The 56,491-nt window shown below is 56.5% G+C and carries 58 protein-coding genes, 2 pseudogenes, 2 riboswitches and 1 other annotated feature (1 of these 63 running past the window's edge); of the genes and pseudogenes, 22 read left to right on the top strand and 38 right to left on the bottom strand.

Annotated features, from left to right (window positions below; translation table 11 throughout):
• Positions 1-592, top strand: the 3' portion of a protein-coding gene (locus KDN35_RS10490) for a winged helix-turn-helix domain-containing protein (protein WP_171565035.1). The gene continues 26 nt to the left of window position 1, outside the view; the window shows 592 of its 618 coding nt (coding positions 27-618); its start codon lies beyond the left edge, outside the window; the stop codon is at positions 590-592.
• Positions 593-691: 99 nt separating this feature from the next.
• Positions 692-1,348 carry an HAD family hydrolase gene (locus KDN35_RS10485; RefSeq protein ID WP_212132672.1) on the top strand — a complete coding sequence of 219 codons (657 nt, stop codon included), beginning with the start codon at positions 692-694 and terminating at the stop codon, positions 1,346-1,348.
• Between the two features lie 30 nt (positions 1,349-1,378).
• Here KDN35_RS10485 and proS read toward each other — a convergent pair whose 3' ends face one another.
• The 5 genes from proS to KDN35_RS10460 all read right to left on the bottom strand — a co-directional run bounded on the left by proS (position 1,379) and on the right by KDN35_RS10460 (position 6,628).
• Entirely contained in the window at positions 1,379-2,845 is a 1,467-nt protein-coding gene (gene proS / locus KDN35_RS10480; protein ID WP_171565037.1) for a proline--tRNA ligase, read from the bottom strand.
• 286 nt (positions 2,846-3,131) lie between these two features.
• Positions 3,132-3,737, bottom strand: coding sequence for an ECF transporter S component (locus tag KDN35_RS10475; protein WP_171565038.1), 606 nt, complete (start codon positions 3,735-3,737; stop codon positions 3,132-3,134).
• A gap of 256 nt (positions 3,738-3,993) precedes the next feature.
• Positions 3,994-4,141: riboswitch (FMN riboswitch) on the bottom strand.
• Between the two features lie 150 nt (positions 4,142-4,291).
• Positions 4,292-4,909, bottom strand: coding sequence for a sporulation delaying protein family toxin (locus tag KDN35_RS10470; protein ID WP_212132671.1), 618 nt, complete (start codon positions 4,907-4,909; stop codon positions 4,292-4,294).
• A gap of 196 nt (positions 4,910-5,105) precedes the next feature.
• Positions 5,106-6,077 (bottom strand): sporulation-delaying protein SdpB family protein, encoded by a 972-nt coding sequence (locus KDN35_RS10465; protein ID WP_171565040.1) that lies wholly within the window; start codon positions 6,075-6,077, stop codon positions 5,106-5,108.
• Positions 6,062-6,628 carry an SdpA family antimicrobial peptide system protein gene (locus tag KDN35_RS10460; RefSeq protein ID WP_171565041.1) on the bottom strand — a complete coding sequence of 189 codons (567 nt, stop codon included), beginning with the start codon at positions 6,626-6,628 and terminating at the stop codon, positions 6,062-6,064. The genes KDN35_RS10465 and KDN35_RS10460 overlap by 16 nt, the downstream gene beginning before the upstream one ends.
• 338 nt (positions 6,629-6,966) lie before the next feature.
• Between KDN35_RS10460 and KDN35_RS10455 the strand changes: the two genes are divergently transcribed.
• Positions 6,967-7,485 (top strand): DUF6141 family protein, encoded by a 519-nt coding sequence (locus tag KDN35_RS10455; RefSeq protein WP_171565042.1) that lies wholly within the window; start codon positions 6,967-6,969, stop codon positions 7,483-7,485.
• 73 nt (positions 7,486-7,558) lie between these two features.
• Here the strand turns inward: KDN35_RS10455 and KDN35_RS10450 are convergent, their stop codons facing one another.
• Genes KDN35_RS10450 through KDN35_RS10440 form a run of 3 tightly spaced genes read right to left on the bottom strand, consistent with a single transcriptional unit; the run spans position 7,559 to position 10,157 of the window.
• Positions 7,559-8,356 (bottom strand): ABC transporter permease, encoded by a 798-nt coding sequence (locus KDN35_RS10450; RefSeq protein ID WP_171565043.1) that lies wholly within the window; start codon positions 8,354-8,356, stop codon positions 7,559-7,561.
• A 3-nt stretch (positions 8,357-8,359) separates the two neighbouring features.
• Entirely contained in the window at positions 8,360-9,154 is a 795-nt protein-coding gene (locus tag KDN35_RS10445; protein WP_212132670.1) for an ABC transporter permease, read from the bottom strand.
• Positions 9,147-10,157 (bottom strand): ABC transporter ATP-binding protein, encoded by a 1,011-nt coding sequence (locus KDN35_RS10440; protein WP_171565045.1) that lies wholly within the window; start codon positions 10,155-10,157, stop codon positions 9,147-9,149. Before KDN35_RS10440 ends, KDN35_RS10445 begins: the two co-directional genes overlap by 8 nt.
• Before the next feature lie 234 nt (positions 10,158-10,391).
• Here KDN35_RS10440 and KDN35_RS10435 point away from each other — a divergent pair, with 234 nt between their 5' ends.
• From KDN35_RS10435 to KDN35_RS10415, 5 genes are all read left to right on the top strand, one after another.
• Positions 10,392-11,684 carry a glutamate-1-semialdehyde 2,1-aminomutase gene (locus KDN35_RS10435; RefSeq protein WP_171565046.1) on the top strand — a complete coding sequence of 431 codons (1,293 nt, stop codon included), beginning with the start codon at positions 10,392-10,394 and terminating at the stop codon, positions 11,682-11,684.
• Positions 11,685-11,764: 80 nt separating this feature from the next.
• Entirely contained in the window at positions 11,765-11,905 is a 141-nt protein-coding gene (locus tag KDN35_RS10430; RefSeq protein ID WP_171565047.1) for a hypothetical protein, read from the top strand.
• Positions 11,906-12,148: 243 nt separating this feature from the next.
• Entirely contained in the window at positions 12,149-16,681 is a 4,533-nt protein-coding gene (locus KDN35_RS10425; RefSeq protein ID WP_212132669.1) for a glutamate synthase-related protein, read from the top strand.
• A gap of 248 nt (positions 16,682-16,929) precedes the next feature.
• Entirely contained in the window at positions 16,930-17,613 is a 684-nt protein-coding gene (locus KDN35_RS10420; protein ID WP_171565049.1) for a zinc metallopeptidase, read from the top strand.
• 195 nt (positions 17,614-17,808) lie between these two features.
• Positions 17,809-18,657 carry an NAD(P)-dependent oxidoreductase gene (locus KDN35_RS10415; protein ID WP_212132668.1) on the top strand — a complete coding sequence of 283 codons (849 nt, stop codon included), beginning with the start codon at positions 17,809-17,811 and terminating at the stop codon, positions 18,655-18,657.
• A gap of 114 nt (positions 18,658-18,771) precedes the next feature.
• Here the strand turns inward: KDN35_RS10415 and KDN35_RS10410 are convergent, their stop codons facing one another.
• The 5 genes from KDN35_RS10410 to fabL form a co-directional block, all read right to left on the bottom strand.
• Entirely contained in the window at positions 18,772-19,980 is a 1,209-nt protein-coding gene (locus KDN35_RS10410) for an MFS transporter (protein WP_171565051.1), read from the bottom strand.
• An 89-nt stretch (positions 19,981-20,069) separates the two neighbouring features.
• Positions 20,070-21,836: an ABC transporter ATP-binding protein gene (locus KDN35_RS10405; protein WP_212132685.1), complete on the bottom strand. Its 1,767-nt coding sequence runs from the start codon at positions 21,834-21,836 to the stop codon at positions 20,070-20,072.
• Between the two features lie 132 nt (positions 21,837-21,968).
• Positions 21,969-22,505, bottom strand: coding sequence for a DUF402 domain-containing protein (locus tag KDN35_RS10400; RefSeq protein ID WP_171565052.1), 537 nt, complete (start codon positions 22,503-22,505; stop codon positions 21,969-21,971).
• 53 nt (positions 22,506-22,558) lie between these two features.
• Complete coding sequence (locus KDN35_RS10395) at positions 22,559-22,972, bottom strand: GNAT family N-acetyltransferase (RefSeq protein ID WP_171565053.1); 414 nt, start codon at positions 22,970-22,972, stop codon at positions 22,559-22,561.
• A gap of 132 nt (positions 22,973-23,104) precedes the next feature.
• On the bottom strand, positions 23,105-23,863 hold the full coding sequence (gene fabL / locus KDN35_RS10390; protein WP_212132667.1) for an enoyl-[acyl-carrier-protein] reductase FabL: 759 nt from the start codon (positions 23,861-23,863) through the stop codon (positions 23,105-23,107).
• 193 nt (positions 23,864-24,056) lie between these two features.
• On the opposite strand from fabL, the gene KDN35_RS10385 reads away from it, so the two are divergent.
• From KDN35_RS10385 to KDN35_RS10375, 3 genes are all read left to right on the top strand, one after another.
• Positions 24,057-24,281 (top strand): hypothetical protein, encoded by a 225-nt coding sequence (locus KDN35_RS10385; RefSeq protein WP_171565055.1) that lies wholly within the window; start codon positions 24,057-24,059, stop codon positions 24,279-24,281.
• 511 nt (positions 24,282-24,792) lie between these two features.
• The gene (locus tag KDN35_RS10380) at positions 24,793-24,954 is read left to right on the top strand and encodes a YrzI family small protein (RefSeq protein ID WP_171565056.1); all 162 of its coding nucleotides are present in this window, start codon (positions 24,793-24,795) and stop codon (positions 24,952-24,954) included.
• 132 nt (positions 24,955-25,086) lie between these two features.
• The gene (locus tag KDN35_RS10375; protein WP_171565057.1) at positions 25,087-25,248 is read left to right on the top strand and encodes a YrzI family protein; all 162 of its coding nucleotides are present in this window, start codon (positions 25,087-25,089) and stop codon (positions 25,246-25,248) included.
• Between the two features lie 35 nt (positions 25,249-25,283).
• On the opposite strand, the gene mutY is transcribed toward KDN35_RS10375, so the two are convergent.
• Together mutY and KDN35_RS10365 are read right to left on the bottom strand one after the other, a co-directional pair.
• On the bottom strand, positions 25,284-26,396 hold the full coding sequence (gene mutY, locus KDN35_RS10370; protein ID WP_171565058.1) for an A/G-specific adenine glycosylase: 1,113 nt from the start codon (positions 26,394-26,396) through the stop codon (positions 25,284-25,286).
• The gene (locus tag KDN35_RS10365) at positions 26,386-26,742 is read right to left on the bottom strand and encodes a hypothetical protein (protein WP_249179025.1); all 357 of its coding nucleotides are present in this window, start codon (positions 26,740-26,742) and stop codon (positions 26,386-26,388) included. Before KDN35_RS10365 ends, mutY begins: the two co-directional genes overlap by 11 nt.
• A gap of 123 nt (positions 26,743-26,865) precedes the next feature.
• On the opposite strand from KDN35_RS10365, the gene KDN35_RS10360 reads away from it, so the two are divergent.
• Entirely contained in the window at positions 26,866-27,867 is a 1,002-nt protein-coding gene (locus tag KDN35_RS10360; RefSeq protein WP_171565060.1) for a metal-dependent hydrolase, read from the top strand.
• A gap of 81 nt (positions 27,868-27,948) precedes the next feature.
• Here the strand turns inward: KDN35_RS10360 and KDN35_RS10355 are convergent, their stop codons facing one another.
• Complete coding sequence (locus KDN35_RS10355; protein ID WP_212132666.1) at positions 27,949-28,743, bottom strand: dioxygenase family protein; 795 nt, start codon at positions 28,741-28,743, stop codon at positions 27,949-27,951.
• 262 nt (positions 28,744-29,005) lie between these two features.
• Entirely contained in the window at positions 29,006-29,614 is a 609-nt protein-coding gene (locus KDN35_RS10350) for a superoxide dismutase (RefSeq protein ID WP_171565062.1), read from the bottom strand.
• 193 nt (positions 29,615-29,807) lie between these two features.
• Here KDN35_RS10350 and KDN35_RS10345 point away from each other — a divergent pair, with 193 nt between their 5' ends.
• Positions 29,808-30,575, top strand: coding sequence for a TSUP family transporter (locus KDN35_RS10345; protein ID WP_171565063.1), 768 nt, complete (start codon positions 29,808-29,810; stop codon positions 30,573-30,575).
• Between the two features lie 75 nt (positions 30,576-30,650).
• On the opposite strand, the gene KDN35_RS10340 is transcribed toward KDN35_RS10345, so the two are convergent.
• From KDN35_RS10340 to KDN35_RS10300, 9 genes are all read right to left on the bottom strand, one after another.
• Positions 30,651-30,836, bottom strand: a complete 186-nt coding sequence (locus KDN35_RS10340; RefSeq protein ID WP_171565064.1) for a hypothetical protein — start codon at positions 30,834-30,836, stop codon at positions 30,651-30,653.
• Between the two features lie 14 nt (positions 30,837-30,850).
• Positions 30,851-31,081, bottom strand: coding sequence for a YneF family protein (locus KDN35_RS10335; RefSeq protein ID WP_171565065.1), 231 nt, complete (start codon positions 31,079-31,081; stop codon positions 30,851-30,853).
• A gap of 143 nt (positions 31,082-31,224) precedes the next feature.
• On the bottom strand, positions 31,225-32,046 hold the full coding sequence (gene prpE / locus KDN35_RS10330; RefSeq protein WP_171565066.1) for a bis(5'-nucleosyl)-tetraphosphatase PrpE: 822 nt from the start codon (positions 32,044-32,046) through the stop codon (positions 31,225-31,227).
• A gap of 97 nt (positions 32,047-32,143) precedes the next feature.
• A complete protein-coding gene (locus KDN35_RS10325) occupies positions 32,144-32,773 on the bottom strand; it encodes a response regulator (RefSeq protein WP_171565067.1) in 630 nt (209 codons plus the stop codon).
• Complete coding sequence (locus KDN35_RS10320) at positions 32,770-33,930, bottom strand: HAMP domain-containing sensor histidine kinase (protein ID WP_171565068.1); 1,161 nt, start codon at positions 33,928-33,930, stop codon at positions 32,770-32,772. Before KDN35_RS10320 ends, KDN35_RS10325 begins: the two co-directional genes overlap by 4 nt.
• 13 nt (positions 33,931-33,943) lie before the next feature.
• Entirely contained in the window at positions 33,944-34,798 is an 855-nt protein-coding gene (gene liaF, locus KDN35_RS10315) for a cell wall-active antibiotics response protein LiaF (RefSeq protein ID WP_171565069.1), read from the bottom strand.
• Positions 34,799-34,828: 30 nt separating this feature from the next.
• Entirely contained in the window at positions 34,829-35,392 is a 564-nt protein-coding gene (locus tag KDN35_RS10310) for a class I SAM-dependent methyltransferase (RefSeq protein ID WP_171565070.1), read from the bottom strand.
• An 87-nt stretch (positions 35,393-35,479) separates the two neighbouring features.
• A complete protein-coding gene (locus KDN35_RS10305) occupies positions 35,480-36,175 on the bottom strand; it encodes a PspA/IM30 family protein (protein WP_171565071.1) in 696 nt (231 codons plus the stop codon).
• An 84-nt stretch (positions 36,176-36,259) separates the two neighbouring features.
• Positions 36,260-36,673 (bottom strand): LiaF transmembrane domain-containing protein, encoded by a 414-nt coding sequence (locus KDN35_RS10300; protein ID WP_171565072.1) that lies wholly within the window; start codon positions 36,671-36,673, stop codon positions 36,260-36,262.
• Between the two features lie 303 nt (positions 36,674-36,976).
• Positions 36,977-37,118, top strand: a riboswitch (cyclic di-AMP (ydaO/yuaA leader).
• A 5-nt stretch (positions 37,119-37,123) separates the two neighbouring features.
• Here KDN35_RS10300 and KDN35_RS10295 point away from each other — a divergent pair.
• The 3 genes and pseudogenes from KDN35_RS10295 to KDN35_RS10285 form a co-directional block, all read left to right on the top strand.
• A pseudogene (locus tag KDN35_RS10295) lies at positions 37,124-37,630 on the top strand (C40 family peptidase); the annotation flags it as partial.
• 330 nt (positions 37,631-37,960) lie between these two features.
• Entirely contained in the window at positions 37,961-38,680 is a 720-nt protein-coding gene (locus tag KDN35_RS10290; RefSeq protein WP_171565074.1) for a response regulator transcription factor, read from the top strand.
• Complete coding sequence (locus KDN35_RS10285; protein WP_171565075.1) at positions 38,681-40,057, top strand: sensor histidine kinase; 1,377 nt, start codon at positions 38,681-38,683, stop codon at positions 40,055-40,057. It abuts the gene before it with no gap.
• Positions 40,058-40,219: 162 nt separating this feature from the next.
• On the opposite strand, the gene KDN35_RS10280 is transcribed toward KDN35_RS10285, so the two are convergent.
• The 3 genes from KDN35_RS10280 to KDN35_RS10270 form a co-directional block, all read right to left on the bottom strand.
• Entirely contained in the window at positions 40,220-41,566 is a 1,347-nt protein-coding gene (locus tag KDN35_RS10280) for a cytochrome P450 (protein WP_171565076.1), read from the bottom strand.
• A gap of 130 nt (positions 41,567-41,696) precedes the next feature.
• Positions 41,697-42,260 (bottom strand): biotin transporter BioY, encoded by a 564-nt coding sequence (locus tag KDN35_RS10275; protein ID WP_171565077.1) that lies wholly within the window; start codon positions 42,258-42,260, stop codon positions 41,697-41,699.
• A 163-nt stretch (positions 42,261-42,423) separates the two neighbouring features.
• The gene (locus KDN35_RS10270) at positions 42,424-42,981 is read right to left on the bottom strand and encodes a hypothetical protein (RefSeq protein ID WP_171565078.1); all 558 of its coding nucleotides are present in this window, start codon (positions 42,979-42,981) and stop codon (positions 42,424-42,426) included.
• A 185-nt stretch (positions 42,982-43,166) separates the two neighbouring features.
• Here KDN35_RS10270 and KDN35_RS10265 point away from each other — a divergent pair, with 185 nt between their 5' ends.
• A complete protein-coding gene (locus tag KDN35_RS10265; protein ID WP_212132664.1) occupies positions 43,167-44,399 on the top strand; it encodes an aminopeptidase in 1,233 nt (410 codons plus the stop codon).
• 157 nt (positions 44,400-44,556) lie between these two features.
• On the opposite strand, the gene yhfH is transcribed toward KDN35_RS10265, so the two are convergent.
• The 3 genes from yhfH to KDN35_RS10250 form a co-directional block, all read right to left on the bottom strand.
• Positions 44,557-44,718, bottom strand: coding sequence for a protein YhfH (yhfH, locus tag KDN35_RS10260; protein WP_171565080.1), 162 nt, complete (start codon positions 44,716-44,718; stop codon positions 44,557-44,559).
• Between the two features lie 202 nt (positions 44,719-44,920).
• Positions 44,921-46,168, bottom strand: a complete 1,248-nt coding sequence (gene ilvA, locus KDN35_RS10255; RefSeq protein ID WP_212132663.1) for a threonine ammonia-lyase IlvA — start codon at positions 46,166-46,168, stop codon at positions 44,921-44,923.
• Positions 46,169-46,260: 92 nt separating this feature from the next.
• Positions 46,261-46,521 (bottom strand) — a binding site (T-box leader).
• A 128-nt stretch (positions 46,522-46,649) separates the two neighbouring features.
• The gene (locus KDN35_RS10250) at positions 46,650-46,991 is read right to left on the bottom strand and encodes a hypothetical protein (RefSeq protein WP_171565082.1); all 342 of its coding nucleotides are present in this window, start codon (positions 46,989-46,991) and stop codon (positions 46,650-46,652) included.
• A gap of 229 nt (positions 46,992-47,220) precedes the next feature.
• Between KDN35_RS10250 and rlmD the strand changes: the two genes are divergently transcribed.
• Positions 47,221-48,612 (top strand): 23S rRNA (uracil(1939)-C(5))-methyltransferase RlmD, encoded by a 1,392-nt coding sequence (gene rlmD / locus KDN35_RS10245; RefSeq protein ID WP_212132662.1) that lies wholly within the window; start codon positions 47,221-47,223, stop codon positions 48,610-48,612.
• A gap of 205 nt (positions 48,613-48,817) precedes the next feature.
• Here the strand turns inward: rlmD and KDN35_RS19885 are convergent.
• Both KDN35_RS19885 and KDN35_RS10240 read right to left on the bottom strand, forming a co-directional pair.
• Positions 48,818-49,002: pseudogene (locus KDN35_RS19885) on the bottom strand (GNAT family N-acetyltransferase); the annotation flags it as partial.
• A 4-nt stretch (positions 49,003-49,006) separates the two neighbouring features.
• Entirely contained in the window at positions 49,007-49,402 is a 396-nt protein-coding gene (locus KDN35_RS10240; protein ID WP_171565084.1) for a RidA family protein, read from the bottom strand.
• 234 nt (positions 49,403-49,636) lie between these two features.
• Here KDN35_RS10240 and KDN35_RS10235 point away from each other — a divergent pair, with 234 nt between their 5' ends.
• From KDN35_RS10235 to KDN35_RS10225, 3 genes are all read left to right on the top strand, one after another.
• Positions 49,637-50,950 (top strand): serpin family protein, encoded by a 1,314-nt coding sequence (locus tag KDN35_RS10235; protein ID WP_212132661.1) that lies wholly within the window; start codon positions 49,637-49,639, stop codon positions 50,948-50,950.
• 117 nt (positions 50,951-51,067) lie between these two features.
• Entirely contained in the window at positions 51,068-51,451 is a 384-nt protein-coding gene (locus KDN35_RS10230) for a VOC family protein (RefSeq protein WP_212132683.1), read from the top strand.
• A gap of 51 nt (positions 51,452-51,502) precedes the next feature.
• Complete coding sequence (locus KDN35_RS10225; RefSeq protein WP_268255225.1) at positions 51,503-51,670, top strand: DUF4180 domain-containing protein; 168 nt, start codon at positions 51,503-51,505, stop codon at positions 51,668-51,670.
• A gap of 203 nt (positions 51,671-51,873) precedes the next feature.
• Here the strand turns inward: KDN35_RS10225 and KDN35_RS10220 are convergent, their stop codons facing one another.
• Together KDN35_RS10220 and KDN35_RS10215 are read right to left on the bottom strand one after the other, a co-directional pair.
• Entirely contained in the window at positions 51,874-52,704 is an 831-nt protein-coding gene (locus KDN35_RS10220; protein ID WP_171565087.1) for a 1,4-dihydroxy-6-naphtoate synthase, read from the bottom strand.
• Entirely contained in the window at positions 52,701-53,399 is a 699-nt protein-coding gene (locus KDN35_RS10215; protein WP_212132682.1) for a futalosine hydrolase, read from the bottom strand. Before KDN35_RS10215 ends, KDN35_RS10220 begins: the two co-directional genes overlap by 4 nt.
• Positions 53,400-53,744: 345 nt before the next feature.
• Between KDN35_RS10215 and KDN35_RS10210 the strand changes: the two genes are divergently transcribed.
• Entirely contained in the window at positions 53,745-55,076 is a 1,332-nt protein-coding gene (locus KDN35_RS10210) for a glycoside hydrolase family 10-like protein (protein WP_249179024.1), read from the top strand.
• Positions 55,077-55,241: 165 nt separating this feature from the next.
• Here the strand turns inward: KDN35_RS10210 and KDN35_RS10205 are convergent, their stop codons facing one another.
• On the bottom strand, positions 55,242-55,583 hold the full coding sequence (locus KDN35_RS10205) for a GIY-YIG nuclease family protein (protein ID WP_171565088.1): 342 nt from the start codon (positions 55,581-55,583) through the stop codon (positions 55,242-55,244).
• Positions 55,584-55,608: 25 nt separating this feature from the next.
• On the bottom strand, positions 55,609-56,364 hold the full coding sequence (locus KDN35_RS10200; protein ID WP_212132680.1) for a DUF2087 domain-containing protein: 756 nt from the start codon (positions 56,362-56,364) through the stop codon (positions 55,609-55,611).
• Positions 56,365-56,491 lie beyond the last annotated feature (127 nt).

Here is a 56,491-nt window from a genome sequence, read left to right as displayed (position 1 = left end):
GCCGGATGCCCTTAAATCTCTTGCCATACCGGAGCGCGTAAAGATTTTGGAACTGTTTGAAGACCTGGAGCCCCGCACGGCGAAGCAGATCGCGACCGAACTGGGCGAAAACGCCGCTCGCCTGCATTACCACGTGAAGGAGCTGGTCCGCGTCGGTCTTTTGGAACAGGTGGACACCCGGGTCAAAGGCTCGATCGTGGAGAAGTACTATCAGCCTGTGGCCAAGGTGATCCAGGTCAAACTGCAGCTGATGATCGAAGAAAACGCACAGCAGTTGAGCGACATCATGTTTACGCCGTTCCGCACCACGGAGCAGGATTTGATGCGGACACTCAACCGGTTTGTGGCCAGCGATGTGGACGTGCGCAAAGAGTACAAGGACACGTTCGCGTTCAATTTAACTGAATTTTATTTAAATCAGGAAGAACGAAATCAGCTGGTGGACGAGATCAGCGAACTGCTGCAAAAGTACAAGGGGCTGAAAAATGAAAACGGCCGCCGCAAATTCAAGTTCTTTGACGTGCTGTTTCCGCTGATGCCGCCCGATCCGGCCGAAGACGAGGGCGACGGGGTTGAGGACAGCGACGAATAACCGCTTTGCCTGACGCATAGGAATGACTGTCACGCTGACACACGAACATCATGTTTGCGCGATGGTTTTCGCCCATGTTTGATGGCAAGGAGGTTGGCAATGCGCACCATCCTGTTTGATTTTGACGGCACCGTCGCAGATACGCTGCCGCTGATTTTCACCGCGTTTCGCTCGACGTTTCAGCAGTATCTCCACCGCCACTACACAGACGAGGAGATCCTCGCCATGTTCGGACCGACGGAGACTGACATTCTGCAGGCGATGATTCCGCCAGAACAGCTGGAACAGGCTCTCGACCACTTTTTCCGGGTCTATGCGGAAGGACACCGGCACGTGCACAATCCAGCGGAAATCGCGCTGATGCTGGACCGGCTGCGCGAGGCCGGCTTCGTCATGGGCATTGTCACCGGAAAAGGGCGGCGCAGCGCCGACATTTCCCTGCAGGCGTGGGGGCTGGACCGCTATTTTGACGTGGTCATCACTGGCGACGACGTGTCACGGCCAAAGCCCGATCCCGAAGGCATTCTGTCGGCAATGAAACAACTGGGAGCACGCGCCGAACAAACGCTGTACGTGGGAGACAGCGATGCCGATGTACTTGCGGGACGGGCCGCATCCCTGGTCACGGTCGGCGTGGATTGGCTGCCAGTCACACAAAAAGCGGGCTGCTTCCAGCCCGAACCGGATTACCTGTTTACAGACCCCGGGTCCTTTACAGATTGGGTCCTGGGTAATGAAAAAGCGGGCACCCGATAGACACGGGTGCCCTTTTGTGTTGAGGACGGTTTAATAGGCGCGAGCGAACCAGACAGTATGTTTGGCTTCCCCGCCGCAGGTGATGCAGGTATGCTTGACTGTCGGCGGCTCAAACGGAATGTTGCGGGAGGTGAACTTGGTCTCCTCTTTCACTTTCGCCTCGCAAGCGTCGTCGCCGCACCAGCCGGCCAGCACCCAGCCGGCAATGCGGTTTTCGCTTTCCGCCTTGGCGATGTGCTCCTTCAGCGCATCCAGGGTGTCGATGTCCAGGTGGGAGTGGGCGGTACGGAACGCCAGCGCCTTTTCAAACATGTTCCGCTGAATCTCTTCCAGCAGGTCGGCGACCGCTTCCACTGCCCGGTCCAGGGCGACCGTCACCTTTTCGCCGGTATCGCGACGGGCCAGGACCACCTGTCCGTTGTCCACATCGCGCGGACCAATCTCCAGGCGAATCGGCACGCCGCGCATTTCCCACTCGTTGAACTTCCAGCCCGGCGTCTCTTCACGCAGGTCTGCCTTCACCCGCACGCCCGCCGCCTTCAGAGCGTCAAACAGCGGATCGAACTTCTCCATCACCTTTTCCCGCAGTTTGGGCGGACCGACCGGGATCATCACCACCTGGGTCGGTGCCACACGCGGCGGCAGCGCCAGACCGCGATCGTCACCGTGAACCATGATCATCGACCCGATCAGGCGGGTGGACGTCCCCCACGAAGTGGTATGGACGTACTTGAACTGATTGTCCCTGTCGAGAAACTTGATGTCAAAGCCTCTGGCAAAGTTTTCACCCAGGTAGTGCGAGGTGCCGGCCTGCACCGCCTTGCCGTCCTTCATCATCGCTTCGATGGAATAGGTATCCACTGCGCCGGCAAAGCGTTCGCTCGGCGTCTTCTGCCCTTTCCAGACAGGGATGGCCAGCTCCTGTTCGACCACCTCGCTGTAGATGTCCAGCATCTGCATCGTTTCCTGCCGCGCTTCCTCCTCGTTGGCGTGGGCGGTATGCCCCTCCTGCCAGAGGAATTCAGACGTGCGCAGGAACGGCAGCGTCCGCTTTTCCCAGCGAAAGACGTTGGCCCACTGGTTGATCAGCACCGGCAGATCGCGATAGCTCTGAATCCACTGGCTGTACATGTGGCCGATGATCGTCTCCGATGTCGGCCGCAGGGCGAGCCGCTCTTCCAGCTTTTCGCCGCCCGCTTCGGTCACCCAGGGCAGCTCCGGATTGAAGCCTTCCACGTGCTCCTTCTCTTTTTGGAAAAACGACTCGGGAATCAGCATCGGGAAATAGGCGTTGCGGTGGCCCGTCTCCTTGAACCGTTTGTCCATCGCCGCCTGAATCCGCTCCCACAGCTCGTACCCGTCCGGCTTGAACACGATACAGCCGCGGACTGGTGTGTAATCCATCAGATCCGCCTTGGTAATCGTATCGATGTACCAGCGCGAAAAGTCTTCCGACTGCGGGGTAATCTCCTTTACATACGCTTTTTCATTCGCCATGTCACACACTCCTCTAAAATAAATAAACCCCCATCCCAATTAGGGACGGGGGAATTACCCGCGGTACCACCCTGATTGACCGCAACGGCGTGCTGCGGCCCACTCAACGCCCGATAACGGCAGGGCATCCGGCATGGCTCATCGCCAGCGGCTCCAGGATGGGGAGCAGATACGCCTGTGCATCGACCTTCCAGACAAGGGCCGACTCTCTGGAACACGGTCAGTACCTGCGGGTCCTTTCATTGCCTTTGATTAGGCAATATCATAGCAAGCCAAGAAATCATTGTCAATTTGTCATGCGAAGGTTGAGCCGTCCGGACAGCTTTACGTACAGCGGATACGCTGCCAGCGAGAGCACAACCCCTTTGAGTATGTTAAACGGCACGATGCTGTACAAAACAAACGACCAGACGCTGTCCGCCTGGAACTGGGCCAGCAGCTGTTCCAGCGACACCTGGTAGAGAGCCGCGTAGGCGGGCAGCAGGAAGTAGGCGTTGGCAGCCGCCATGACCGCCGTCATCAGCACGGTTCCCAGCACAAGTCCTGCGGCAAAGCCCTTTTTCCCCATGCCGCGGCGCTGCAGATAAATGGCTGCCAGGATAAAGCTGGCGCCGGCGACGACGTTGGCCGCCTCGCCGATCAGCAGGCCATCCGTATTTTTTAACAGCATGTGCAGCGTGTTTTTCAGCACTTCCACCAGGACCCCGGCCACCGGTCCGTACAGCAAGCCCCCGATCAACGCCGGCAGCGTGCTGAAATCCAGCTTCAGGAACGGCGGCAGCAGCGGCACCGGAAACTCGAGATACTGCAGAACAAATGCGACCGCCGCCAGCATGGGAATCGCCACCAGCCGCTGCGTCGCGTGTGATGGGCGCATCGTCGTTGCTTTCATCTGTACCATCTCCTCACGTGTTACTTCCTTCTGATGAGGAATGGCAACAGAAACGTCCACCCCTGCCCGGTCGTCTATCCGTACGTTCACCAAACAAAAACCCTGAGGACTGACTTCTCCTCAGGGCTTGCGAACGCGGACAGCTGACCATGCCAGTGCCACAGGTATGCGAAATGAAAGGGGCCACAACAGGCATACGCCCCCACATCCCGTACCCGCGCACAGACAAACAAGCACGTGCGGTGTACGTACTGTCGTCATCCTTCTCCCATCCAGACTGTACTGTCGGCTCCGGACTCGCACCGGATCCTGCACTCCAAGCGTTTACGCCGGGAGGCTCGCGGGCTTACGCGCCGTGCGCGATCACCGCCGGTCGGGAATTTCACCCTGCCCCGAAGGAATTGTATATTGGTTGTTACCACTTATTATACGACGACGCTGATGAAGTTGACAATGCCGGAAGTTTCCAAATCTCCAAATCATCAGGGAGCCCACATGGTCAAACCGCAGATGATGGAATCTGCGGTTTGAACCGTTACTGCTTCGGCTGTTTTTTACTGGGTGGCCAAGCGTTCTACGATATTGTTGATCAGCATTTCTTTTTGCAGAGCTAATTCATTTGGTTTATCGCCGACCCAGAAGTATTTCGACACAGCGACAGCAAGGTAAATGGTTACTGCACCACCGGCATTCAAGGCCACTATATGGCTGTATATAGCCGCTGCACTGATCGCCGCAGCAGCGTACGCAACGTACAACACGCACTGTCCAGTTCCGTATCCTTCTTTTCCGCTTTTTACCCTTCGTTCATCTTCTTTGATTACCTGATCCAAAATTTGGCCGCCCTTGTCGATCGCCTTATTAATTTTGAGGTGGTCACCGCTGTATACTGCGCGCTCAAATTCCGCGAAGTAGGACGGAGATTTCGCCTTCATCCGCGCAACCAGGTGATCAATGACTTGCTTCGTTTCTTTTTGATTTACCTTGCTCAGCAAATCTTTCGTCCAGATTTCAGGGAAAAGGTGGGCAACAGGACCTTGTCCAAAGATAATGCCGCGGAAGAGCGTTTCCCCATCGTACTTCACTTTGGAAGGTTGAGTTGCGTAAGCATTTACGCTTACCAGCAGAAGCAAAAAGGCCAGAAAAATGGGAAGTGCTTTTTTGAGATTCATCCCTACTCAAACCCCTTTTCACAATATTTTTTCTTCTCTGTGGTCAATTAGCGATGATTCAAAATCTTATAGGCGTCCCCTCCCTTTCAACATGGAGCAAAGCCAACCTGAATCCTTGCCACGTTGAAATGAAAAGTGCCGCTGCCTTCGCCATGGACAAGACGGTTGTTGCTGCTCCAACGTGTTGTTGTAAAGATTAAGCACCTTTCACTTGTTGAGGAGAAAGGTGATAATCTTTCTGCGTTGGGCTTGTCTCCTTCTTGAACAGTCTGATCCGATGCAGAGACGTGAACTCTTGCTCCACTGGCCGCAGATAAAGGATCAAAACGGCGCTCATGATCATGGAAAAGCTGATTAACCCGAGCATAACGGCAATCACTTCATGCATGAGCAGGGCAGCAATGAGGAAATATTTCCAATACTTCTTGGGGGCAAACAGCGCGCCAAACAAACACACTTGCAGAACAAGGGTGCCCCATGTCGGCAGGACGACCGCTGGCGATGTCAGGATGGGGTTTACCAGTTGCAGAAAGAATGAGGGCAGACCCAGCATCGGGTCCCGCAAATAGTAGTAGACGGAGGTTCCGTTGAGCCACGTTGACTCGAACATCTTGGCAACCGATGAATGAAAATATATGATCGCAACCTGCAAACGAATGGCAAAGAAGGTTACCAGTGCGATGATGCGCCGAATAATGACGTGATCGGAAACAACTTGCGGTTCATGGGCTTTTTGCCAATGCCATTTTCTCGAATCGGTCAGTGTGATCGGCAGCAGCAAAAACGTAAAGACAGCAGCTACCTGGTCTCCGCCGTCCAAGGTGATGGCCGACACGTTGAAACTGTAGCAAATCCACCAGTGAATGACCCCGGTAATTCGCGGACGCCATCCGGAAGCGACGATCAGCAGCAAAACGACCGCGATCCATCTGACCATGTCCAAATAGAAATAGTCGTTGGGAACGGTGCAAAACAGGCTGATCGTGTTCACGCAAGTGGGGTAGACATCCATGCCGGACGAAGGTCGGAAAAACGTATGGGCATCGTTTACCGCCAACGTCAGCGCGGTCGACAATGCCATCAACGATCTGGCCAAGCCATACACGTTTGTCCACGGGTTTTGCGTCAACGCCAGGTTGTAGGCAAATGATCCTAATTTTTCGAACATTTCACGTTCACCCTCACAACTTTTGATGGCATATCGATTTTCTTACCGCTGCGGCTCCACGCCCAGGGAACCGGTTCCTGATACACAAAGCCGATGTCTCCGCAAATGGTCGGATAAGGCGTAGGGTTGTCCAATTCCGCGTAGACAGCTGCCTTGTTCAAGCAAGCATAGGGATTTTCTTCGCAATCCGTTTTGGCGGACTCCGGTATTCTGGAACTGAGAAGACCGGCCTCGATCCCTTGACTTCTTCCAAAGCGCTTCAATCCAAAAAAGTTTTCAGACCGATTATTTGGCCAGGCGGCTGCCAGTGTCCCATTTGTTATGTCCACCACTTGAAACGTGAGGTCTCGCGCATCTTTGCTGTAAAAGCCCCACCCCTGCGGAAACCACGAGGCAATGTACAGTTCCTTTGCAAGCGGTAAAGCGGAAATGGGATTGGTGGGCATCACTGCGTGAATGGCTGCGACAAAGATGTAGAGCCAAAAGGCAGCCACCAGAGCGAAGATGAGCCCAAAGCGTGAAAATCTGGTTACACCGACAGGCTTCAACATGCTTCTCCCCTTTCACTGTTTTTTCATCTGGATTGGCCATGGTTTCGCTCCATACACCCATGATAGAAATGATTGAAAAAATTTATATATTTTTCCATCCATTAGTAGGATTGGACCATGACTTGCATCAGTTTTTGGGAGTGGAAAATCTATCATTTGGATACAGCTTATTCCTTTTTTTACTACTATATCCAATATTTTGAAAAAATCAACTATTATTATCGCGGTATGTCAGTCTTCTCGCGGTGCATCATGGAAATATCTGCATAAAATTGTATAATATATACTTGCGAGTTCTTTTTTGGGATGAAGAGGCTACTTGTGGGGGAGGTTTGCGTATGGGAGAAAAGGTGTATCACCGTGAAGTCCAGCGCTTTCGCCAAAAAGTGCTGTGGACGATCGTCATCATCGTGGATGTGATCCTGTTGTCCGCATTTAGCTATGATTTGTACCAACGAATCGTTTTGCGAAAAGTGGTCAGCGAGCCGGTAACCGATGTGGAAGCGTGGATCATTTGGATTCTGTTTGGTATTGCTACGCCGCTGTTGATAACCTCGCTGTTCTTGACAAAACTCGTCGTTGAGATCAGGGAGAAAGGGTTGTACCTGCGTTTTTTCCCATTCGCGAAACACTTTATCCCCTATAACGAGATAGCAGCGTATGAAGTATGTCAATTCAGCCCTTTCTGGGATTTCGGCGGTTTGGGTGGAAGATGGATCTTTGGCGGATGGGCCTATACCGTGAGCGGAAATCGCGGAATCAAAGTACGCCTGAAGAACAACAAGGTATTTGTGATCGGTTCGCAACATCCTGAAAAACTGGTTGAAGCCTTGGCCAAAGCAATCGGAAATTCATAGTCTCCCGTTTGAAGGCCTGCACATTGATCTGCCAAAGTTGCTGGTCGGCTTTGGCAACAAAACTGGAGCGGGGTCACGACCCCGCTCCTCTGTATTTGCGCACACCCCAGTTCCAGATCGCCAGCCCGATGCCGAAAAAGATTACCCCCATGACCGGCGTAAACGCCGCGTACACGTACCACGTCTCCTTGCGCAGAAAGTAGGCGGCCGGATAAACGCCGACGAAAGCAAACGGCAGAATGTACGTCAGCACGAAACGAATCACCTTGTTGTACACGTCCACCGGGTAGCGGCCGTACTGCTGGATGTTCCAGATCATTGGCGCGATGCCCGTGCGCGAATCAGAGAAAAAGCTGACGGCGGCAATCGCCGTGTACACCCCTGCATAGATCAGTGCCCCGCCGATCACCAGCACGACAAACAGCAGCGGATCGTACCAGTGGAAGGACAGATCCAGCTTGAATGCGGCGTAGCCCATGATAATCAGCCCGGAGATGATGCCAAAGATCCGGTCCGGTGCCATCGATTCCAGACACACCTGGGCCAGGTTGTGCAGCGGCCGGGTCAGGATGCGGTCCATTTCGCCGCGGATGATGTAGCGCTCGTTGAAGTCCCAGAAGCTGAAAAACATGGAGAACAGCGCGTACGGAATCAGGAAAAAGCCGTAAATGAAGATGATTTCGTCCCGCGTCCAGTCTTTCAGCAGCGGCACGTGCTGAAAGACGACGATGATGAAGACGAGATTAATCAGCTCGTAGATCAGATTGGAGACCAGATCGCCGAAAAAGTCGGCCCGGTATGCCAGCCTGGTCTTGAAATACTGTCCGAGGTAATCGGCGAAGACGCCGATGATGTGTCGCGCGTTTTGCATCGGTTACCCTCCCTGCACGACCAGTTTGTGACGAGCCCGCCGCCACAGAATCAGGATCGGCATGAAAATCACCGCAATCCAGACCGCCTGCAGCCCGATCAGCTCCCACGCCTGCTCCGGTGAAATCGCGCCGGTGAAGATCAGGCTGGGATAGTAGTTGATCGCCTGGAACGGCAGCCACCCCATCAGCGTCTGGGCCCAACCGGGGAAAAAGCTGATCGGCAGCACCAGGCCGGACATCAGATCGACAATCACCCGCTTGGCCCGCATCATCCCGTCGTTGCGGAACAGGAAAAAGGTAAACAGGCCGGTCAGCAAATTCAGCTCCGTGTTGATGACAAACGCAAGCGTCAGGCTGACCAGGTACAGGCCCCAGCCTTCCGGCGTTCCCGGGAAGCGGAACGGGATCAGCAGGCTGACCAGAAAAATGCCGGGCGCTGCAAAAAAGAGCAGGCGAAAGACGCCCTCGCCAAAAGCCTGCGCCGTTTTCACCGAAAGGTAATTGTAGGGCCGGATCATCTCGATGGCCACCTTGCCTTCCCGCACGTCCTGGGCGATCTCCATGTCGATGTTGTTAAAGTAGAACGCTCGGGACATCCAGGCGATGGCGACGTATGCGGTCATCTGCTCCACGGTGAGGCCGCCGAGCTGCTGCTGGCCGCCGTAGATCGCTCCCCAGAGGAAGTAGTAGGCGCCGATGTTGATCGCGTAGATAATGATGCCGCTGTAGTAGTTCACCCGGTAGGCGAGCATGGTGAGAAACCGGATGCGAATCAGTTCCAGATAAAGTTTACCCATGGCTGACAACCTCGCCGTCAGTCGAGTAGATGTTGCGCACGATGTCTTCCGTGCTGGCCTCCTTGATCTTCACGTCGCTCACCTCAAACGAGCCCATCACCACAGACAGGACGAACGGCAGCATCTCCTGGCTGCGCGCCACTTTTACCCGCAGCGAGAACTCGTTGTCCTGCAGGATTTCACAGGGCAGCTCGCCGAGCGCCGCCCGCATCTCTTCCGGCGCCGTCCGCTTCTTGAACTGGAATGCCACCTCGGTGCCGTTGCCCCACTTCTCTTTCAGATCAGTCAGTTGGCCGTCAAAGATCAGCCGGCCTTGGTCCATCACCAGCACCCGCTTGCAAAGCGCCTCGATGTCGGACACATCGTGCGTGGTCAAGAGAATCGTCGTATGTTCCGTTTCATTCAGATTGCGGAGAAATTCCCGGATTTTCTGCTTGACCAGCACGTCCAGTCCGACCGTCGGCTCGTCGAGAAAGAGCAGCTTCGGCTTGTGAATCAAGGCGGCGGCCACTTCGCAGCGCATGCGTTGGCCGAGGCTCAGCTTGCGCACCGGCTGGCTGACGAACGAGGCGATGTCCAACTCCTCGATCAACCGCTCCAGCCAGCGCTCTCCTTCCGTGTCGTCCACCTTGTAGACGTTTTTCAGCAGGCGGAACGACTCCAGCGGCGACAGGTCCCACCAAAGCTGGGAGCGCTGTCCGAAAACGACGCCGATCGAGCGGACGTACTGCTCCCGCTGCCGGTACGGCACGTATCCGTTGATGACGATCTCGCCGCCGCTCGGGGTGAGAATCCCCGTCAGCATTTTGATCGTGGTTGATTTGCCGGCTCCGTTTTCCCCGATCAGGGCGAACATCTCCCCCTCCTCAACGGTAAAGGAAATATCGTCAACCGCCTTGACCGTTTTGTACTCCCGGCTGAACAAGTCGCGAAACGCACCCGCCAAGCCGGCACGGGCCTGGTGGATGCGAAATTCCTTTTGCAAATGACTGACACGTATCATGACAACCCGTCCTTTGCTTAACCTCTACATAATCCATAGCTAAGTTTATCGAAGGCCATTCATTTCTGCAAAATCCAGTGTGCTGAAAAGCGTCGAGACGCCAATCTGTTCGACAGATCGCCATCCCGTCGTCCTGCTTTTTAACGGGGACAATTGCACCTTTTCCAATTACGCCCCCAAGCCGGCTGTGGTAAGATGATGGAGGACTTTGTGGACAGAAAAGAGGGAGTACATATGAAACGAGAGCGATCCGCACAGCTGCACGAAGAAGCGATGGAGGTCATCCTGGGCGGGGTGAACAGCCCGTCCCGCTCGTTCAAGGCAGTCGGCGGCGGCGCCCCCGTCACGATGGAACGGGCGCAGGGCGCCTATTTCTGGGACGTCGACGGCAACCGGTACATCGACTATTTGGCGGCGTACGGTCCGATTATCACCGGCCACGCCCATCCGCACATTACCAAAGCGATCAGTGAAGCGGCGGCCAACGGCACGCTGTACGGCACGCCGACGCCGTGGGAAATCCAGTTTGCCCGCATGATTCGCGAGGCGATTCCGTCGATGGAGCGCATCCGCTTCAACAACTCCGGAACGGAAGCGGTGATGACCTGCATCCGCGTCGCCCGCGCGTATACAGGTCGCGTCAAGATCATCAAATTCGCCGGCTGCTACCACGGCCACTCCGACCTGGTGCTGGTGGCGGCAGGTTCGGGGCCGTCCACGCTGGGCATCCCGGACAGTGCCGGCATCCCGCAGAGCATCGCCAACGAAGTGATCACCGTTCCCTACAACGACATCGACGCGTTTGCCGAAGCGATCCGGGTCTGGGGACAGGAGACCGCGTGCGTCCTGGTGGAGCCGATCGTCGGCAACTTCGGGATCGTGCCGCCCAAACCCGGTTTTCTGGAAGCGGTGAACCGGATCGCCCACGAGGCGGGCGCGCTGGTCGTCTACGACGAAGTGATCACCGGCTTCCGCTTCTGCTACGGCGGGGCGCAAAACCTGCTGGGCGTAGAGCCGGACCTGACCGCACTGGGCAAAATCATCGGCGGCGGGCTGCCAATCGGGGCGTACGGCGGCCGACGCGAGATCATGGAGCAGGTGGCACCGCTCGGCCCTGCGTATCAAGCCGGTACGATGGCGGGCAATCCAGCCTCAATCCGAGCCGGCATCGCCTGCCTGGAAGTGCTCCGGCAGCCGGGCGTCTACGAGGAGTTTGAACGGTTGGGCCAGCTGTTGGAAGAGGGCATTCGCCGCGCTGCCGAGACACACGGAATCACCATTCAGGTGAACCGCGTCAAGGGAGCGCTGGCCGTCTACTTCACGGACCAGCCGGTCACTGACTATGCCTCCGCTCAGGCGGCGGACGGAGAATTGTTTGCCCGCTTCTTCCGGCTGATGCTGGACGAGGGCATCTGCCTCGCGCCGTCCAAATACGAAGCCTGGTTCATCACCACCGCCCACACGGAAGACGATATTCGCGCCACCGTGGCGGCAGTGGACCGTTCATTTGCCGCACTCGCGAAGTAAGCGGTCAAAAATTGCCTGCGACAGCCGCCGGCCGCTCGGGCATACTAGCCTCAAACAGCATTCACACAGGAGGGAACCCCGTGTCCAAAGGCGAACACACTTACCCGCAGGCACCGGAAAAGACGATGGACCCAAAGATGAACTCCAAGATGATGGAGGTCGTCGGCTTTCAAAATCCGCGAAAAACCGAACATCACAAAACCCAACAGCACGACCGGTAACAAATGCAAATTAATGCGCATTCCTCTATTTACCACAGACGAATGCGCTTTTTTTTATGCGCGTGGGACAGGCGTTTTTATCGAACAAAAACATTTTATTTGCATAAAAACGCTTTCATTTGCATAAAAAGCCAGACGATTTCTTGTGTCCCCCTTATATTCGTGGTATTCTAAACATTACAATTTTGAACTTTCCGAATTGTACGCAGGGGAGGTGGAGGGTCAGGCCAACTGACCGGGACCATGCTAGACAACAGACAGAGAAATACGATTGAGCAGTTTCAAGGCTATCATGTGATTGAACACGACAGTTGCGGCATCATCTGTATCATCGAGAAGTCGGGAACACCGACGCGGACCAACGTGCAGGAAACGATTCGCTCGCTGATCCAGATGGAACACCGCTCCGGCTTTATCGACGGGGAAGGAGACGGCTGTGGCATCCTCACGGACATCCCCCGCGCGCTCTGGTCCGCCTATCTGCACCAGGCCGGGCTGGACGGCGATCTGGCCCGTGATCCACGCTTTGCCGTCGCCCACATCTTCGTGCCGCGCTCGGGCCACGACCCGCAGGCCGTTCAGGAAGCGATTCGCGGACTGTTTGCCGCGCACGGTGTGGAGATCCTGCTGGAACGGGAAAACGCCGTCAACTCGGCAGTGCTTGGCAATAACGGCAAGCGGGACGAACCGGTTTTCTGGCAGTTGGCCGTCTTCGCGCCGGAAGGCTTGAACCAAGCTGCGTATGCCAGCCGCCTGTTTGAATTGCACGTCGCCATCGAAGCGGCCCACAACGTTCACGTCGCTTCGCTCAGCCCGGTGACCAGCGCCTACAAGGTAATGGGCGCCGCCAACATTCTGCCTCAGTATTTTCACGACCTGGCTGACGAACGCTTTGTCTCGTCCGTCACCATCGGTCACAACCGCTATTCCACCAATACCTTGTCCAACTTCTTCCGCGTTCAGCCGTTTTCCCTCCTGGGCCACAACGGTGAGATCAACACGATCAGCAAGCTGGAAGAAGAGGCACAGATGCTCGGCGTGCCTTTGGTCGACGGAGGGAGCGACTCGCAAAACCTCAACCGCACGATCGAAACCTTTATCCATCGGTACGGCCTGAGCCTGTTTGAAGCGATGGAAGTGGTGTTCCCGCCGATCCATCACGAGATGAAAAACCTGCCGGATGACCTGCAGGACTTGTACACGTACCTGCGCCAGGCTTGGGGTCACTTTGCCCAGGGACCGGCCGGGATCGTTTCGCGGTACGGAAATGAGTGCGTGTTCAGCGTCGACGCCCTGGGGCTGAGACCGCTGTGGATGGTGGAAAGCGCCACGTCCTATTACTTCTCCTCCGAGCAGGGAATCATACCGGTTCATCAAATGGCAAGCGAACCAAAACCGCTCGCCCCCGGTGAAAAGGTGGGCGTCATCCTGCACGCGGAGCAAGAGGTGGAAGTGATCCCCCACCACAAGCTGCAGCAGATCGTCCGCGACCGCTTTGCGGAAAAGGTGGAAGCAGCCGGTGCCCGTCAGCACCTGCACTTCGCCTATGAAGCCAACGCGCTCGTCGCCGAACCGGACACGTCGGCACCGACCTCTTCCGTCTACAGCGCATTTGGCTGGGACCGTGAGCAGATTCAACTCGTGGAGCAGATGTCCGCCAACGGAGCCGAACCGATCCGTTCGCTCGGCCACGACGGCCCGCTGGCTGCACTGTCCAAGGAGCGGCAAAACCTGGCCGATTACATCAAGGAAAGCGTGGCTGTCGTCACCAACCCGGCGATTGACCGCGACCGGGAGATGGAGCATTTCTCCACGCGCGTCGTGATCGGGACCCGCGTACCGCTGTCCGGCACAGCCTCGGACGGCCTGCGTCTGGAGCTGCCCTCGCCGCTGCTCTTCGAAGGGCAGTCGCTGCAGGAGACGGCGCAGCAGCAGGGCACGCTGTCGCTGGAACAGGTGATCCACTACTTCAACAACCACCCGTCCAGCATCGCGATCCTCTCGACCCACTTCGAACGGGAAAGCGGACTGGAAGGCGGGCTGAAACGGCTGCAGGAATCGGCCGTACAGGCAGTGCAGAATGGAGCCGTGCTGATTGTGTTGGACGACACAGAGACGCATCAGAACGGCCGGTACTGGATCGACCCGCTGCTCGCCGTATCCGCTGTCGACCAAGGCTTGAAAGCAGCGTTTGACGCTGATGGTATCAGCCTGCGCCGCCGGGCCGGCATCATCCTCCGCTCCGGTGCCGTCCGTTCGCTGCACGACCTGGCCTTGTCCTTTGGTTCCGGTGCGGACGCGGTTTCGCCGTACCTGATGTTTGCCACCGCCTTTGCCAAAGCAGGCGCGGCATCAGCCGCCAATCTCTACGCCGCACTGAACAAGGGGCTGGAGAAAGTGATCTCCACCATCGGCATCCACGAGCTGCGCGGCTACGGTCGGCTGTTCTCCTCCATCGGGCTGCAGGCAGACGTGGCGAAGGCTCTCTCCATCGTGAACTTCTGCGGTTCCGATCAGGTCGGCCTCTCCTATGCCGATCTGGAGGCGGACAGCATCAAACGGCACGAGGATTACGCCACTGCAACGGCGAGGGAAGCCAAGACGTTCCACATTTTCCCCCGCCTGTGGAAACTGATCGGACAGGTCGCCGCCGGAGAGATTCCGTACGCCGACTACGCGTTGAAGCTGGAAGAAAACGAACGGGACAACCCGATTGCGATTCGTCACGTAGCCGACTTTGCCTTTGACCGTGCCGAGCAGCAGGTGGACCCGGCCCAGGTGGACATCAGCGTAGGCGATCATTCGCTGCCGTTTTTGATCTCCTCCATGTCGTTCGGCTCGCAGAACGAAACGGCCTTCCGCGCCTATGCCGAAGCCGCCGACCAGCTCAACATGATCAGCATGAACGGCGAAGGCGGCGAAATCAAAGACATGCTCGGCCGCTACCGCAAAACGCGCGGTATCCAGGTGGCGTCGGGCCGCTTCGGGGTCAACGTGGAGCTGGCCAACGCGGCGGATATCCTGGAAATCAAGATCGGCCAAGGGGCAAAACCGGGCGAAGGGGGACACCTTCCCGGCTCCAAGGTAACGGCGAAAATCGCCGCTGCCCGGAACGCCACGATCGGCTCCGACCTGATCTCGCCGTCCAACAACCACGACATCTACTCCATCGAGGACCTGGCCCAGATGATCACGGAGCTGAAGACGGCCAACCACGAAGCCAAGGTGTGCGTCAAGGTGCCGGTCGTGCCCAACATCGGGACCATCGCCGTCGGCATTGCCAAGGCAGGCGCCGATTTCATCACGCTCTCCGGTTTTGACGGAGGAACGGGGGCGGCACGCGTCCACGCCCTGCAGCACGTGGGGCTGCCGGCCGAGATTGGCGTCAAAGCCGCCCACAACGCCTTGCTCGAAGCAGGCCTGCGCCACAAGGTGGAACTGTGGGCCGACGGTGGCGTGAAAAGTGCAGCAGACGTCGTCAAGCTGATGCTGCTTGGCGCCAATCGCGTCGGCTTTGGCACCCTGGCGATGATCGCTGTCGGCTGCACCACCTGCCGCGGCTGTCACCTGGACACCTGCCACGTGGGTATCGCCACCCAGATCGACTCGCTGGAAGAGGCCCACGAAAAAGGGCTGCGCCGCTTTGTGCCGCGCCAGTTCGACCAGGCCGTCAACGGGCTGAAAACCTTGTTTACCCTGTTTGGCGAGGAAGTGCGCCGCATCACCGCCGCGCTCGGCTTCAGCCGTACGCAGGATCTGGTCGGCCGCTCCGACCTCCTGGTCCAAACCCGTCTGCTGGAGCGAATCAACCTGTCGGCGCTGCTGGCCGTCCATCCGCTGTACACGCCGGAGGCAGCCGCCGTGCGGGCGGAAGAAGCGGAGGAGCGCGTGCTGGTCACCGCCGGTGCTGCCGCCGCTTCGGAGAACCGCTACTTCAGCCCGGATCGACCCATCCGGGAGACGTTTGCCGGGATTTTGTCCAGTGAACGCGTGCTGGGCAGCCGCTGGTCCGGTGCCCGCGTGAAAAATTACCTGGACGGCAGTTACGCCTCGCTGCCGGAAGTGTCGCTCCACTTCACCGACGGCAGCGTGCCGGGCAACGGTCTGGCCGCTTACAACGCACAGGGCGTTACCATTCGGGTGGAAGGCGGCGCCCAGGACGGCGTCGGCAAAACCAGCTTTGGCGGCCGCGTCTCCATCCTCAAGCACAAGGGTCATAACGGTGCGTACATCAACGGCTCCGTCGGCAAGAGCTTCTGCTACGGTGCGCAAAAAGGCTTGTTCATCGTACAGGGCAATGCCGATTCCCGCGCCTGCATCCGCCTCTCCGGTGCAGACGTCGTGTTTGGCGGCGAGATTACCGAGCCGATTCGCGACGAGCTGGGCGGTATCGGAGCACGGGCCAATCTGAAAGGCTTTGCCTTTGAATACATGACCAACGGGCGCGCCGTCGTGCTGGGCGATCCCGGTCCGTGGATCTGCGCGGGCATGACCGGCGGTGTCGTGTACGTCCGCCTGCAACCTGAGATGGGCTTTGACCAGGCAGCTCTGGAGCGCAGGATCGCCAAAGGGGCAAAGGTGTTCCTCTACCAACTGGACGAAAAAGGCGTAAACGACGTGCGCGAGCTGCTCTCCGCCTACAAGGAGGAACTGCTTGCCACCGAGCAGTACGAAACAGCCGGCCGCATCCAGAAGCTGATTGACGATCCGGCTGCACACTTCCTGATGATTTCGCCGAAAAAAGAGCAGGCCGATCCGTCTGTCTCCACCGAGTAACCTCCCCGACAAGATCAGCAGCCTGCCAGAGAGGACTGACGTCCTGAAAACACTCGCACTCTTCCCACTATGGGAAGAGTGCTTTTTTACCACACATAAGCATTCACTGATATTGTCAAGATTGGTCAAAGACTGTACAATAAAAAAGTGAAACTGTCACCTGTGATGATCGTACAATTGAGTATAGGGCAAACTATCATACGTGCTCTCATTGTTCATGATCATATACGAAGGAGTGATTTTCCCCCATGTTCTTTCACCCCATGGACTTCCTGATTTTGATCGCGTTCGGCCTGTCGCTGTGGGCCCAGTTTCGCGTCAAGGGAACGTTCAACCGCTTTGCCGATGTTCCCGCGTCTTCCGGCCTGACCGGTGCGGAAGCGGCACGCCGCATGCTGGACGCCAATGGCCTGACGCACGTTCCAGTTGAACACATCCCCGGTACGCTGACCGACCACTACGACCCGATTTCCCGCACGGTTCGTCTGTCCGATCCGGTCTACTTTGGCAATTCCATCTCGGCAATCTCCGTCGCCTGCCACGAGGTAGGACACGCCGTGCAGCACAAGGTCTCCTACCCGATGCTGGTGGCCCGCCACCGCATCTTCCCGGTCGTCAACTTTGCGTCGGGGGTTGCACCGCTGCTGCTTTTGGCCGGCTTCTTCTTCAAGGCAGCCAATCTGCTGCTGCTGGGGATCATCTTCTTCTCCGCAGCCGTCGCCTTCCAATTGATCACGCTGCCGGTCGAGTTCAACGCAAGCAGCCGCGCCAAAGACATGATGGTCAAAATGGGCTTCATCCGCAACACGGAAGAACGAGGCGTCAACAAGGTGCTGGGCGCCGCTGCGCTCACCTATGTGGCCGCCGCGCTGATCTCCGTGCTCGAACTGGCCAAATACGTAATGATCTTCAACAGCTCCAACGAAGACTGATAAATCTTGCAGCACATGCACGAACAGGTACAGCCTCCTGTTTTTAAGGAGGCTGTACCTTTTTCCTTATATCCGCTACGATAGGTGATGAAGCTTTACATAGGTATAATGGATGTGAACGTGGCTCGGTAAGCCAAACACGTCCTGCCGAATGAACGATTGCAGTTTTCCGCAACAAGAAAGGAGACAGATGTGATGAAAATCGGATGGATCGGGCTGGGCAACATGGGGATCCCGATGGCCGGCAATCTGTTGGCTGCCGGATATGAGGTGAAGGTGTGGAACCGCACGCCCAGCAAGGCAGAGCCGCTGCTCGCGCAGGGAGCCACCCTGGCTGGCTCTTTGGCGGAACTGGCGGAATGCGATATCGTGTTTACAATGGTGAGCGATGACGAGGCCGTCAAGGCTGTCTACACCGGACCGGACGGTCTGCTCACTTCCGGTGCTCGCGGCACATTGGCCGTGGACATGAGTACGGTCTCTCCTCAGACGTCCCGCTATCTGGCCGAACAGTGCCGACAGGCGGGATTTCGCTTCCTCGACGCACCGGTCTCCGGCAGTGTCGGCCCGGCCAAGGAAGGCAAGCTGGTCATCATGGTCGGCGGCGACGAGAGCGACTATACCCAAGTCAAACCGCTGCTGGACAAGCTGGGCAAACTGGCACTTCACCTCGGCCCCAACGGTGCCGGCACGTCGGCCAAGCTGGCGATCAACCTGCTGTTGGGCATTACCGTGCAGGGAGCGGCTGAAACCCTGCTGTTCGCCCGCAGCATGGGTATCGAAGCCGAGCAGATGCTGACCATCATCAGAGAGAGCGCGGTCGGCACGCCGCTGATCCGCGGCAAGGAAGCGTCCATTCTCGCCGACAACTACCCGGCCGCGTTTGCACTCAAACACATGGCCAAAGACCTTCGCCTCGCCCGCGAGGAAGGCGTCTCCACGCCGTTGGCCGAATCGGCGGCCGCCTGCTACCGCGCCGCGCTGGAGGACGGTATGGGTGATCTGGACGTCATGGCAATCTTGCGTTTTCTGGACCGGCAGTAACGCCGGTCCTTCAGTATGTAGACAAAGTCCGTGGTGTCATGTGTGATGGTGCCCGCTCGCTCGCTAGGCCCATCACTTCATGTCACGTACTTTTTCTCCCACTTCGGTTGATCATCATGTTTCCATTTCCCGCTGGGGCTTTTGACGGAAGAAGCTGAAAAACACCCAGCCGGCGTTGATGAACAGCAGGGCACTGGTCATCAGAAACACCCCGTTGATGCTGATGAAACCGGCCAGGAAGCCGCCGATCATCGGTCCCAGCATGCTGCCCATGCTGACAAAGCTGTTGTTGTACCCGTACACACGGCTGATCATGTGACTGGGCGTGAGCCGGCGCAGCAGGGCATTGACAGCGGGAAGCAGGCCGCCAAGCGACAAGCCGAGCAAAAAGCGAAGCACCACCAACTGGGTGACGTTTGCTGCCAGAGCCTGCGGCACGAACAACACGGCTGCAAACAGCAGGCTGCCAAACAAAACGCGATGGGAACCGTAGCGGTCTCCCAACCGTCCCAAGAGGGGCGCCGCCAGCACGTTGGCGATGCCGGTAGACGCCTGGACCACACCCGCCCAGAAGGCGACGTTTCCCTGCTGATGCAAAAGCTGTGCAATGAAAATCGGCAGCACCGGTACGATACTGAACAAGGCAAACTGGATCATGATCGTCACGAAGAAGACCGTCGGCAGCTCCCTGGAAGAGAAAATCTTGCGAAAGTCATCAGACAGACTGGAGCGTTCCTTGGCCTTCGGGGGCACAAATGTTTCCTTTACGGTAAACGTAATCACCAGCGTCGCCAACAGGACCAGGCTGCCGGTCACGACAAAGATCATGCGGAACCCGATTCGATCGGCCAACACCCCGCCGATCAGCGGTCCCATAATGGAGCCGGCGGTCACGAACGACTGCAACAGCCCCAATGCCCATCCCGCTTTTTCCCGAGGCGCATTGGAGGCGACCAGAGCCGTGCTGGCCGGGACAATTCCTCCCACCGTTCCGTTCAAGAGGCGCAGGGCCAAAAGCTGCCACAAACTCCCGGCAAAACCGGTCGCCGCGATGATGACGGACATGAAGTAACCGGAGCGCAAGATCATGATTTTGCGGCCGTACTTGTCAGCCAGATTGCCCCAGATCGGGGACACCAGACTGGCGGTCAAAAAGTTGGCGCCAAAAATGACCCCTGCCCATGCGGTCACTTCATGCGGGTCTTCCACCCCGAAATCCTGCTGGATATACAGCGGCAAAAACGGCATGATCATGCTCATCGCCATCATGACGACAAACAGCGCCCCGCACAATACATACAAGTTGCGTTTCCACGTTTCCACGGGCGCCCTCCTCCTTTCCGGTGCGAGGAAACGCGACTGCCTCGCCGTCTCCTCGCGGCCCCGCGCGTTTCGTCCACTGGCCGGGTTCCCTATGACACCGGATGCTCTGCTGTGGGAGCGCCCAGATCCTGTACGCTCCACAAATTATGATACACACCTTTTAGCGCCAACAATTCTTCGTGTCTTCCCTGTTCGACGATCCGCCCCTCTTTCATGACCACGATCTTGTCCGCGTGGGTGATGGTGGAGAGGCGGTGGGCCACGATGATCGTGGTGCGCCCTTTGGTCAAGCGGGCCAGCGATTCCTGAATCATGTGCTCAGACTCCAGGTCGAGTGCTGATGTGGCTTCGTCCAGGATCAAAATGGCCGGATCACGCAGAAAGACGCGGGCGATGGCAATCCGCTGTTTCTGCCCGCCGGACAGCTTGACTCCCCGCTCGCCCAGCTCGGTGTCGTATCCATCGGGCAGTTCCATGATAAACTCGTGGGCGTTGGCCGCCTTGGCCGCTTCGATCACGGCCGCTTCATCCGCGTCGGGATTGCCCATCAGGATGTTTACCCGCGCTGACTCGCTGAACAGGATGTTGTCCTGCAGCACCATGCCGATGTGGCTGCGCAGATTCTGCTGCTGCACGTCGCGAATGTCAACACCGTCGATGGTGATCCGTCCTTCCGTCACGTCCCAGAAACGGGGCAGCAAGCTGATCAGCGAGGTCTTGCCTCCGCCCGACATGCCGACGATGGCGACCGTCTCGCCCGGATTGATCGTCAAATTGACGCGATCCAGCACCAGCGGCCCATCCTTGCGATAGCGAAACGAGACGTTTTCAAACCGGATTTCGCCGCGAATCCGCCCCGTCTGCGGATCGACCGGGAGCCGGCCGGCGCCGGGCTTGTCGACGATATCGTACGACTCGTCGATAAATTCAAACATCCGATCCATCGAAGCAACGGCCTGTGTCAGCGTGGTGGAGGAGTTGACCAACCGGCGCAGCGGCGTGTAGAGGCGTTCCAGATAGGCGTAAAACGCCACCAGCGTCCCGATGGTGAGCGTTCCCCCGATTACCTGGTAGCCGGCGTAGGCGATCACCATGAGCGGCGCAATGTCCGTCACCGTGTTGACGGCAGCAAAGGTGTTGGCGTTCCAACGCGTATGCTCCAGCGCCTTTTGCAAAAAGCGGTTGTTTTCCTTGGCGAACACCCGGGATTCGTGCTCCTCCAGGGCAAAGCTGCGCACCAGCGACATGCCGTTTACGCGCTCGTGCAAGTGTCCCTGCAGGTGGGCCAGGGCGGCCGAGCGCTCCCGCGTAAGCTGCCGCAGCCGCTTGTAAAAGTATTTGACAGACATCGCGTACAGCGGAAAGACCAGGATCGCGACCAGCGTGAGCTTGACGTCCATGTACAGCATCACACTCAGGGTCAAACCGATCGTGATCAGGTCCAGCCAGATGTTCATCAGGCCCGTTTCAATAAAGGACTTGGTTGACTCCACGTCGTTGATTACCCGGGAGACCACTTCCCCTGTCTTGTGGTTGTTGTAGTAGCGCATGGAGAGCCGCTGCAGGTGAGTGAACAGTTGGTTGCGAATGTCAAACAAGATGCGGCTGGACACCCACTGGGCGAAGTACTGCCGCCAGTACTCCACAGGCGCTCGCACAACGGTAAAGACCACAAACGCCACGGCCATCAGCCAGAACAGTTGAGTCAGCTTCTCCTCCCGGGGCAGGGGGCTGGGCAGCAGGTCATCAATCACGTACTTGATCATCAGCGGCAACAGCAGCGGTATCGAAAATTTGATGATGCCGATAAAAATGGTTCCCAGGATCTGTTTCCAATAGGGCATGACGTATGCCATGTAGCGCCGGATGCTGTTCACGATCGTCCCTCCTTTTGCCAGTTCCCGCTTTCCCTCCTACATGTATTCGTTCCGGGACAGGTGATGACCGACAAACAAGGAAATCCCTCTCCCGGCCGTTCGGGAAAGGGATCATACCTCGTCATCGCGCACCAGCAGGTAACGCTCGTACCAGCGTTGGACAAATCCGTTTTGAAAAGGGCCACGCCGCAAACGGACCCAATCCAGCACTTCCCGGAGAGCGGTCTGCACGCGTTCGACGACAAACGGAGGGTAGTTCATCTGCTTGCTGTGCAGCAGAAACTCCTCTTCGTCGAGAATGGTGTAAGTCATGTCGGGAAATACCTTGACGTCCAAATCGTAATCAATGTAGCTTAACAGATTTCCTTTCAAGCTAAAAGGCGAACCAATGTTGCAGTAGTAATAGATGCCGTCATCGCGAATCATCGCGATCGTATTAAACCACTGTCCGCGGCCAAACGTGCAGATGGCAGGCTCTCTCGTCCGCCATTCCCGGCCGTCTGCCTCTGTTACCTTGACCCGGTCGTTGCCTCCAATCACGACCGCATCGCTGGAATGAATCAGCGTCGTCTTATCCCAGATGCGGTGCAGTGAATGGTCGTGTTTAAAACTTTCAATGCGGATAATGGAGCCTGGAGCTGGCGACATGACTCTCCCCTTTCTTCTCTTCTCTGTATGAATGGGGATAAGCCTCCCTTAACTTAAGAAGAGAGCTTTTTGGAAAGTGTAACATATTTTTGCATCTCGTAGCCAAGTGAATAGTAAAAAGGGAGAACCTCCGGGTTGTCCTGATTCACCATGATCAAGACGCGATGGACGCCCCGTTGCCGAAAGCGTTTTTCAATCGCCTCAACCAGCTTCCGCCCGATGCCGGTCCCCTGCAGGCGGGGAGTAACGGCCAGGCGGTAAAAGTAGGCGCGTGACCCGTCTATCGTGCCGACGACCACCCCTACCACTTCTCCATCCTTCTCCGCAACCATGACCAAATCGCTGTCCCAGGCCAACTGTTTGGCCAGGTCGTTCAATGACTCCGTGTCCGATTCTTCCAAACCGGTTTCCTGCCAAATACGCGTTATCGCCGAATAGTCACCGAGCCGAAACGGTCGAATCAGCATACGTTGCCTCCTTCGATGCCTTCTGTTCTTATTGTACACCACTTGGACAACTTTGTCTCCGTATGAACGCGAGAAACAGGTCGCAATTGGGAATACAAACCCGTCGGCCCGGCCCAAACGGCCCAAACGGACTTAGGTCAGCAGCGACAGACCGCCGTCCACGATGAGGGTCTGGCCGCGGATCATCCAGGCCTGATCGGACAACAGGAACATCACCGCATTGGCCAGATCGTCCGGCTCCACGATGCGGCCAGCCGGTGTACGCGCCGCTGAGTGGGCCAGGAGCTCCTCGCGGTTGGGGAAGTGACGGAGCGCGTCGGTGTCCACAGCTCCCCCGGACACCGCGTTGACGACAATGTTGTACGGCGCCAGTTCGACAGCCAGGTAGCGGGTGAGGGCTTCGAGTGCCGCTTTGGACACGCCGACAGCGGTGTAGTTGTCCAGCACGCGAATTGAGCCAAGGCTGGAGATGCTGACGATTTTCCCGCCCTCGCCGTTCTTCATCATTAGTTTGGCCGCTTCCTGTCCGCAGAACAACAGGGCCTTGCTGTTAATCTCCATCGTCCAGTCCCAGTGATTCTCTTCCAGCTCCATGAGCGGGCGCATTACGCCAGACGCGGCGTTGTTCACCAGTACGTCCAGGCGGCCGAACTCCCGGTCGATTTCGGCAAACAGTTCTTTGATTTTGGCCACATCGCCCACGTTTGCCTTCACCAGGTGAACGCGGACACCCAGGGCTTCCAGCTCCGCCGCTGTTTCCCCGGCGGCCGTGCGGTTGCGCAGGTAGTTGAGCACCAGGTCATATCCCTGTTCCGCCAGTCGACGGGCGATCGCCTTTCCGATCCCCCGGGTTCCGCCCGTAACGAGCGCCACTTTTCGGTTTGTATGCATGAGGGTTTCCTCCTATCACACCAACTATTAATATCAGGTACCAAAAAAGAACATTCTCATTATACACCGTGACTGTCTGAATTGCCACCTGACCACTTGCTCCCAGACAGCGCGACTTCAGGCATGGAAGCGGCAGCGGACAGCCATACTATGCGAAACAGCTTGTGCCTGACGGCGGGGAAGGAGTGTTTTCATGTTTATTGGCCGCGAACTGTCGGAACTGACGATGACACCGCTCTCCCAATGGGAAGTAAACGAATTGCTTTACTACCATCACGCCATGTCTCAACTGGCAGCCTATCTCAATGCTGAAGGATGTTCGCTCCACGCCCGCATCATCCGCGAACTGGAATCACGCGGACCAATCGGAGGCGATGGCGGCGGCTGGGATCACGCGTCTACGCCGATTTACGATTGAACAAAAGGAGGGAATGAAAAATGAAAACAGAGACTCGTCAATGGGGCATCATCATCGGAATCGTGGCAATCAGCCTTGCCGCGATGATCGGACTTTTGTACATGTTTTGGTAACCCGCCACCAGGCTGTCCGGCTCCCGTTGTAGGCCGGCACTGCGCATTGTTGTCAGAAAATACTTTCTTCTTTAAATTGGGCAAAAAATACTTTACATCAAGAAAAAGTTGCCATATGCTAAGATTACGATTTTTCCCTCGAATGGAAAGGAGGTTGTGCTGCTATGATGTTCAAAGGAAATCTCGACCGAAATGATTGGCTCACAGTTGTTCCAACTTCATACGGCAACGCCTCCCGGACGGACGAATCGTAACAGGACTCGTTTCTTTGCCATACCCCTTTCGTCGCATACCCGACCGCAGGCGCTGTCGCTTGCGGTCTTTTTGTTTCCTCGTTGCTGGAAACACGACCGCAGCCGTTTGGCTTGCGGTTTTTTTCTTGAAAGGAGGTGAGACGGATGGTATTCCACTTCTTGTTTTTCACAGTGAGGATTGAGCGCAAAAAGTCAAGCGCCAATCAGCGTGCCGCCGAGTACCAGCGCTCCCGCTATCTGCAGGAACGCGCCGAAGCTCAGGCGCTCGAAGCCGCCCGATATCCGGAATTTCTCACTCGCGTGTAACGCGCATATATACCTTGAGGAGGGTGTTCTTATGAGCAGCAAGCAAAGACGTCAAAGGATGCGGTTCACGGGAGTCAAATCGATAGAGGGCGGCTGACTGAACCAGACAATTTGCACAGGAGGGATTTGGTCATGTACATTCCGATGATTTTCTTTGCCATCATCATCGAAAGACGCGTGATCTCTACGGATGAGCGCGAAGCCCGCTACAGGCAGCAGCAGGCGATTAAGGCATGGGAAGAGCAGCGCATCTATCAGGCGTCCCAGTTTCCCGAGTACTGTACGCGGCTGTAATCGCAAAGACACTTCACCTGCAAAAAAGCGACCGGTCACCGGTCGCTTTTGATCGTTTCCAGGATTTTTTGATGAGCCACGGGAAACGCGAGCCCAGCCAGTTCGTCCGCTGTCGCAAACCGGGCGTTCGGCGGCAAGTCGTCGCCCTCGATCCAGTCGCACTGCCACACTTCCATGTGCCACTGCAGGTGGGAAAACGTATGTGTCAGCTCCATCAGCGGCTCGATCACCTCCACGTCCACCCCGAACCGCTTCCTGAGCCCCTGTAAAAGCGCCTCCTGCTTCAGGGAACGGGTGTCAGCGTCCGTCTCCACCATGGGAAACTCCCACATGCCGGCCAACAGCCCCTGCTCCGGACGCTTGTTGATCAAGACGGCATCCCCCCGCTTGACCACCGCCACCTGCAATCGGACGAGACGCGGCGGTTTGGCCTTGCCTTTGACCGGCAATTCGTCCTGTACCCCTTCCTTCCGGGCGAGACAGTAGTCAAACACGGGACAGGTGAGACACTGCGGCGTACGCGGCAGGCAGACGAGAGCGCCCAGCTCCATCAACGCCTGGTTGAAATCACCTGCTCGGCCATGCGGAATCACCTGCCGCACGAGGTGTTCCACCTTGACGCGGGTCGCCGGCTTGGCGATGTCGTCCGTCAGGTAGAGCAGCCGGGAAAAGACGCGCATCACGTTGCCGTCCACGGCCGGCTCCGGTTTTTCGTAGGCGATGCTCAGAATGGCGCCGGCGGTGTACGGTCCGATGCCTTTCAGCGTGGCGATCTCTTCCGGCGTGTCGGGAATGACGCCGCCGTAGCGTTCCTGCACCTCCCGCGCGGCCGCCTGCAGATTGCGGGCGCGCGAGTAGTAGCCAAGCCCTTCCCATGCCTTCAGCACTTCCTCCTCCGGCGCTTCGGCCAACGCGGCCACGGTGGGGAACTTGGCCATGAAGTTCTGGTAGTACGGCTTTACCGTTTCCACACGCGTCTGCTGCAGCATGATCTCTGACACCCAGACGCGGTACGGATCGCGGTTGATCCGCCAGGGCAAATCCCGTTTCTGGGAATCGTACCAGGCCAGCAGATCGCGGGAAAAGCCAAACACGTGAAACTCTTCCGGTAACGTATACGTCAATGCCTTGCGTTTTTTACCTGCCATCAGATTCCTGCTTGCTCCTTTTGTCAGCCAAATCGATCGGGCAAAACGCCCAGATGTTCAGCTTGGCGGCCCCTCCCGCGATGCACTCGCAAAACGCCTGATCGGCACGCCGCCACTGTTTGATGCGCTCGTACTGCTCCACCGTTTCCACGTCAAACGCTTCGACGAACAGGCCCGGCTGCTCCAGTCCTTCCCAATGCCGGTACTGACGGGCACCCATCGCTTCCATCCTTCCGGCCATGGAAGCCAGCAGCTCCAGGCATCGGTCCCGCTTCGACTCGTCCGTCTTGTATTCGATAAACACGGTAAGCACAGCTTCTTCTCTCCTTTCGGTCCCTTCCATCATACCCGTCTGAGCGACAGGGAACAAGCGCGCATTTTTTTCGACTGTGAAGGGGAAATCTCACGCCCAAATCGCTATAATAAGGAATAGAACCGGCAGGATCAAAGGAGGGAGAACACGTAATTCATGGACACCGCCACACACTTTGTCATGGGCTTCGGACTGGCCGGTCTGGCCCACCTCGATCCCGTTGTGGCCGCGACGCCGGGTTTGGCGGAGGCGGTGGCGCTCGGCACCGTCATCGGCTCTCAAGCTCCTGATTTGGACGGTTTTACCCGCATCCGGGGAAGCGCCGCCTACATCCGCCATCACCGGGGAATCTCCCACTCCATTCCCGCTCTGTTTGTCTGGACGGCAGCGGTGTTTGCCCTGGTACAGGCGATAACACCGCAGACGCACTGGCTTCACCTGTTGGGCTGGATTTTTGCCGCGGTCGTGCTGCACGTTTTTGTCGACCTCTTTAACGCGTACGGAACCAAAGGCCTTTATCCCTTCCGCGACAAGTGGATCGCCTGGAACACCATCTTCATCTTCGACCCGTTTATTTTTGGCGTACATGTGGCCGGCCTGATGCTGTGGGGCGCAGGCGCGGCTCCGGGACCGCTGTTTTTCTGGATTTATGTGCTGATCGCCTGCTATTACGTCTGGCGCAGCCAGGCGCATAAGCGGACGACCGCACTGGTCAGGGAAAGCATCGGCAAGGAAGGCACGTACACCGTCATTCCCACGCTTTCCTGGAACCAGTGGACGTTTGTCATCAGGACGGAGCAGCACTGGTACGTCGGGGAAGTGCACGGCGGGGAGGTCACGATCCTCGACGTGTTTGCCGTCAAACCTGAAAACGAGCTGGTGGCAGCAGCCAAACAAAGTCCCAAGGTACAGGCGTTCTTATCGTTTACCCGCTACGCCCACGTGGAGACAAAGGAACAGCCCTTCGGCTACGAAGTGAAGTGGTTTGACCTGCGCTACCGCGCCCGCTTTCAGGGCAAGAGCCACTACATGTTTGTCGCCGTCGTCTATCTGGACAAGGAACTAAACATCCGCGACTCGTTTGTCGGCTGGATTCACCGCGGCGAGGAGCAGTTGGCCAAAAAACTGGACCCCGAAAAAGAGATTCAGCTTAACTAACGACCGTTTGACCGTAATAAAAGCGCGTGCCCTGAGGGGCAGGCGCTTTTTTGCATACCTTTGGCGCGTCATGTCACAACATCAGTCCGTCCCCGCGCCAAATTGCCAGATCACGTGGCTTAAGCTGCCCAACTGGAAGCTGAGGTGCAGCCGTTGGGCGCGGCGGTCGTCGTCGGCTGCTCCCATGGCGTAGAGAAGCGGAACAAAATGTTCGCTGCCGTGCCGGGGAACGGCCCAATTCGCATAGGGAGCCAGCTCCCGGTAGCGGTACAAGGCGGGCAGATCCCAGGCAGTCAGTGTTTCCGCGAGCCATTCTTCAAACTGGACCGCCCACTCGTCCGCCTGCCCCGGTTTGGCCCACATGTTTATTTTGGCAAAGTTGTGCACCGTACCGCCGCTGCCGATGATCAGGATGTCACGCCGGCGCAGCGCGCGTAATGCCCGGCCAATGTCGTACTGTTCTTGGGGAGTGAGGGCAGGGTTGACGGACATGGGCACTACGGGAATGTCGGCATCCGGGTACATCAGCCGCAGCACGACCCAGGCCCCGTGATCCAACCCCCGGGACGGATGGAAGCGAACCGAAACGCCTGCCGACCGCAGCAGGGCCGCCGCCTCTTCTGCCAGCAGCCGATCACCATTAGCGGGATACTGGATCTCATACAGTTCGCGGGGGAAGCCGCCGAAGTCGTGAATGGTACTGAACACGTCGGCTGAACCGATTTCCTGAACCGGACTCTCCCAGTGAGCGGAAAAAATCACGATGGCCCGGGGACGTTTCAATTGGCCGGCCAACTCCTTTAACGCATCCGTATACGCGTTTTTCTCAACGGCCAGCGTGGGCGCTCCGTGGGCGATAAACAGGGATGGCAACATGTATGTTCACTCCAATTTACTTTTGTCAGTAGATTACTTTTTGTAACCATCATACCAGATGTGATCGTTTTTTACTATCCCCGTGTTTCTCCCATTTTTTCCGCGCTGAGAAACGGTGTCTGCCGCGCCCTTCGCTCAGGCGGTGTCTTCACTGGGTTGACGGCCGCCCGTCATCTGCCTGCGGCACTTCGCTCGCCAACGTAAAAAAGGCATGCCGCACAAAAACGGCATGCCTCATTCATTCACGGACCGTCAATCGTAATTACTTTGCTGCTTCAAAGCGCTTGCTTACTTCGTCCCAGTTGACGACGTTCCAGAAAGCGTTGATGTAGTCCGGGCGTTTGTTTTGATACTTCAGGTAGTACGCGTGCTCCCACACGTCCAGACCGAGGATCGGCGTTTTGCCTTCCATGATCGGGCTGTCTTGGTTCGGAGTAGACGTGATGGCCAGCTTGCCGCCGTCTACGACCAGCCAAGCCCAACCGGAACCGAAACGGGTGGTTGCCGCTTTGGTGAACTCGGCCTTGAAGTTGTCAAAGCTGCCGAAAGCCGCGTTGATCGCGTCAGCCAGCGCGCCGGACGGAGTGCCGCCGCCGTTCGGGCTCATGATTTGCCAAAACAGGGTATGGTTGGCATGGCCGCCGCCGTTGTTGCGAACCGCCGTGCGGATGGACTCCGGCAGTGCGTCCAGATTGCTGATCAGTTCCTCTACGCTCTTGGATTGCAGATCCGGATGACCTTCCAGAGCAGCGTTCAGGTTATTCACATAGGTAGCATGGTGACGTCCGTGGTGGATCTCCATGGTTTGCGCGTCGATGTGAGGCTCCAGCGCGTTGTGCGCGTACGGCAGTTCAGGAAGTTGGTGTGCCATTCTTCATTCCTCCTCGTGATATGTATGGGTCAAGCTACCACTTATTATAATGCAAGCAGAGCACTTTTACAACAAATCGGTATGCTAAGTATCGTAATCTATCAGCATATATCACGCAATACTATCTTGCAATGCGGAACCGCCGTGCTAGACTTGGAGTATTCCATATTTCCAACAGACAGGGTGATTCTTCGTGGACTTGGACGTAACAACGATCTTGTTTCTCGCATTCTTCGGTTTCGTGGCTGCCTTCATCGACAGTACAGTGGGAGGGGGAGGTCTGATCTCCCTGCCGGCGCTGCTCGGTCTCGGCATTCCCCCGTATCTGGCACTGGGGACCAACAAGCTGGCGGGAACCATTTCGTCGGCGACCAGCTCGTTTACCTTCATCCGGATGGGCAAATACGACAAAAAGCTAATGATCCTGCTGTTTCCCGTTTCGCTGATCGGGGCCTACCTGGGGGCCAAAACGGTCCTGTTTGTCCCGCAGGAAGTGCTGAAAGTACTGGTCATCGTGATGATGGCCGCCATTTTTGTCTATACGCTTATCAACAAACGGTTTGGTGAACAGTCCAGCTATAAGGGACTGACCACATTTTCGCTGGGATTGGGGATTCCCCTGACGTTTTTGATCGGCTTTTATGACGGTTTCTTTGGGCCGGGGACCGGTTCCTTTTTCGTTTTCCTGATGGTGCTCCTGTTTGGCTACGACTTTGTGATCGCCGCCGGAAACGGGCGGATTCTCAACCTGGCCAGCAACATCGCCGCGCTGTTCGTCTTTATCGTCGAAGGCAAGGTGATTTTCCTCACCGGCCTGACAATGGGGCTCGCGATGCTCTTGGGCGCCACCCTCGGCGCGCGGCTGGCGATCAAGACGGGCGTCCGCTACGTCCGCCCGCTGTTTTTGCTGGTGTCCATCGGCCTGATGACCAAAATGATTTACGAGCTGATTTTCACGTAGACGCGAGAATCGGCATGCCGGCTAGCAAACGGAGCCGGACCAATACAAAAAGCTTGGCGCATCGGCCAAGCTTTTTCATTTTTCATTCCCTTTTCGCTGTTTCAGGCGCACGATGATGCCGTCGATCAACAGACCGATCCCCGCGCCGTAAAACGGACTGGCGAAGCGAATGCCTTCGCTAATCGGCAGTTCTTTCAGATAAACGATGACCACACCGAGAATAAACCCGATCATCGTAAAGCGCAGACGGGTCGGACCCATTCATCCCCACCGCCTTACTTGCCGAATTTGTTGGGCAGCTTCATGTTTTTCATGTTGCGGCTCATTTGCTTCAGCTGTTTTTGATTCAAATTGACGCCCATCGCGCGGGCCATCGCCTGCAATTGCTTTTCATCCATCTGCATGTTCTGCAATTGCTTCTTCAGGTAATACGTGCCGCCGGCAAATCCGCCCACCAGGCCAATAATCAGCGTAACGATCGGAATTACCCAGTTGTACCAAGCCATTGATTCATTACCATCCTCTATTGGAATTACAGTCGTACCTATTGTACCACATCTGCCGCCGCTGTACATCGCGGACATGGGGAAGATCGAAAGGTTGAAAGGTTACCCGCGGCATTCCGGCGCGAACCACAGGTGCACCGGTATCAATCCGCGGCGTACCGCGTCAGCGGGGTGTCGCTCAGCCCCGAATAATTCTCTCGGGCCGATACACTCAAAAGGTCGTCCTCGGGAAAACGGTAGGCGGTCAGCATTCCGCCAAACACGCAGCCCTGGTCGATATTGAGCGTGCCGTTTTTACGTTCCGGTTGGGGCCGGGGGTCGTGCCCCCAGATGATCAGCGGATGGGTCGTTTTTCGTTCTGCCGCCCAATCCCGGCGGATCGGCCGGCCGTCCGCTCCCGTGCCGGCCACGTCTCCGTAACGGCAAAAGGTTTGTACGGCTGGAGACTCCATCCCGATGTAATCGTCGCGGATGCCGGCGTGAACCGCTACCGCTTCCAGTTTTCCGCCGTACTTGATCATCATGTGCGACGGGGAGGAAAACAGCAGCCGCCTGCTCTGCTCTTTCAGGAGCAGCGCGTTTTTCGTTCCGTACTCCTGCTCAAAACGGCGAAACTCCTCTTCCACTTTTTCATCGCCATGCGCCAGCGTAACCGGTCGCCCGTCCAGCCAGCGGGCAATCTTCCACCCGTGGTTGCTGTCCACCATCTCCGCTACGCCGATTTCGACGTGGCGGATGAAAAACTGCAGCATCTTGATCGAATTCGGCCCTCGACTGGTAATGTCTCCAAGCGAAAGAAGCGTGCGGCCGCGGGGATGGCGGTACGTCCCGTCGTGACTGCGCTCGTAGCCAAGTCGCTGCAGCAGCTCCATAAATTCGTCGTAACAGCCGTGTACGTCGCCGATAATATCGACACCCTTGTCCGCTATCAGCATTTTGGAGCGCATCCTCGGTTTGCGTTTCATGCCCATCCCCTCCTTTCCACATAACTATTATTGTCTATTGTTTACCATAAAAAAGAAAAAAACTCACCCCCTTTTTTCCGAGGTGAGCACTCCACCGTCACACGAGATTGTGTTTATGCACGTAAATGGCGGCTTGTGTTCGGTCCTCCACATCCAGCTTGGCCAAAATGTTGCTGACGTGCGTTTTGACGGTTTTGATGCCGATAATCAGCTCGTCGGCGATCTCCTGGTTGGATTTCCCCTGGCCGATCAGCTTCAGCACTTCCAGCTCACGCGGGGTGAGCTGCTCATGGGGCAGCGGCTCCTGACCGTGGCGAAAACGGGCCATGATCTTGCCGGCCACGCGGGATTCCAGCACCGGTTCTCCGGCCACGGCGGCTCGGATAGCGCGGGCGATTTCAGCAGCGCGCGAGGTCTTCAGCAGGTAGCTGAACGCCCCTGCTTCGATCACCGGGTATACCTTTTCGTCGTCGATGAAACTGGTCAGCACGATCACCTTGCAGGAGGGACACTGCTCCCGGATGCGGCGGGTGGCTTCCACGCCGCCGATGCCGTCCATGACCAAATCCATCAGGACGACATCCGGTTTCAGCTCCACCGCCAGCCGTACGCCTTCCTCTCCGCTCGCCGCTTCGGCCACCACCTCTATGTCTTCTTCCGTGGACAGATAGGCGGCCAGGCCCATCCGCACCATCTCGTGATCATCCACCAACAATACACGAATCACGGATGCTCACTCCCTTCCTGTTCCGTTTGCGGCATCACCGGGATGCGCACCTCGATTTGCGTCCCTTTGCCTACTGCAGAGTAAATGTCAAGCGATCCGCCCAATTCCGCCACGCGCTCGCGCATGCTCCGAAGACCATAGGAGGTCAGTTTTTCGCCTTCCGGATTAAACCCGACCCCATCGTCCGTCACCCTTAGCCGCACCTGTCCCTGCAGCGTAAACAGCTTCACCGCGATCTGGTTGGCGCGGGCGTGGCGCAGCGTGTTGGAAAGGGACTCCTGCAGGATGCGGAACAGATGATCTTCAATGCCGCTGGGCAAGCCTTCGACGTCTTCGATTTCCCAGGAGATCGCGAGTGTATTTTTCCGCGACAGTTCTTCCAGCAGATCGACGATCGCTTCCTTCAGGGTCTTGTTCTGCAGCGTGGCCGGACGGAGATGCAGCAAAAGCGCTCTCATCTCCGCCTGGGCCGCCGCCGCCATCTCCTCCACCAGCTCTATCTGCTGGGCAGCGCGCTGCGGATTTTTCTCCACCAGCCGCTTCAAGGCGGCCGTGGTCATCGCGATGGCAAACAACTGCTGGCTGACGGCATCGTGCAGCTCCCGGGCAAGCCGCTGCCGCTCTTCCGTAACGGCTGCCTGTTTCAACTGCTCCGCCAGCGCCGCGTTGTGATTGGACAGCCGCTGCAGCGACGCCACCTGCTCTTCCCACTGCGACGCCAGGCGGTTAAACTGCCAGCCCAGCTCGCCGATCTCGTCCGCGCCCAGATCGGGAACGCGGTAGGACAAGCGGCCGCGGCTCAGATTCATGGTCGCTTCGCCCAGCACGTACAGCCGCTTTTTCAACAGATTGCCGAAAATGTAGCCGCTGATCACGCCCAGCACCGTCCCCACGGCAAGCGAGACGGCAAAGGCTGCCAGCATGATCACCCAATCCGGCTCCGCCGGCAGTTGTATTTGCAGATTGGCGGCAAACCATTGGCTCAGTTCCGGGTCGTCTACCAATGTCGAGTAGAGGAGACGGATCTTTGGATCGTTGGCCCAGGCGATGTGCATCAATAGGAAACAGAGGAACGTAGCGGTTACCGTGCCGATGACCAGCATCAGGCCGAACCGCACATACTGCCATTGTACGCTCGCTAATCGCTGTCGACGCATCGGTCAGTACCCCCTAGATGTACTTGACTTTTATATCGCCGACAAGCAGCGAGAGTTGTAAATGGACTTTTTGAGCGGCCTGCTCGTACTGCTCGGAGCGGACCATCACACTGCGGCTGATGCCGCCTTGCCGGTGTCCAAACACTTCCAGGTCGCCTAAGCTCACCTCGGCTGTAACGGCAACCGGCATGTCGACCGGCACGTAAATGGTGACGTCCCCCACCCAGCCGTCGACAGTCAGGAACGCTTCCTCCTGCATCACCATCGCCCGCGACAGGTCGATCACCACATCCCCGATGCCGTGCCAGATGTGCAGTTCATTCAGCTCAAACCTGCCGGACGTAAGATGAAAATCGCCGATCAGGGAACTGCGGGTATCCTTGGGCCGCAGAATGCTGCCGGGGTGATGGGTCTTAACCCGTTCCTTGTAGACAGGCCCGTATTCTGTTGGCTTGGCCGAGCGTGCCGCCTTATCGTGAAACGACTTATCGTCGGGCGCGTCCCATTTCGGGGAGAAACTGCTCATGTCACCGAGCGTATCCACCCGTCCGTCGCGCCGCTGCGAGCGCCCCCGGATCAGGCGGAAGCCAAAGTAGATCAACGCCAGAGGGACGAAGAAATGGAACAGCTCATGGAATCCCACGCCGAACCACATCTCCAGCGCAATCAGGATGCCAAATCCGGCCAAAAGACCGCCTCTGATGCGTTTTCGCTTCTCCCACATGCGCGCGCCGACGTACACCAATATCATCGGCCACAGGCTAAACAAACTGAACGAAATGATATGCAAGGTGTCGAGCAACAGGCCAATGCCCGTCAAGATGATCAGAACACCAGCCGTCATTTTGTGCAAGCGGGACAGTTTCACAGGAGTCTCCTCTCTTACGCCCCATGCCGCTCATTTTCCTTCCAAACTGTTACGGCATGTATAGATAAACGCAGGCGGAATGTTCAACGGCGTGAAATCAGTCTCGACCCGTTGAAAACGCGCCTGCAGCTCCGATTTCAGTTGCAGTGAGTATTGAAACGTGATGAACAGCCCATCAGGGGCCAGCGCGGATTCAATTTGGTCCAGAATGCCGGTACGCAGCGTTTCCGGAAAGATGGCAAACGGAAGGCCGGAGATGATTACGTCGGCTTTGCCCAACCTCATTTCCTCCATATACTGCCCAAGCTTTAAAGCCTCTTCCCGAATCGGCACGTCGGGAAACCGGTCGCGCAGCATGGTCCGAAACTGATGATCACGCTCAACCAGAAGGTAACGGGCGTCCGGCCGCTTCTTTTGGAGAATGGCTTGCGTAAACACGCCCGTGCCCGGCCCCAGTTCAACGATGACGCCAGCGTTTGCCCAATCCACATGGGTCAGCATGCGCGCGCAGAGAAAACGGGAACTGGGGATGATGCTGCCGACTCGGCCTGGTTCGGCAAAAAACCGTCGTAGAAACACCAAGAAGTCTGACAAAAAAAGGACCTCCTCTAGGGGAAAAGCAGCCTGTTTCCCAGGCTGCCTTAGGTTCAATTCTACATCAAACGCCGCCGTTCCTCTCGCTTACGCTTGTTCCGGATGCTGTGGCGTTTCCTTTTTATCAAGCAGGGAGGCTTTGATCTGCGCCAGTTCCGCATCCAGCTCGTCCTTCTCCCATTTGCTCAGCGAGTGGTCCAGGCCTGCGTTGGTCAGGCGCCACTGGTCGCTGAGATCCGCTTCCGCCTCCATGCGCATCACTTTTTCTTCCATCCGGGCAAATCCGCGGCTCGCCGTTTCGCTCCCCATCCCGACAATGGCCTGATTTACCTGTTTTTGCGTCTTGGCTACTTGGGCGCGGGCCATCAGGGTGTATTTTTTCGCCCGCATCTTGTAAAACTCTTCTTTCAGCTCAGCCAGCTTTTCGCGCATCTTTTGCGCCGCATCCGAAGCAGACTGATAGAGCGTCTCGTACTCCCGGGCACGCGCTTCGTACTGTTTCTTGTCGGCAAGCGCGCGGCGCGCCAGTTCGTCTTCACCCTCGCTAAGCGCCAGTTTTACCTGGCGATCCCGTTTTTCCACGAAGGCCAGCGCCTCTTCCCACTGCTGACGGAACTTCTTCTCAAGCGCCACCTGGCGGGCGACGGCCACTTCCACCTGTCCGATCTCCACTTCCATGTCACGCATGTACTGGTTCAGCATTACTACCGGATCTTCCATAGAATCCAGCACGTCATTCACCGAAGCCACAGTCAAATCACGCAAGCGTTTCAAGATACCCATCGTCACTTCTCCTCCTCATCATACCATATGATTCTCGTTGGATTAACAACCTTGTCCTGCGATCCGGCCATGCCGACGCGAGGATTACGGCTGCTGCCGCCTGGTTACACTTTTCTCCCATCGATCCAATACGTCATCGTCTTGCAGCACGCGCTGTGCCCACTGCCGCTCCCCGACGGTCGGAACCGTTTGATCCGGCACATCCCGTTGGCGAAGCAGGCGGAAGCCCAGGTACATGACACCAATGGCCAGCACGGCGTGGAACAAAACATGCAATTTGCCGATCAGCATCAGGAACCCGATCAGAAGGATCAGGCCGCCGGTAAACCGGGAACCTGAGCTGCTCATCATTTTGCGGGCGCCGTACAACATGATCAGCCCGGGAATCAGCACGCGGAGCAGCTCACTGCTGTCAATGCCAAGCTGATCGAGTATGACTAATCCCCCAATGAGCAGCAGGATCAGTCCGAGAAGCACTTTTCCAGACCGTTCGCTCATTAACTGCTTACCCTCCCATCGACTTTGTTTGGGTGTCACCCTTATGGCTTTATTGTAGACGGCTGACAGGTCTCGTCATAACGGGCGGGCGGTTGGTTTTTCCCTCCGACCCGGGGCGGAGGCACCTTCCTTCCGCAATCGGACAAGCACCCTGGCGAGATGTGGTGAACCATGCGCTGACGTGATCTGACACGAATCGTTTCCTGCTTGAGGGTGCAAATTGTGACAAAATTATGAACTCCACCAAAAAAAGACAGGAAAAATCGGACAAGTGTTGAATTGTGCTGAGGTGCGTGTAAAAAACATCGAATTTAGCCGAATTCCGCGGTGCGGAAACGGGGGACCCACGTTTTTCGGGGTGAATGGCAGCCGCCTGCCGGCCGCCTAGGGCATTCCTTTCGACCGAACCCATCAGCTAACCTCGTAGGCTTAGGAAAGGAGCAGTTTCTTTTGCGCAAAACGGTGGTTACTCTCTTCATCGCCGGGATGCTTGCAATAGGAGCAGGCGCTGCACACGCCCAGGAGGAAAAAACCCTGATGGGTGTTGTCAACAGCCTGTATGGTGTTCCTTACAAGTCGTCCGGCACAACCAAAAACGGATTTGACTGCTCCGGCTTTACGCGCTATGTGTTTCATGCGCTGGGTGTAGATCTGCCTCATTCGTCGTCTGCCCAATTCAAGTTGGGAGTACCGGTGTCCCGCAACGATCTCCAGCCCGGTGACCTGGTCTTTTTCAACACCAACGGGCACAGCGTTTCACACGTGGGCATCTACATCGGAAATGGCTTGTTTGTACACTCGGAGAGCGGCAGAGGAGTCGTCAACACGAAGCTGAACGATCCGTATTACTGGAGCAAGCGCTTTGTGGGTGCCAAGCGGATTGCGCTGCCTGCCATTGCCGAAGCTCCGCAGAATCCACAGAAAAAGAAACCTGTACAAGCAGCATCGCTGCCCGAGGCCACACAGCCGTCGCAGCAGCAAGAACAATCGACGCAACAACAGCAGAATTCACAACAACAACAACAACAACAACCGAATCCACAACAACAGCAGACTTCAGCACAACAGCAGTAACCGACGCACATTGAGCCAGGGACGACAGGTCTCTGGCTTTTTCTGGCTACATTTAGCACCTGGTGTCAAGAGGTAGTAACATCCATCTTTTCTACGCTGACGCGGCTTGTCCGTGCGGGTGCCAGGAATCTGTCCCCCGCATCAGGACGAACCGTGATATTATGATGAAAGAAACAGGACCAGAACACATCTGGTGACTGGGGGAGAGTTCCGGTGAAAGACCATGTTTTGATAGTGGACGACAATGAGGAAATTCTCGAAATGCTGGAAGATATTTTGGGAAGCGAAGGATACGATGTGTCCACGGCAGTAAACGGTGAGCAGGCGTTGGAGCTGTTGAACGCAGGCACCAAGCCCAATCTGATTCTGCTTGACATCATGATGCCCGGCATGAGCGGCTATGAGCTCTGCTCGCAGATTCGCCGCGAGTGGGAACTGCCCATCCTTTTTCTCAGTGCCAAGGGCAAGGCGGTAGACAAGGTGGTCGGCTTTGAGATCGGAGCCGACGACTACATCACCAAGCCGTTTGACACGGAGGAATTGCTTGCCCGCATCCGCGCCCACCTGCGCCGCTACGAACGCATTCGCCGTTACAGTGAGGAGGCGGCAGAGAAAGAGAGAGCAGCATCCTCCATTACTGTCCTGAAGTTCAAGGGGCTGGAAATTCACAAGGAAACGTACTCCGTTTACGTCAACGACCAAAAAGTTGATCTGTCCACCAAGGAGTTTCAACTGCTTACCTTTCTGGCCGAAAACGCGGGCATCGTCTTTACGCGGGAGCAGATTTACGACCGCGTCTGGGGCTACGGATACGGCTCGCTCAATACGGTTACCGTGCACATCAAGAACCTGCGCGAAAAACTGGAGAAGGATCGCCAGTTCATCAAAACGCAATGGGGGACGGGGTACGTGTTCATCGGGGAGAAAGTGTAGATGAGCATCCGAAAGAAGCTGTTCCTCTCGTTTATCGGCTTGATCACACTCAACCTGCTTTTGTTCAAGTTCGTTTTTGAGGACATCATCGTCGAGCAGTTGAAGACGGACCGGCACAACCAGTACCGGTATGAAAAGGAAACGGCGGAAAAGGTGCGGGTCAATCAGTTGTTGAACTCCAGCGTGTTCAAGGACCCGTCCGAGCGGCGGGAGCTGGAGACACAGCTTCCGGAAGACCTGATGTACAAAATGGTCGTCACGGATGCGGACGGCAACGCCATTTACATCAAGACATCTCAGGCTTACAACCTGAAAAACCCGCATACAGCCAATCCCGCCGCCCAGGAGAAAAGCGATCTGAAAGTGGTGGCGGAATACCACTTTCAGCACGAACCCCCGCGTCAGGGACATACCATCATCTACTTTTACACGGATGAATCGGACATTCTCGCCACCAAAGGCGTCTCGATGATGCTGTGGTTCATCTACGGCAGCATCGCGCTGGTCGGCCTCATTCTGCTCACCTTCTTTGTCCGTTGGATCTTGCGGCCGGTCAGCGAACTGTCCCGCGTGACCCAGGAAATCCGTGAAGGCAAGCGCTACGTCTCGTTTAGCTACCGCTCGCAGGACGAGTTTGGCCAGCTGTTCGACTACTTTTCCGACATGGTAAACGAGCTTCGCGAGGCCGAAGACCGACAGTCCGAACTGATCTCGGCCATCGCTCACGACTTTCGCACGCCGCTCACGACCATCAAGGGCTATGCCTCCTACATCGGCTCGGGACGCGTCACCGATGTCAAGCGCATTCAAAAACAGATGCGCAAGATCGAGGAAAAAACGGCTGATCTGGAAAAGCTGCTGGACGAGCTGCAGGATTTTAGCCAGCAAAGCTTGGAGATCAAGCTGAACATCAGCCGCATCCACGTAAAAAGTTTTGTCAAAGGCGTCATCGAAGACTACCTGGTGCGCATCAAGGAGGCGGGGCTGTCGTTTCAGTGGAAGCTGCGCGTCTCCAACGAACTGCACATCGAGGCGGACGAGGCCAAACTGCGCCGCGTGCTGGAGAACCTGCTGAACAACGCCATCTACTACAACAAGCCAAATGGGTCCATCCTGCTTACCTGCGATCAGCGGGACGGGCACGTGCTCTTTTCCGTGATCGACAAGGGAGAGGGCATCGCGCCGGAGGACCTGCCCAAGGTGTTCACCAAGTTTTACCGCGCAGAAAAATCTCGCAACCGGAACAACGGCGGCACCGGCCTGGGTCTGCCCATCTGTCAGAGCATCGTCCAGCGCCACGGCGGCGTGATCACCGCGAGCAGCGAGCTGGGCGTGGGCAGCTGCTTTTCCTTTACGATCCCGTTTTTTCAACCATAATTTATTTCAATTTATTGATGGTTAATATTCACTTTATTTTTATCTGATACAGTATCTCTTGTAAGCAAGCATGTTGCTTTCCGTGATAAATAACCCCCATTTTTGGTATCTGACATCAAGCGGTCATGCTCGGTGGAAAGATGCCTCTTTTTTTATCCCCCTTTATTTCCGCACCTCCAGCCGCATCTTCAACCCGTTTTTCGGACGCAAGGTAACCAGCGGCTCCGGCTCCACCCGCTGTCCCGGTTCGGCCAGCCGCAGGCGGAAGCGCTGGGCGATCGTGGCCAGCAGCAGCGCCGCCTCCATCAGCGCAAAGTTGTTGCCGATGCAGATGCGCGGCCCGCCGCCAAACGGAAAGTAGGCGAACGCGGGAATTCGCTTCAGCAAATCGCCGCCGAACCGTTCCGGGATGAATTGGTCCGGGTTGTCGAAATAGCGGCTGCTGCGGTGCATCACATACTGACTCATCATCAGCGTCTCACCCGGACGGTACACGTGCCCTCCGATCTCCACTTCGTCCACCACTTCCCGGTTAATCACCCAGGCCGCGGGATAAAGCCGCAGGGTTTCGCTGATGATCTGATTGGTATAGACAAGCCGCGGGACATCCTCTGCCGTCGGCAGCCGTCCGCCCAGCACCTCGTCCAGTTCTGTCCACAGCTTTCGTTCCGCTTCGGGATGGGTGGCCAGCAGGTACCAGATCCACGACATGGTGTTGGCGGTCGTCTCGTGGCCGGCGACAAAAATGGTCATTACCTCGTCACGCACCTGCTCGTCCGTCATGCCCTGTCCGTCCTCCTCGTCACGCGCGGCCAGCAGCATGGCCAACAGGTCGTTCCGTCCTTCCCCGCCATTCCTCCGCCGTTCCTCGATGATCTCGTATATGGTTTTGTCCAGCGTCTTCGCCGCCTCCTGAAACTTCTGGTTTTGCGGCGTCGGCACGCCGAGCGGAATGTCGATTATCGCCGAAGCCTTGTTCGACACGTACTGCAGCCCGATTTCGATGGCGCGGCCGATCTTCTCGACACCTTCCGTCAACCCTTTGCCGAACATCGTCTCGGTGATAATCGCCAGCGTTACTTTCATCATGTCTTGGTGCACGTCACGGATATCGCCGTCTTTCCACCGGTCCATCATGGCGAGCCCCTGACGGACCATCACGTCGGCGTAAGCGGCGATCCGCTCCCGGCGAAAAGCAGGCTGCATCAGCCGGCGCTGCCGCATGTGCTTTTGTCCCTCGCTGGTGAGAATGCCGTCTCCCACCACTGCACGCGCCACCTGCAGTCCTTTGGCCTTGCGAAAGTGGGCCTGTTTGGTGACCAGCACTTCCTTGATGTGTTCGGGATTGGTCAAGAGATACATGTGCCGGCTGGGACCAAAACGAAAATGGACGACATCGCCGTGCTGTTCCGCAGCCCTCTGCAAAAAGCCGAGTGGATCGCGGCGAAAGGCGAGCAAATGGCCGGATATGGGCAGCCCTTTGGGGGCGGGAATCGTTGTCAGGTTCATCTCAGACATCCTTTCCCAGTATCAGTGCTCGTCTCTAGTATCCATCCGGCCCGGCACCTTATACCACAAACGCCCTTGGGCAGCGTCAAAAAAACAAACCGCCTGAATTATCAGGCGGTCTCTCTTCTGTTTACGAAAGGGTCGGCTTGTCCACCTGCACCAGCCGGTTGGACACCAGCCGCTCGCGCACCTTGATGCCGATCCAGGCGGCCAGCACGGCCTTGATGACTCCCACCAGCAAAAAGGAAACGCCGCCGCTCATGATCGCGGCGCTCCACGGAATGTCCAGCACGTACTTGAGCTGAATCACGCCGCAAACCAGTGTCACAACCATGCCGACGTGGTTGGCCACCAGCGCCCAGCCAATGGAGAATCGGGTTTTCTCCAGGATCAGGCCGGTAATGTAGGCAGTCAGAATGAAACCGAAAATGTATCCACCGGATTTGCCGGCCAGCACCTGGAGTCCGCCGCTCGCCCCCGAGAAAACCGGCAGACCGACCGCGCCCAGCAGCACGTAAATGATCATCGCCAGCGTGCCGTACCGACTGCCGAGAATGGTGGCGGCCAAACCGACCGCCAGTGTCTGTCCGGTAATCGGAATCAGCGGCAGGGGAATTGTGATTTGCGAAAAAACGGCCGTCACAGCGGCAAACACAGCAGATAAGAGCATCCATCTCAATCGTTCGTTTCTCATGGTAACCTCCCGTTTTTGTCAACCAAAACATAAGACGAGTTAACACTTTAATCATAATGCCTGTCCGAACAAATGTAAATGGCAAAACGGGAGGTATTGAGGCACGCCGAATCGTCAGGCAGACAGGCGGGAGACTCGCGCTTTCCATTCCCGATCGTTTCGGCTATGCGCGGCGGTCGCAGTACGCCTGGAGGTGAATCAGCGAATCGACCGTGTGATCGATCAGGCGGCGCAAGTCCTCTATGTTGCCCTCGTCGATCTTGCGGTGAAAATCGAGCGTGATCTGATTGGCAAAGCGCTGCGGCGGCCACTCCTGCCGATGCTCGTCTAAACGCGCCTTGACCGTCTGCGTGATGTGCGGCCGGTGTCCCCACACCTCGTTGAGAATCGCGGTGATCGCTTCTGTCTCCCGCGGCACGTCGCTGATCTCCAGGAAATAATGGATGCAGATCGTGCAGCCCACATGCTCTGTCAGCGGCTTGTCCAGCTGCTCCGCCGCAATGTCTGCCAGCGAGGTGCGCAGCTGGATCTGCGCCGTCACCGCCGTGTCACCATCAGCCTTACCTGCCTGACGGAATTCAATCTGAAACAGCCGCTCAAATGTAGCCAGGTCCATCACGTCGGAGCGGCCCGTGATGATGATGGCTCCCTCGAAATCCCGATCGTACACCACTCCTTCCAGCACGACCCGGATATTGTCGAACACCAGCGGATGAAACACCTCCGCTCCTCCTTTCCATCCGAATGGCACACGCTACTAGGATGCCCGTCTTTTTTCCGTTTGGCAAGAACGACTTATACTCCATTATCTATACACAATCCATAAACTGGTATAGTATTAAATCAACATCCAGTTATCTGACTGCCTGTCTGCCAACACTACATATTCTGAAGAGGAGGTTTTTCATGACCGCTGCTGATCGCATGCTTGATCGCTACGCCGAATTGGCTGTGAAAATCGGCGTCAATGTCCAGCCGGGGCAAACCCTTGTCATCAACGCCCCCCTCTGCACGGCCGAACTGGTCCGCAAGATTGCCAAAACAGCTTACCTGACCGGAGCCAAACACGTGTATACCGAATGGACGGACGATGAACTGACCCGGCTCCAGTACGATCTCGCCCCGTATGAAGCGCTGACGGAATACCCGATGTGGAGAGCAAAAGCGTACGAGGAGCTGGCCGAGAACGGGGCTGCGTTTCTTTTTATCATCGCGACCGACCCCGATCTGCTCAAGGGAGTCAATCCGGAGCGGATCGCCGCTGCCGACAAAGCGATGAGAACTGCCATGTACACGTTTCGCAACTACACGATGAACAACAGCGTCAGCTGGTCGGTGATCGCCGCTCCCTCTCCTGCATGGGCCGCAAAAGTCTTCCCGAACCTGCCCGAAAGCGAGCAGGTGAGCGCCCTGTGGAATGCCATCTTCCGCGCCACCCGGACAGACGTGGACGACCCGGTGACAGCCTGGCAGAACCATCAAGCAGCACTGAACGAAAAGGTGACCTACCTGAACGGCAAGCAGTACCGCTGCCTTCACTTTAAAGCGCCCGGCACCGACCTGTCGGTTCAACTGCCGCCCGGTCACCGCTGGCAGGGAGGAGCCAGTGTGACCGCAAACGGCGTACCGTTTACAGCCAACATCCCGACGGAAGAAGTCTACACCGCTCCGTTGAAAGACGGGGTGAACGGCGTCGTTTCCAGCACGATGCCGTTGAGCCACAACGGCAATCTGATCGAGAACTTTACACTCCGTTTCGAGCGGGGGCGCATCGTGGAAGTGACGGCAGAGACGGGCTTTGACGTATTGCAGAAGCTGATCGAGACGGATGAAGGCTCCCGCTACCTGGGAGAAGTGGCCCTGGTGCCGCATCAATCGCCCATCTCCCAGTCCAACCTGATTTTTTACAACACGCTGATCGACGAAAATGCCTCCAACCATTTGGCGATCGGGAATGCCTATCCGGTCTGCCTGGAGGGCGGAGACAACCTCTCCCCCGAGGAAATGGAGCAGCGCGGTCTCAACACCAGCCTCATGCACGTCGATTTCATGATCGGTTCGGCGGAAATGGACATTGACGGGGAGCTGGCCGACGGCACACGCGAGCCCATCTTCCGCAATGGAAACTGGGCGTTCTAAACAACATCCTTCCTGCTTCCGGACCGACGCCGATCCGGGAGCAGACAAAAAAAAGCCGCCCGGCTGCGGCTGTCTTCCCTGCAGTTCTCCGCTTGCGCGAAAGACTGATACGGGAACGGCTGCCCTGGCGGCTCTCCTCTCTTAAACGGATGGATGCTTACCGCTTGTTGTAATGGCGCAGGTAGGCATCCTTCGCTATTTTTTCCTGGCAGTCAAAGCACTCGGTCATGTAGGATTCAGCCTGCTCTGTCATCGCTTGGCCGCACACGGTGCAACATTTGGCTTCCAGATTGCGGAAAAAGGTGGCGATCGGCGTCATGATTATAACCTCCCGACGTGTTCGTTGAGGTTATTGTATTATAACAGGGGTTGTTTTATAAAACGTTGTTATAAAACATTACGGCGCATTTTCGCTCGCTTGCTTCTGTTTTCTGTCCGTTTCTCCTGCTTTCGCTGTATTAATACTTTTTTGATTTTTCCGCGCTGTTTTACAACACAAGCGCACCCTGGACATGTTTTGATCAGATCAGCAGGTTAAACAGTGTCGGGTCCTTGGTTACCTCCACGTAGCGAATGCCATGCTTATTCATCCGGTCCACCAACGGCTGATAGTCCTCTCTGCACTTCAGCTCGATTCCGACAAGTGCCGGCCCGTTATCCTTGTTGTTCTTTTTCGTGTACTCGAAACGGACGATGTCATCGTGCGGCCCCAGCACTTTGTCGATAAACTCGCGCAGCGCTCCGGCCCGCTGCGGAAAATTGATGATGAAGTAATGTTTCAAGCCTTCATACAGCAGGGAACGCTCCTTGATTTCCTGCATCCGGTCGATGTCGTTGTTGCCCCCGCTGATGACGCAGACGACGTTTTTCCCTGCAATCTGCTCGCGGCAGGCGTCAAGCGCGGCAATCGGCAGGGCCCCGGCCGGTTCGACGACGATGGCGTTCTCGTTGTACAGTTCCAAAATCGTGGTGCATACTTTTCCTTCCGGCACCAACACGATGTCGTCCACGATCTCTTTGCAGATTTCGCGGGTGAGCTGTCCCACCTGTTTGACCGCCGCCCCGTCCACGAACTTGTCGATCTCCTCCAGCGTGACGACGTCTCCCCGGGCCAGCGCCTCCGTCATCGAGGGAGCGCCGGCCGGTTCCACCCCGATTATGCGGGTGGACGGACTGACTCCCTTCACGTACGTGCCGACGCCCGCAGCCAGTCCCCCGCCGCCGATGCTCACAAACAGGTAATCGATCGGCTCCGCCATATCGTTCATGATTTCCGCGCCGACCGTTCCCTGTCCGGCAATCACCAGCGGATCGTCAAACGGATGGACAAACGTCATGTTCTGTTCCAGACAGTAGGACATCGCCTCCGCAAACGAATCGTCAAACGTGTCGCCGACCAGCACTACGTCGACATACTCACCTCCGAACAGCTTGACCTGCGACACTTTCTGCCGCGGCGTCGTAGCCGGCATGAAAATATGGCCGCGAATCTGCAGCAGCCGGCAGGAGTAGGCCACGCCCTGCGCGTGGTTTCCGGCGCTGGCGCAGACCACTCCCCTTTGCCGCTGTTCATCCGAAAGGTGGCGGATCAGGTTGTAGGCGCCGCGAATTTTGAACGAGCGCACTACCTGCAAATCTTCCCGCTTCAAGTAGACGTTGCAGCCATACCGCTCGGACAGGAGCTTGTTTCGCTGCAGCGGCGTTTTCTCGATTACGTCTTTGAGCAAATGGTTGGCGACGATGATGTCTTCCATGTTGACAGCAGGCATGTGTTTTTTGCTCCTCCCCCTGATGATGATATCGGCAGCGCGGAACATGCAAAAAGCCCCCGCCTCCAGCCTTCGGCGCATCGCGCACGACTGGCTGAGGCGAGGGCATCGCGGTACCACTCAGCTTCTCTGCTTTCCTCGCGAAAAACAGACTCGGCGAGTTCCCCTGAGCAGAACTCCCGCCCGGTAACGGGGGCGTGACCGTTGCCCTGTACTCAAATCGGCGATCCCGTTCTTTCCAAGGCACAGCTCCAAGGTGATATTCAAAACAGGCCAGCGGCTGTCCTTTCAGCACGAGGGACAGCTCTCTGTGCGCCGCTTCTGTTTTTACTCGTCCTTTTCCGCGCTGTTCAACCAAAAAGAACTATTTAAATTAGTAAGAAATTATAGTCATTTTGCCATGCATTGTCAATGCTTTGCCACTTCCCCCGCCAAATAAAAAAGCGGGGTCCGCCGTCCCCACTTGGTTTTGCTAAGATAGTTACACCGCTTCGTAGATCGCTTCGTAGCGCTTGCCGATCTCCTCATCGCTCATGCCGGCGTCGCGCAGACGCTTGATCAGCGCAGTAGCCCAGATTTCCGAGCGCTGTGCCATCTTGGCGTACTTTTTCGCCTCTTTTTCCCTGCGCTTGGCGCGATCCTCGCCGTTGGACTTCAGGTTGTCGAGGATGAACAGCATGTGCAGCGTCTCGTCCTCGTTCAAACTGGTCCAGTTGTCGTTCAGAAACGCAACCACTTTCTTATAGTATCCGTCAAACTCTTCAAAGGAAATCTCCGTATCCATGTTCAGATATTCCTTCATTTTGTCAAACAGCTCTTGCATCTTTCGTCACAACTCCCTCGTTTTTTTCTGCCCTATTATAGCAAAAAACGGGACAAGGGAGAAAGCCGCATCATGGTCAGATTGGCGGCGCTGTCCCTTCGGATTGTGATGACAAAAACGGGACGGAAAAATTCTGCCGGAAAAGCAGGTGTGGAGCGAATTCATTTTGGCACAGGTCCAGGCAGCGGTATAATGAAGGGACAACCACCTGTGAAGGAGATCGGCACGCATGAACAAATCGTCGCAAAAGGAAGCCGCCATTCGCATCGGCCAGCAGATGACCCTGACGATCAAAAGTCTCGGCATCAACGGCGAAGGCATCGGCTATTACAAACGAAAAATCGTCTTTGTGGATAAGGCCTTGCCCGGGGAGGTGGTGCACGCCGAAGTGACGGACGTCAAGGAAACGTACGCCATCGCCAAACTGGTGCGCGTGGTGGAGCGCTCCCCTGCGCGGGTCGAGCCGCCCTGTCCGGTCTATGAGGAATGCGGCGGCTGCAGCCTGCAGCACATGGATTACCAGGCCCAATTGGCCAGCAAGCGGGAGCTGGTGATCGAATCGCTGCGCAAGTACGCCCGGCTGGAGAATCCGCCGGTGGCGGAGACGATCGGCATGGACAACCCCTGGGGCTACCGCAACAAGGCGCAGTTTCAGGTAGGACGGCAGAACGGCCGGCTGGTGGCCGGCCTGTACCAGACCGGCAGCCACCGCCTCGTTGACCTGGAGGAATGCCGCGTGCAGCACGAGGCGACGAACGAGATCGTCCGCACGGCGCGGCAGATCATGGAGGAGCTGGGCATTCCCGCGTACGATGAACGAAAACGGACCGGTGTCATCCGCACCATCGTCGCCCGCGTGGCCTTTGCCACAGGCGAGACGCAGCTCACGCTGGTGACGGCGACCGAGGAGTTTCCGCGCGTCAAGGAACTGATCCTGGAACTGCGCACCCGTCTGCCCGGCCTGGTCAGCATCGTGCAGAACGTCAATCGAAAAAAGACGTCGCTGATCTTCGGCGACTCCACCCGCCAGCTCTGGGGAAAACCGTCGATCGCGGAGCAGTTGGGGGAGCTGTCGTTTGACCTGTCGGCCCGCGCCTTTTTCCAGCTGAACCCGGAGCAGACGCGCAAGCTGTACGAGGAAGTGAAAAAAGCCGCCGGGCTGACCGGCAGCGAACTGGTGCTGGACCTCTACTGCGGCACGGGGACAATCGCCCTCTGGCTGGCGCCGTACGCCCGGGAAGTCCGGGGCATCGAATTGATTCCCGATGCAGTCGAGGATGCCCGCCGCAACGCCGAGAAAAACGGGGCCGCCAACGCCACCTTCCACGTCGGCCGCGCCGAGGTGCTGATGCCGAAGTGGGCCAAGCAGGGCGTAAAACCGGACGTGGTCGTGGTTGATCCGCCCCGCACCGGACTGGACGACGCCCTGATCCGCTCCCTCCTGGAGGTGCAGCCACAGCGGATCGTCTACGTCTCCTGCAATCCGTCCACCCTGGGCAAAGACGTGGCGAAGCTGCTGGCCCGCTACGAACTTGTCAGCGTCCAGCCGTTGGATATGTTTCCGCATACGAGTCATGTGGAGTGTGTGGTGTTACTTACTTTGAGAGGGGCAAAAGAGTAAGTCCGTTGTTTTTCTGACACACCTGATACCAAGGGGCTGTTTGCCCCCTGCCCGCGTCGCGTTTTGGTGCGGACGCGATCCGCTTCTTTGCTGGTCGTCAAGAGAGCGAGCGGGCCCTACCACCCATGCGCCATGGACTTTGTCTGCACACGGAGACACGGAATTGCTGTTCCGTGTCTTTTTGCTGTAATTACAACGTTTTATATTAAATAACGGTTGCATGGAGTTCCCCGTTTGCTGATTGGGCGTATCGAGGGATTCGTCCCGCTTCGACAAAACCGATCGACGTATAGAGGTAATTGGACCGATCTCCTTCCCGCGTGTCGAGCACCAAAAGCGATAGCGGCCTTCCTGTTTTGCCCGCTCTTCCGCTTTTTGCATGAGCGAGCGGTTGCTATACTCTGGCAGCCCATATTTCGATTTCAATTTTAATTTCAGGCAAGCCCAGTGCAGAAATATAGCCAACGGTCATCGCAGGATAGTCATTTCCGAATAACTTGTCCCACTCGGCGTAGAAGAAATCCCAATCAAGTTTTTCCGTGGCCCAGATATTCACTTTAATAATATGTTCGCTTGTCAAGTTTTCCGATTCCAGAATTGCCTTGATATTGGCAAATGTATGAACCACCTGCTCATTCAAAGCCGCTGGTATCTCCCCTTGAGGGGTTACGCCGATTTGTCCTGATGCCACAAACAGTTCGGCACCTCTCGGGATTTTGGTGATGTGCGTGTACTTCCCAACTGGCGCCGGGACAGTTGCGGGATTGGTTCTGGTAATTTTTCCGCTCATTACAGCAACACCTCGTCATGTTGGATTGTTTACCGTGATGACACGCATGTTCGCGATCTCTATTTTGAGTGCGGACACTCCCTTTCTCTTAAAAAGTAAGTTTTCTACAGTATACATAAATCATGGGGTATAATAAACAATCATCTGCCAAAAAATGCTATATTTTCAAAGCTTACACCGCTGTCGGCATTCATGGAAAGACGGCAATGAAAAAAGAAAGGAGTGGTACTGTGCATGAAAAAAAGAAAACCCGCCTGGTATAAATGGGCGGCTCTCACGGCTTGTGTCGCATTGCTAGTTGGCATTAGTCTTTTGGTTCCCAAACCAGGCAGTGAACAGCCTCATACAGGCGCCATCTTGGATGTCGTTTATCCCAAGGCATATGCCTTCGACGACCATGACACATGGAGTGAGGTTCGCGAGCAAAATCCTGTTGCGGATGATTTTATTGAGGCCGTCAATGAATTCGCGTATAAGACTAGCCCCCATATCCTGAATAACGGCGGCAAAAACGTAAATTACTCCCCTCTCTCGCTCTACTTTGCGCTGTCGCTTGCCGCATCCGGTGCTAAGAACGAGACACAGGCACAATTGCTTCATGTATTGGGTGTTTCCGATCCGGCATTTCTTTTGGAACAGTCAGGAAATTTATACCGCACGCTTTACAGGGACAATGACATTGGCAAGCTGAAAATCGCCAATTCCATCTGGATGAATCAAGAGCACGATGGGAACCCGGTTCAATTCAAACATGACTTTGTAAAACACGCAGCTGAACATTTCTATGCAAGTTCCCACATTGTCGACTTTGCCAAGGAAGAAGCCGGAAAAGCGATGACTGCCTGGATATCTGCCAATACCAACGGTACACTGTCTCCCAGGCTGGAAACGAGTGCGGATCAAATCCTGTCAATCCTGAATACCGTATACTTCTATGACGAATGGGTTGATCAATTTGATAAAGAGAAAACAGCCGTGGATGTGTTCCACCTCGCAGATGGTCATGATGTACACGTCGAGTTTATGAATCAGACGTTTGGGACCGGAAGCTATGCAAAAGGAAAGGGGTTTACTCGCGCCGGCCTGGGGCTCAAAAATGGGGGACAAATGGTATTTATCCTGCCGGATCGCGGGGTATCCCCTTACGAGCTGCTTTCATCCCCCGAGCAAATGCGGAAGACGTTTGAAGAAGGCGAGGACAGCCATGGGCAAATCGTCTGGAAAATCCCCAAATTCAGCTTTCAGTCAAACCTTGACCTGGCCAACGTTCTCAAAAAACTTGGCGTGATTTCAGCCTTCACACCCAGGGCAGACTTTAGCGGTATTACCGATTACACAGCGTTTTTTTCCAGAGTCCTTCAAGGAACACATATCGCGATTGACGAAAACGGCGTGGAAGCGTCCGCCTATACGCTGATCGCCTATGCCGGTTCCAGGCCGCCGGAAAGCCGGGCAGAAATGATTCTTGACCGGCCCTTTATCTACGGGATTACGGCACCAAACGGCAGCCTGCTGTTTGTGGGGATATGCGAAAATCCTGCTGAATAACAGCGATTCATTTGCTCCTTTCGAGCTGCGTGGAACGTGTGGCACTGTATGGATTTGTCTGTTTGAAGCCAGATTGTTAAGATAGTACCAACGTCATAATCAGGAGGCTGCCAGATGTTGAACATCATTATTACGAGTGTATTGGTTGACGATCAAGAGAAGGCATTGCAGTTTTATACAGAAACACTGGGGTTTGTCAAAAAGCAGGACGTTCCCATGGGGAAATTCAGGTGGATCACGCTTGTTTCTCCCGATCAGCAAGACGGTACCGAGCTGTTGCTCGAGCCAAATGACCATCCTGCCGCCAAAGCGTATCAGCAGAAGATCTATGCCGATGGCATCCCCGCAACCATGTTTGGCGTTGCAGATATTCAGAAAGAATACAATCGATTGGTGGAACAGGGCGTGAAGTTTACGAAGGAGCCGACCAAAGTCGGTGACGTCACAATCGCCGTCTTCGACGATACATGCGGCAACCTTATTCAACTGGTACAGAAGTAACTGTGTTAAACGAACGGGCCGCACCATCGCTGGAGTGGCTTTCACTAGACCCTGTGTTTTACCAACTACCAGATGAAAGTCGCGATCGTCGGTGATTTCAGCAGCTACCAAAGCAACAGCCTGAACGCCTTCATGTACGAATCCAATCAGGGAAACATGGTCTTATTCAAGGAGACCGAATCCGACGCCCTAGAGGCACTTCACCAGATATCAGCGTGAAAGCCAAAAAGTGGGAGAAAGAATATATTGAAGTGGAAAAAGCCGGTTTGAAAGTGAATGTGAAACAGAATGCAGAACCACGAACGGGAGCATGTGCAACACAGGCTCCCATTTTTTCGTGTAAAGCAGGGGGGCCCGCATGGCCAGACGCAAAAAAAGGGCCTAATAGCCCCTTTTTTGCGTCTCATGATTCACCGGCCGTGTCAGCGCAGCTTGGCCGGGTCCACCTCCGGCACAAGACCTTCCGCCGCTGCCCGCGTGAGCAGAGCGGTGACCGCCTCATACCCTTCTTCGCCCAGGTCGGCGGTAAACTCGTTTACGTACAGGTTGATGTGCGCTTTCGCCACATCGGGGTCCATCTCTTGCGCGTGGTGCAGCACGTACTCACGCGACGCTTCCGGGTGAGCCCATGCGTATTCGACTGACGCGCGGATCCAGCCGGCGATGGCCTTTTGATCGAGCGAACGGCGAGCGATGATCGCCCCCAGCGGAATCGGCAGGCCGGTATCTTCTTCCCACCAGCTTCCCATGTCGGCCAATAGGCTGAGTCCGTACGAGGGGTACGTAAAACGCGCCTCGTGGATGACCAGTCCGGCGTCGATCAAGCCGTCACGCACCGCCGGCATGATTTCGTGAAAGGGCATCACCACGATCTCGCCAACACCTCCCGGCACGTTGCGGGCGGCCCACAGGCGGAACAGGAGGTAGGCGGTTGAGCGTTCGCTGGGGACCGCCACGCGACGACCGGACAGCACCCCCGGATCGTTGCTGCCAGTCTTGGTCAGCACCAGCGGTCCGCACCCCCGGCCCAACGCCCCTCCGCACGGGAGCAGCGCGTACTCGTTGAGCACCCACGGCAGGGCTGCATACGAAATCTTGAGTACGTCCGGCCCGTTGGGTGCCGCTGCCAGGCCGTTGGTAATGTCGATGTCGGCATATGTGACATCCAGCTTGGGTGCGCCGGGGATCAGGCCGTGCACCCAGGCGTGGAATACAAACGTGTCGTTGGGACAAGGCGAAAAGGCAATTCTCATCGTAGCACCTCCAGGAATACTGAGCTTGCTGCCTCCAATGCGTTCAGCGCCTCCGCGATGCGCCAGGAGGCACGGTCACGCGGTCCGACCGGGTTGGAAATGGCACGGACCTCCAGGACGGGGAGGCCGCATTGACGGGCGGCAACAGCCACGCCATAGCCCTCCATCGCTTCAGCAGCCGCCCCGGGCACACGCACGCCCAATGTACGAGCGGTCTCAGCGGTGCCTGTCACAGTCGTTACCGTCAGGACGGGGCCGGTGCTGACGGGCAGCCCCGCCTCGCGCAGCGCCTCAGTCACACGGGCCGCCCACTCAGCGGGGACCTGGATGCGGGCAGAACCGAATCCCAGCTCGTCCACGCTCAAGAAGCCGTCCGGAGTCTCCGCCCCCAGGTCTGCGGCGATAATCTCGTTCGCCACCACCAGGGAGCCCACTTCCGCCCGTCCCGTAAATCCGCCGCCGATGCCGGCAGACACGACCAGGTCGTACTGGCCAACAGCCAGGGCCCGCGCCGTACTGGCTGCCGCTGCCGCCGCGCCGACGCCCCCTGCCAGCACGTCAAAGCGGCGGTCGCCGCGCAGTCCGCGCAAGACCGCGTCTCTCTCTGCCGGAACAGCGGTCATCACGAGCACGCGCATGTCCGCTTTCCGCCGTTCGTGACCGATACCTTCAAGCGATCCCGTTTGCGGGTCCATCTTCATCTCTCTGATCTCTCCTCATTCATGATGCGTATATCCTTCCAACCTTCATGCACGTTCACACTCTTCCTCAACGTTATCGCTATCTCGTCTTCCTGTAAAGTTGTTTGCCAAAAACGATGTGCTCGGCCAGCGGTACGATCAACGCCATCAAGTCTTCCGTGAAACATGTGCCGAACCAGGAAACGATCACCATAGGACACAAGACCCATCTTTGCCGTTTTTTGCAGTCCGAAAGCAACGAATGTCTCTCTCAAACGTCTACTAGATTGGTAGATTTCTTCCGCCTACACGGCAGATCGTGTACGGGAACATTTTTCACGCAATAAGGAGGATTGTGAATTGAAACGATACCGCTTGCTGATGAGTCTGCTCCTCCTGCTGTTTGGGCTGCAGCCGATCGCAACGGCAGCTCAGCCGCAGACGAGCACAGGGGTGACCGCCAATGCTGCCGTCAGCCAATCGATTCCCCCGACAGCCCCGCCGGACATCGTCAATGGAACGGCTCCGCAACCTGTCATCAATCCGAACGCCGGTGCCGAGGGGAGCAGCACCGCTGTGAACCAGTCCCAGCAGGAGATGCGCGCCGCATGGGTGAGCACGGTGTACAACATCGACTGGCCGTCGAAACAGGGCCTGAGCATCGACGCGCAAAAACAGGAGTACATACGCTTGCTGGACGAGCTGAAAGCGACCGGCATGAACGCCATCATCGTCCAGGTGAGAGCGGAATCGGACGCCATCTACCCTTCCGCTCTCGTTCCCTGGTCCAAATGGCTGACCGGCACGCAGGGAAAACACCCGGGCTATGATCCGCTCGCCTTCATGATCGAAGAAACGCATAAGCGCGGCATGGCGTTTCACGCCTGGTTCAACCCGTTCCGGGCCAGCACGAACAAAGATCCGGGAAAACTGGCGGCAAATCACCCCGCCAGACTGCATCCGAATTGGGTCGTGCCTCACAATAACCAACTGATCTTCAACCCGGGCATTCCGGAAGTGAGGCAGCACGTGATCGCCACCATTCTGGAAGTGGTGAACAAGTACGATGTTGACGGCGTGCACCTGGACGATTATTTTTATCCGTACGGGCAGGAAGCGTTTAAGGACGATGCGACGTATGCCGCCTACAATCAAGGGAGATTTGCCAATAAAGGCGATTGGCGCCGCGACAACATCAACACCTTCGTCCGCGACCTGTACCAGTCGATTAAACGCGTAAAGCCGCAGGTGGAGTTCGGGATTAGCCCGTTCGGCATCTGGCGCAACGCGAAGGACGACCCCACCGGTTCGGACACGAACGGCCAAAGCTCCTACGACAACCTGTACGCCGACGTCCGCACGTGGATTCGCAGCGGCTGGCTCGATTACGTAGCGCCTCAGCTCTACTGGAGCATCGGGTACAAGCCGGCCGCGTACGACAAGCTCGTCCACTGGTGGGCGGCGGAAACAAACGGCACCCCCGTCAAACTCTACATCGGTCACGCCGCGTACCGCGTGGGCAGCAACACGACCGACTGGGCGACCAGCGATGCGCTGATCAAGCAGCTCCAACTCAACAAGGCGTATCCCCAGGTAAAAGGCAGCATCTTTTTCAGCGCCAAAACGCTTCTGAACAATACCGCAGGGGTGGGTTCCAGCCTGAAACAGTACTATGCGGCGCAAACCCCGTAACAACGGGCCAAGAGCCGAAGCGGCGCGGTTCACGTCACCTGCAGCCGACGGCTTTGCTGACACACATAGTGCCTCTGTAGACAACCTGCGGAAAAATCAACAAGGATCGTGCGGACATCCCGCAACGATCCTTGTTTTTTGACGGGAACGGCGGTTGCCGCCCCCCTAGTGATAGCCCCGTTCGCCAAACGGCTGCAGCTTTTCCATCCAGGTTTCCTCCAGCTTTTTCAGCTTGTCCTTGGTCTCCTGGTATTTGTCCTGCTTCACTTCCAGGCGCTCCACCACCTCAATGTCAAAGGCGTCTTTCCCGTATTCGTTCCACTCCTGCTGCAGCTTGCTGTTTTTGTGACTGCCGTAATTCAGCTGGAATTGCGTGCCGTTTATGGTCTTCAGGTTCATGGTGCTGCCGATGAACACTTTCCCGTTTTGTCGGTTGGTAATCCGGTAGACACCCGCCTCAGTCTTCATTTCCTTGTACAGTTGTTTCAGTTCCGCTCGTCGATCCATCGGTATCTCTTCCTTTCCCTCAAAATCACGCTTTCAGCCAGTATTGGCTGCCGTCGTCCTTTCGATCCAGAAACCCGTAGTCGATCAAATACCGTCTGACGGTAACGTAGTCGTCATACACCGCCTGCAAGATCTGATTGACTTCTTTTTCCGTGTAGATGCGCTCAGGCTGAAACCGCTTGGCGATTTCCCGCAGCACCACCAGTCTGTGTTTTTCCTTCGAGGGGAAAGTCTTCAATGATCCATCGGTTCCTGCCGGGAAGTACTTTTTCAATAACTTGTCGTACTCGTCCAGCGTCACATTGTACCGATCGTCCACCATTCTGGCGGTGTGATGCACATCAATGAAGGTCGGCGCGTACTTGTCCCGTTCTTTCAACAGCTCCATCAACGTCAAAAACACCTTGGCCTGACGCTCCTTCTCCTTCAAGGCAAAGCGGTGATTCCGGATCGTGGAAGCGCTGCCGATGCCCAGCTCCTTCTGCACGTCCGCGTCGCTATTTCCCTGGTAAAACAGGCGCAGCAGACGGTTTTGATGGTCCGTCAGGCCGGTCAGCTTTTTGTCCAGCCGGATCAGGTAGTCAAACACGGACTGATGCGCCTGTTCAATGTGAACGCGCATATACCGCTCCGCTTCATAGAAAACGCCGTCAGCCGGATAGACGACGCCTTTCTCCAGCCGCTTGCCGCAAAGCAGGCATACAACATGATCGTCCTGCAGAATGTACCCGCGTTTCAATTCCTCCAACGAGGCGTTCCAAAACAGTTCCGATACGCCAATCACACAAACACACCCTTGTTTTGTTTATATTTTTATAGACATTTTATTGTTTTGTCTATAATTTTGTCAAGGTATGCTTGTATCCATTCGCAGGCGAACGGAGAAAAGATCGTGTCTCCGTCTATTT

Source organism: Brevibacillus sp. NL20B1 (genome assembly GCF_018195675.1).
In the GTDB taxonomy this organism is placed as follows: domain Bacteria; phylum Bacillota; class Bacilli; order Brevibacillales; family Brevibacillaceae; genus Brevibacillus; species Brevibacillus aydinogluensis.
This window is presented reverse-complemented; position numbering and strand designations above follow the sequence as displayed.

Bases quoted from the DNA above. Each gene is read 5' to 3' on its own strand.
- KDN35_RS10400 (WP_171565052.1), bottom strand. From the start codon at position 22,505: ATGTCGCCAGCTCCAGGCTCCATTATCCGCATTGAAAGTTTTAAACAC.
- proS (WP_171565037.1), bottom strand. From the start codon at position 2,845: ATGGCGAATGAAAAAGCGTATGTAAAGGAGATTACCCCGCAGTCGGAA.
- KDN35_RS10235 (WP_212132661.1), top strand. From the start codon at position 49,637: ATGAAAAAAAGAAAACCCGCCTGGTATAAATGGGCGGCTCTCACGGCT.
- KDN35_RS10350 (WP_171565062.1), bottom strand. From the start codon at position 29,614: ATGGCACACCAACTTCCTGAACTGCCGTACGCGCACAACGCGCTGGAG.
- KDN35_RS10385 (WP_171565055.1), top strand. From the start codon at position 24,057: ATGTTTATTGGCCGCGAACTGTCGGAACTGACGATGACACCGCTCTCC.
- KDN35_RS10360 (WP_171565060.1), top strand. From the start codon at position 26,866: ATGGACACCGCCACACACTTTGTCATGGGCTTCGGACTGGCCGGTCTG.
- KDN35_RS10275 (WP_171565077.1), bottom strand. From the start codon at position 42,260: ATGAGAAACGAACGATTGAGATGGATGCTCTTATCTGCTGTGTTTGCC.
- KDN35_RS10265 (WP_212132664.1), top strand. From the start codon at position 43,167: ATGACCGCTGCTGATCGCATGCTTGATCGCTACGCCGAATTGGCTGTG.
- KDN35_RS10485 (WP_212132672.1), top strand. From the start codon at position 692: ATGCGCACCATCCTGTTTGATTTTGACGGCACCGTCGCAGATACGCTG.
- KDN35_RS10355 (WP_212132666.1), bottom strand. From the start codon at position 28,743: ATGTTGCCATCCCTGTTTATCGCCCACGGAGCGCCCACGCTGGCCGTT.
- KDN35_RS10320 (WP_171565068.1), bottom strand. From the start codon at position 33,930: ATGCGTCGACAGCGATTAGCGAGCGTACAATGGCAGTATGTGCGGTTC.
- KDN35_RS10305 (WP_171565071.1), bottom strand. From the start codon at position 36,175: ATGGGTATCTTGAAACGCTTGCGTGATTTGACTGTGGCTTCGGTGAAT.
- KDN35_RS10395 (WP_171565053.1), bottom strand. From the start codon at position 22,972: ATGCTGATTCGACCGTTTCGGCTCGGTGACTATTCGGCGATAACGCGT.
- fabL (WP_212132667.1), bottom strand. From the start codon at position 23,863: ATGCATACAAACCGAAAAGTGGCGCTCGTTACGGGCGGAACCCGGGGG.
- KDN35_RS10455 (WP_171565042.1), top strand. From the start codon at position 6,967: ATGGGAGAAAAGGTGTATCACCGTGAAGTCCAGCGCTTTCGCCAAAAA.
- KDN35_RS10460 (WP_171565041.1), bottom strand. From the start codon at position 6,628: ATGTTGAAGCCTGTCGGTGTAACCAGATTTTCACGCTTTGGGCTCATC.
- KDN35_RS10240 (WP_171565084.1), bottom strand. From the start codon at position 49,402: ATGAGCGGAAAAATTACCAGAACCAATCCCGCAACTGTCCCGGCGCCA.
- KDN35_RS10205 (WP_171565088.1), bottom strand. From the start codon at position 55,583: ATGGATCGACGAGCGGAACTGAAACAACTGTACAAGGAAATGAAGACT.
- KDN35_RS10440 (WP_171565045.1), bottom strand. From the start codon at position 10,157: ATGATACGTGTCAGTCATTTGCAAAAGGAATTTCGCATCCACCAGGCC.
- KDN35_RS10425 (WP_212132669.1), top strand. From the start codon at position 12,149: ATGCTAGACAACAGACAGAGAAATACGATTGAGCAGTTTCAAGGCTAT.
- KDN35_RS10470 (WP_212132671.1), bottom strand. From the start codon at position 4,909: ATGAATCTCAAAAAAGCACTTCCCATTTTTCTGGCCTTTTTGCTTCTG.
- KDN35_RS10250 (WP_171565082.1), bottom strand. From the start codon at position 46,991: ATGCAAGAGCTGTTTGACAAAATGAAGGAATATCTGAACATGGATACG.
- KDN35_RS10220 (WP_171565087.1), bottom strand. From the start codon at position 52,704: ATGAGAATTGCCTTTTCGCCTTGTCCCAACGACACGTTTGTATTCCAC.
- KDN35_RS10420 (WP_171565049.1), top strand. From the start codon at position 16,930: ATGTTCTTTCACCCCATGGACTTCCTGATTTTGATCGCGTTCGGCCTG.
- yhfH (WP_171565080.1), bottom strand. From the start codon at position 44,718: ATGACGCCGATCGCCACCTTTTTCCGCAATCTGGAAGCCAAATGTTGC.
- KDN35_RS10300 (WP_171565072.1), bottom strand. From the start codon at position 36,673: ATGAGCGAACGGTCTGGAAAAGTGCTTCTCGGACTGATCCTGCTGCTC.
- ilvA (WP_212132663.1), bottom strand. From the start codon at position 46,168: ATGCCTGCTGTCAACATGGAAGACATCATCGTCGCCAACCATTTGCTC.
- KDN35_RS10280 (WP_171565076.1), bottom strand. From the start codon at position 41,566: ATGAACCTGACAACGATTCCCGCCCCCAAAGGGCTGCCCATATCCGGC.
- KDN35_RS10475 (WP_171565038.1), bottom strand. From the start codon at position 3,737: ATGAAAGCAACGACGATGCGCCCATCACACGCGACGCAGCGGCTGGTG.
- rlmD (WP_212132662.1), top strand. From the start codon at position 47,221: ATGAACAAATCGTCGCAAAAGGAAGCCGCCATTCGCATCGGCCAGCAG.
- KDN35_RS10435 (WP_171565046.1), top strand. From the start codon at position 10,392: ATGAAACGAGAGCGATCCGCACAGCTGCACGAAGAAGCGATGGAGGTC.
- mutY (WP_171565058.1), bottom strand. From the start codon at position 26,396: ATGGCAGGTAAAAAACGCAAGGCATTGACGTATACGTTACCGGAAGAG.
- KDN35_RS10380 (WP_171565056.1), top strand. From the start codon at position 24,793: ATGGTATTCCACTTCTTGTTTTTCACAGTGAGGATTGAGCGCAAAAAG.
- KDN35_RS10375 (WP_171565057.1), top strand. From the start codon at position 25,087: ATGTACATTCCGATGATTTTCTTTGCCATCATCATCGAAAGACGCGTG.
- KDN35_RS10365 (WP_249179025.1), bottom strand. From the start codon at position 26,742: ATGATGGAAGGGACCGAAAGGAGAGAAGAAGCTGTGCTTACCGTGTTT.
- KDN35_RS10445 (WP_212132670.1), bottom strand. From the start codon at position 9,154: ATGGGTAAACTTTATCTGGAACTGATTCGCATCCGGTTTCTCACCATG.
- KDN35_RS10335 (WP_171565065.1), bottom strand. From the start codon at position 31,081: ATGGCTTGGTACAACTGGGTAATTCCGATCGTTACGCTGATTATTGGC.
- KDN35_RS10340 (WP_171565064.1), bottom strand. From the start codon at position 30,836: ATGGGTCCGACCCGTCTGCGCTTTACGATGATCGGGTTTATTCTCGGT.
- KDN35_RS10215 (WP_212132682.1), bottom strand. From the start codon at position 53,399: ATGGACCCGCAAACGGGATCGCTTGAAGGTATCGGTCACGAACGGCGG.
- KDN35_RS10415 (WP_212132668.1), top strand. From the start codon at position 17,809: ATGAAAATCGGATGGATCGGGCTGGGCAACATGGGGATCCCGATGGCC.
- KDN35_RS10285 (WP_171565075.1), top strand. From the start codon at position 38,681: ATGAGCATCCGAAAGAAGCTGTTCCTCTCGTTTATCGGCTTGATCACA.
- prpE (WP_171565066.1), bottom strand. From the start codon at position 32,046: ATGAAACGCAAACCGAGGATGCGCTCCAAAATGCTGATAGCGGACAAG.
- KDN35_RS10450 (WP_171565043.1), bottom strand. From the start codon at position 8,356: ATGCAAAACGCGCGACACATCATCGGCGTCTTCGCCGATTACCTCGGA.
- KDN35_RS10465 (WP_171565040.1), bottom strand. From the start codon at position 6,077: ATGTTCGAAAAATTAGGATCATTTGCCTACAACCTGGCGTTGACGCAA.
- KDN35_RS10405 (WP_212132685.1), bottom strand. From the start codon at position 21,836: ATGGCATACGTCATGCCCTATTGGAAACAGATCCTGGGAACCATTTTT.